A 43,065-nucleotide genomic window follows, 5' to 3' on the forward strand; every position below is an offset into this window, starting at 1 on the left:
ATGAACACTTCCGTATCAAGGGGAGGACGACCTGGTATGAGTCGGTAGAGCAGATGCAGACAGACCTGGATAGCTACCTGGAACACTACAACACCCAGCGGCCACATCAGGGCAGGATGATGGAGGGACAGACGCCTTACAGCATGTTCAAGAAGGGTCTGAAATTGATACCGAAGGAAGTGCGCACTAAAGTAGCGTAAACAAGACACCGGTTTGAGGCCGGTGTCAGGTGATAACTAGATCTGTACAAACAAATGACAGAAGGAGAACTGACTGATGCCAATGCTCTTTTGAGATTACGCCAATTTTATTTACTCAAAGATATACTGACTGTTTTTCGTAAAGCCGGAGTATATATCACTGCATAATAAAATATTTTCAATTTGCGCCCAATAAATCAATAATTGGAACTTTAGTTATGTTTCTGGCTCCCCCTGCCAAGGACTGGAAGAAATAGGTATTGCTGGCGCAAAACCTACCGAAGAACAATTTCGACGTTATCGGATAGAGACCTATTTATCCTCAGATGATAAGGTGTTAGACATAGGTTCTAATAATGGATTTTTTAGCGTGGAAATAGCTAAAAGAACAAAAAGCGTCGATGCAATAGAGTTTAACCCTTACTTGAATTTGATCGCTGAAAGAACTTATCAAGAGTTTTGAATAAACAACATCCACTTTCACCAATTAGATTTTTGTGAATATGAAACAAATAAAACATACCAAATCATTTTTTCTCTTGCCAATCACTGCACCATAGATGGAAATCTATCAATTAACTTTGAGGAATACATAGCTAAATGCTTTAATTTACTCGATGTTGATGGTTACCTATTCTTCGAAAGTCATAATGTATTCTGGCCAGGTACGGGTGGTGTCGGTGATGATGGTGATATGGAATGCTAAATTTGATGTGGTTGAGCAATATTTTGAAGTTGTCAATCTCTACATGACACGTAGATTTATTCCATTGATTGACATTGACAAGCTATTTGTCATTTTGAAACGGCGGTCAGCTCATCAACCAACCGCACGCAGAACCTTTGATCTCGAACGAGCTAAGCAGATTTATCACTAATCATCAGCACGCCAGTCATGGCTCCAGCTAGGCTCGGTAATCCGACGTTCATACAGAACTATGTCTGATGGATTATCCACCTCAACCCAACCACCGGAGATGGCAACCGTAGCAATGGGAATACAGTGAGATAGTAATAGGCGCAGCAAGCTAGTCATGTCCAGCTTGTTGATTTGTTCTGCGCTGAGTCCTGCTAACACCGCAGATACTCGTTGCCAACCCTCAGGGGTGAACTTCAACAACCCCATATATTGGCCTTCGATCTCCTCTCGAGCCTGAGCCCGTTCACCGATAGCACTCAATTGACCACCATGTTGTCGGAAATTTTCAGCATCCAATAAGGGCTCCTCAAACCGGGCCGACCAGAGTGCCCACCACTCCTTGTCATAGCTGATGGCTAGTGGCGCATCAGATGCCATCAAGGTTCTGATGATCCCAGGGCGATAGACAATATCTCCGTAACAGACAAGGGTCGGCGCTGCCGACAGCACACTATCAGCGCACATCAGGCTGCGGACCATATTTGAACTAACCCAGTTGACGTTCATGATTTGGTTGTTACCGTAGCCCTTCAAGGCTTCACTGCAATATCCGCAGACCACATGAACGCTATCGACACCTGCCGCCGCTAGCGATGTCAACTGCCATTCAATCAACGGCTTACCAGCCAGCTTTGCCAGCGGTTTGGGTTGGTTTTCGGTCATGGCACCAAGTCGGGAACCTCGCCCGGCCGCTAAAATTATGGCTTGCATATCACCTCACTCAAAAAGCCATTGGCATAGTTGCCGATCAAATTCTTGGCAGAATACTTCACGCTCAGGATGCCACATGATCCCAGCCAGTTTCATACTCTGATGAAGAAAAGCCTCACAATATCCATCCGCATCGATCGCTAGAGCCCGCAAGCAGGTTGGTAGGGGCAAGGAAATGCGGTTGGCATGATAGGAATTGACCTCCCAGAGCAATTTTTCATTCACATCACGCCATGATAAATCACTGCATAAAGAAACTGTGTGCCGAGTTGCCACATGATGTTCTCCGCTATCAACAACCAGCGCCCCTCCAGAAAACCACTGTATCAACTGCATTCCCCGGCAAACCCCCAGTACAGGCAAGCGCTGTGTTATTGCATATTTCAGCAGAGCAAGCTCACTCTCATCCCGCAAAGGATCCGACCCAATATCCTCTCCACCACTTAAAATTAGTCCCTCAATACGCTGTGTCTGTGCGTAGTCCACGCTCTGTGCGCCGAGATTAGGTAACAACACCCAGTCCCATCCCCAGTTCATTTGTTGCAGAAAGCGATACCAATCCCGAGCCAGACCATCTCGGGGCTCATGATAATGAGGCGAGTTACTGCTGCGCATGGTGATTCCCACTTTTCTCATAGCAAGGTCACCGACTTGTCACGACAATTAAGCACCCCTTTGGCACCGGTTCGCAGACGTCCATAAAGCTGTTCACCACAACCAATGGCGGCAGGTATTCCAAACTCAGCACAACGAATAGCCATATGAGAGTTGGCCCCCCCGAACTTAGTGATAAGCCCAGCAATGCCGCGGGTAAATATCCAGTCGTAGCCCGGGTCGGCGTTCTCGATGCACACCAGTTTTCCGCAGAAACTCTGGGACGCACAGACACCGGCTGATAACACTAACAACGGTGCCTCTATACATTGCTGGCCAATAAAATTAGCCAAAGCTCGGTGAATCGGGGCCACAAATATCTCAGATGGTTCGAGAATTAAGTGGCTGAGTTTGATTAAGGAAGCGTCTTCACAACGAGACTTATTATGACTGACTTCGTTCAACAATTGTCGATCCAGATCATCCAACATCGGACATATCAGCAGCGCTAACAGTCGCTCGATCTCGAGAAATGACAAGTCATCTCTGGACAAACCATTTTCTGCTCCCCAAAGAGTAAGACAAGCAAGTGCATCCGATAAATCGCGAGTAAAAACCAACTTGGCATATTCACGACCTGCGATGGCAGATGAGGCGTAGACAAAAAAATCCTGCGCACTTATTCCCCAAGAGTTTTCGGCTAGCAAGGCCTCCATGCCGGCAAGCTCTCTGGGCTGCCAGCAGAATTCACTGTTACCCACCGGCGATTGAGTCAGACCGCTCTCGATAAACAAATCTGAACGTTCATCATACCTCAGTGAAGTAATGTCATAAGTGCCGGGGCGCAAATGGCCAAATCGCGATAAAAATGCCTCTGTCGAAGCTGAGCCATCACATACGGCCTGAAACTCCTCCGTCAGTTGCCCGGACACCGTAGTGATACTAGTCTTCCACAATGCAACTCTGTCGTGGGCAAGCACATTTAAGCGGCAAGCCGAGCGCAGCATTGACTCAGCGACAAAGGCATGGCGAGCAATGATTGAGAAATGAAATGTACCTTGCTCACGGCACTCCAGCAACAAGTCACGCACCGACTCAAGTCTGGCGTAGGCGAAGCGTCCACGTGCATATTGTGTTTGCTCTCTACAGTGGATCTGCGCTAACGAAAAGCCCAGACTGCCAAGCCCTCGCCCGCCAATTAGGTGCTTGGTTAAATCCAGCAGGGCGGTGCGGTATTCAACTAGTTGCTCCGCACTTAGCAGCCCAGAGTAGCGACTGGAAAATTGCTGGTCGAAGTCGAAGTCGAAACAGGTGGGCACAATGTCAAATTCGACCTTGTCATGCCATTGGGGATTATCAACCAAGCGGTCAATCCAGCTATCCACCAGCAAGGTAGCCACTTCAGCCGACAATCCCGCAGGCAAAAGCGAGTTAAAACTAGCACGCACATCGATAAAGGGATGCTGACCAACAAGCAGCATCAGTGGTTGATGCCGTGGATGATGGTATCCCATTGCGGCCCGGGCCTCACGCCATACACTGTCAGTTATCAGCAGCCGATAAAGACTGACTGCCAGGGGTCTAGGGTTGGCGCCTATGATTTCGGCCGGGTTCCAATCAGGCATGTCTCCAAGCACACTACGCTTACCATACAACCCATCACTATGCCCCATATGGAGCTCCAAGAAATGTTTGACGTGTTCCAGCTGGCGCGCAACCCGTCGCTCAGTCACCGGATGCCACTGCCGATAAAGACTGATTCGCCTGACCTGTAAGATGTAAACCTGACCTTGATGATCAATAGCAAACTCAATATCTAGAGGCACGCCCCCACAAACCCCCTCGAGTTCACGGCAAGCCTGCATCAAAGTTCTCAATCGTGGCGATCTAATCGCATCCAGATGACTTTCTCGATAGATCATGACTGATTTTTCCACCCCACAGCCACCCGTGATAGTATCTGTCTGACCGCTCTCATCATCGTAATTAATGAGATAATATGGCGCACCACGCTGCAGATCGTGGGTCATAACTACACCACTCATCTGGATATTTGTCAGCATGGGCTGAATCAACACTTGATTGCGCGGGTTCGGCGCACAGGAAAAGGAAGCAACCACAGCATCAATCGACTTTTTAAGCAATACCAAATTGTCAGCTGGTACATTCAAACAACTTAAAAATGCACCAGCCATCGAATCGGAAGCTCCATCCTCTAGTTGGGCGCTGGAGCGTATAACAACCTGCGCACATTCGAGGCTCGCAATTTGTTGTAGACAAGCAGTAGGGGCATTCTGCCAACATTCCACACTGAAAAACTGCATTGGCAACACTCTTGACTGCAACAATAATGGTTTTAAGCGTGCTAGAGTTTCGGATTTAGTGCCAAAAGCAAAGGGGGGGGTCTTCATAAACACTCCTTTTGGCTGTCCACCCGCTTTAACGCAAGATGCTTGAGCAGAGGATGAATAATGTAATAAGCAGGCAGCTGGACTTCTTGAAACATTGGGGGGGGCAGTTCCCCCTCACGCAGGTAATGATGTAATACAGCTAATAACAAATCGGCTCGGATCAGATTATCGTACAGATAATCCACATCCATATTGACTGGCGGCATCGGATATGTGCGCGTTGCAACCACAGGACCTGTATCTATAGTTGGAGTCAGGAGTATTGCGCTTGCGGCGCAACCACCATGTTCTAGCAGTTCATGGTACAGGGTGGTACTACCGCGATACCGTGGCAACAAGCCGCTATGAATGTGCAGTACAGGAACTTGTTCCAGCAATGATATGGGCACCAATTGACCACCATAACCGGAATACACAACTACCTCAGGCGACAGGGATGTAATAACCCGCTGCAGCAACTCACTGTCCAACTCTCTTTCCTCAACCTTGAACAGCTTCCAGCCGGCATTCAGCACTGATTGCTCTACAGTTATTGATAGATCAGGACAAAACCAAGGCAAGGCTCTAGGACTGAGATCGCGGGAACTTTGAGGCATGCCCGCTGGTTCGCCGTACAAAATTACCGCCGCAGGAACCAACCCGGCATTGTGCAACGATTGGACATAAGCTACGCTGCGTGCCGTGTGAGCGCACAATAAAACAATACCTTTAATAAGGTTCACTGACCACCTCCAACAAGCTTGTTATCAGCTGCCGTTCAAGCAATATTAATGCAGCAATCCCCGATTGATGTACTGTGTCGCAGCTATTTACAATTGAGCAAAGTGTATCTATCAGCTTGAGCGCCCCGCTGAGCCAATAGGAATTATGCTGCTCCAGCCATTGTCTCAAGGCAAGCTCTGCCAGCAACATATATGGTTCCGGAGCACCATAATATTCATCGCACTGTCTGTAAGGTGGCGAACTTTGGTAAGCTGCGAAAAGTCTCTTGCTGACTTCAAATTTTCTCAGTAATACCAGTAACCAATCCAATTCCTTATGATTAAGGAACTGGTTCTGCCGCATCTTAACTACAAGTGGCCAGAGGCTGTCACTGGTGTGACTTATCTCACGATCCAACACAAGCCAACGGGCCTCAGGCAAACTTTGCAACAAGGTTTGTCGCTGTTGGTAAAAGGCCACAATAAAGGCATCACCGAGCCAAGAGGAATATTGATAACTTTGAATGTGTTCCAGATTGTTATCAGTAACATAGGGATAGCTCGACTCAATCTTCATCTATATTCTCCCAATATCGACAAGGGTAAGAATCCGATTGACATACTCATCGACATCGGCAGGGTTAAAACTGTTCTCTATGCGAAGATCTGCAGATGAAGGTGGCAGGTATGGTATATTAATGCCAAGTACATCTCTTCGCTCCCCTCTCAAAGCTGACTGATACAAGCCCTTATTGTCCCGCTCGGCCAACGTCTTAATATCGGCGTGAATGTGCACTTCAAAGTACTGTGAAAAAATGTCTCTATTAGCCTGATTGATATCATCAAACATAGCAATACTAGCAGCAACTACCAATATATTTTGGGCATCAAGCCAGTGACAAATATTCTGTATCCGCTGCGCACTGACACGGCGTGCACTCAATGAATAATCCTTGTTTTCATTCTGATGTTCAAACAGCGCACGTATACAGTCACCATCTACCAATACGGTATCAGGTCTTATAATTTTAAGCCTTTCAAACAAGGCTGAAGCGATGGTGGACTTGCCAACACCAGATAACCCACACAACCAAATAACCATTTTTATCCTTGAATTAGTAACCGCTCTATATTTTTTAATGCCAAAACAGCTAGCTCTGAAGAAAATCCATAACTGGGAGAGAAATATAAACTTCGCAGATTCTTCCGCTGTATCTTTTGCATTTCCCATAATGACTCATCAGCTAGTAACGATGGAATATGCCAACGATTCTCAATATCGACACTAACAATATCTTGCCGTAAGTTAATATCTGGGGAATCTTCTCCGGTAAGATCATTGTGCTCAGCACCAGGTAAATTTAGTAATAATAAATTTTTATCCAGATAAAGTGCACCAAATGGGGTTCCGCCATAATCACAAAAAACATAGTCACTACAATAAAACAACTTTATATTATCATACACATTGGTAATAACCTTGGTAAAGCCGTAGTGCTCTAGTGGCTTCAGCGATTCCGGCTCATTTGTGGCAGAAAGAGGATGTGTTTTTACAATCACATTGTATTGGTTACAAAGAGACGACATCACATCGGCATAGTCTGGTAAAGAGCTTAACTCAAGCCATGTTGGCAACCAAAGGACAGTTTTTTTTGACCTATCGAGTCCGAGCTCATCGTATATTTGATATTTGCCCTCATGTGTATGAAAGTAAGCGTCATATCGTGGATAACCCATTTGAAAAGTAACTGCAGAGCAACATTTTTTCAGCTTAGCATCCTGCCATGGACCAAAACAAAGAATAAGATCGTAGTCTTGATTCCAACTGGAAAAATTGTGCCTGGCTTTACCCAAGGCATACATAAATCGTACTCTCCGCTTCCCCAATACATGTATAAGGGGCCTGCCTGCGTAGGGAAACATACTGTGATTGGATACTACAATATCGTATTGATAACCCTGGGCGATAATGAAATAGGTGGTATAGCAACGATAGCCTAATCCCTCTATCAGGGCTTTGTTTTCGTGTATTTCAGCTGGTGAACCGTGCAGCAACACATCAAACTCATCAGCACCCAGCAAATGCCAAACCGACTGATAATGATTAACCATTTCTGCAGTATGTACGAAGAAGGCCAATTTTCTAAAACTCTGATTCATATCTTCACCCACAGAAGTCATCTAACAGGTTGAGAGCTTCATCATGCAAATGTTCACTCATGGTTGGACAGAGTGGCAATGACAGGATTAGAGGATAAAAACTACTCGATGTTCCGGATGGCATCATACTCAATAAGGAGTGAATGTTATCCTATTGGAACCCACTGAAAATTGAGCATGTTTCATATATCACATTGCATCAAGTTATGCTAGGAATTTGGCAACACATAAAAAACCAACTCCGGTCTGATGATTCTTGATAACGCCTATTTCAAAGAGATGAATATTTTCTCTCAGCCATCACAACAAATTAACTATCACTTTTCAACCTACTGAGTTAGCATTAACTTTGAGTTCAACCCAATTAACAACTTCTTCTACAGGAATGGAATACTTGCGAGAGTAAAGCTCACGAGAGTCAGAAGTACCTGCGGTATAAGTTAGATATTGCATATCAATATTTAATGTGGATGATAAATTGGAAAAACATGATAAATCACCCCATTCCTCAGCCATCCAACAGAGAGCTTTAGCCTCAGGCTTTGCAAATATAATATTTGCCCAGGCAGCACCCGTTGGACCCACGATAAGCTCTGCATTCGCCATTAACTCTACTTGTTGACAGAAATCAAGATCCTCGAGATATATACAAGTGAAGTGATACTTAGATAGAGCGTTAACAAGTTGAGTCTGATTATAAGATCTTAATCCAGGCTTTCGCCCTAAAAATATTCTCTTAGGTAAATCAATCAAACCCCTATCCGAGCATAGGGCATATGCCACTTTACGAATATATTGCAATGATTCCAGACGAACAAAAGAATTATCAACATCACTTTTCGCATTTAATTTTAAATTCGGCACCAATGCATTAGGCATATTAATATATAACAGATCAGAAACCAGATAATTTTCTTTTGTGTGAAGATAAATGATATCTTTATCGGACAGAACGCTTTCAATAAATGTAGCTATTGCAGGGATTTTTTGACAATAGGCTGGTAACAAGATTGGATATTTTGAAAAAATATCAGGTATCTCTTCAATAAACTGGAGCTGGCTAAGTACTTCCAAAAGCAAGTGATAGTAATTTGTTTCACTAAAGCCATTAATCAATATACCAGCTGAGATATCAGTAATTTCTTCAGTATCTCTAACTAATGCGTACACATTACCATGATACGCAACCTTTGATGAACGATAATCTGCATTTTTTGTTTCTGCCGTTGGTACCCGCTCTAAGATAATTTTACCATCAGACAGCTTAAGCGTACGAGATACTGATCTTACTTCCGCATCACTAAATCTGTAAAGTGAAACCTCTGGCAATACAATTCTTTTATTTTGGCAGAAACCATTGATAAAATTTGGGCCATAGACCATAGCTGACTCAGCTGGACGGAAACAGTGTATTTTATTCTCATCCAGTTCATCAAGCCACCTTAGAGTTAAACGAGATAGCCTCTCACCACTGAGGTACTTATATATTTTAAATGATAGTGCTGATAGCAAGAAAACATCTTTACACACCAACTCCATTAATAAAACATTAAAATGTTTTAATGTTTTATTATACCATCTATAATGCTGGTATCGCTCATCAAAAAAGAAATCTATCTTCCCCTCATCTATACCAATATCGTTTACCAGTTGATCATAGATTTCTCTATAATAATCACTAGCAATAATGATTCTCTCATATACCAATAAATTTATATCTTTTGGTGCATGAACAGGTATACCACGAACCAAACTACCGTGTTTACATTTACCATTATCTAAGAAACCTATTACTTCATATCTATCTTTATTTCTATCAAAAAACGAAACCCCTCCAGATCCCACACCAAATATTAAGACTTTTTGTCTTTTTACAAAAGGCCAGATATTCATATCTCACGATCCTGAGTTACTATAAAACCATTATATTGTTGATTATTGACTAATTGTCTCAACGACATTAACCTACGAAGTTTTAACATATCACCAACCTATGGTGACATAAAACCCTCAAATGAATTACTACAACAATAAATTAAAAATAGAAAACTCCCGAAAAAATACGGCCAGAAATCTAGGATGTATCATCTTAATATTTTTTGACAAGGCTACCGCACGGTCTCTGTCAACCCTTCCTGCCCTTCATGGTAATATTTACGGCAAGAGCTGTGCCTGAACAAGCTAATTGATTGATATGACTTGATTTATGTGACCTGGAATCCACTATTCAATGCGGGCAAGCCGACGGCTACAGGCGGCTAGCATATCGATACCGTCCCAGAGCCATTCGAATGCCAGCGCCTGTCCCGGACTTGCCACCCTATCGATACGACAACCTGGCGATACCAGGAGCGCATGCTCAAGCTGTGTTTTATCCGGGCCAACCCAGACACAGGTCTGCATATCCCAAGGCTGTAGCAGCAACTCATCAAGGGTATCGGCAACAAATTCGGCGACTGTACCTCCTCCGATGTGTACAAGCCGCAAAGAGGCGGTGGGAGTCAATAAGGTGACGCCAGAGAAGGTGTCAAGCTTCATCTGGCCATCATGGGCGGCATTTTGTTGACTATTGATAAGGCGTTCCATCATCAGGGAGGGATTATCTGCAAATGGGGCGAAGATCCCTTCGAGCAGACAACGGCGCAACGCACTGGTGGGAGTGCCCAACCAGCAAATGGTGGTGGGGGACGCGCAGGCTTGTTGATTGAAACGGGTAAAGTCTTGTTGCAAAGCCGCGACCACTTGCCGCCACGCAGCAGCATCCAGGTTGGCGAGCCATTGGCGATCCAACACCGCCATGGAGCGGCGATCCGGAAACACGATTTCCTGAGCGCGGGGTGAGAGCGGAATAGCCCGTACTCGGCTGATGGTTTCATCACCTCCCCAGATAATACGAAGCCGACACCGAGCCGACAGCCAGGCGGTGATGCCCTCGTCGTGGTCATAGCGGATAAAACGGGTACGGGAGGCAATCTCTTGCCACTCGGGCAGAGAGAAGAGCTCGTTCAGGATGGCCAGCATGGCCTCTTGCACCGGGTCGATGCGCGATGAGAGACGTACCACGGACCCATTGCCCATCAGCAGCGCCATGATCCAGGAGTAGAACGCGACGGTCGGCACGTTGGAGGGGACCAGATGAAAAACCATCCCCAAGGGTGCACGCCCTGCCATGCGTTTGCGCTGTACCTCAATCTGGCGCGGCCGCAACCAAAAGCCAAAAGCGGCCAGATCCGGGTTCTCTCGCCCCTCCTTCAGCAGACGTGCAGAGAGCGCAGCCACAAAGTCGCAGATGACGGGCGCAAAGCTTGGCAACGGGCGAATGACAAAACCTTGCCAACCGCTGACGGGAGCCACGAAAGCGACCTCTGGCCCCGCTTGCCAGATGGCATCTTCTACATCTGATCGGCTCACTGGAAAGTGTCGCTGCATCCCCTCACCTCGGCGCCTTGCTGACGTCCTGATACATGGAAATAACGGCCACGACGGCCGCAGGGGCAATAATCCTCCCCCAGCAGCACGCCGAGATCCTCGGTCAGCAGGCTGTGGCCAGGATAACTTTGGGGAATGGCAGAGATCACCTGCAGCAAGCCGGGTTGGCCGACCCCGAGCGGTCGATGAGTCAGCGGATCCCGCACCAGCAGATCGGCAAAAAGGGGAGCATGAAGATGGCCCTGTTCGCACTCGACAAACACCGACCCCACCTGCTCCACCATGCCATAGAAGTTATGCACCCGACTCAGCCCCAGCTGTTCATGGCAGCGCTGCTTGAAAGCCGGATTATCCACCGCGAGGTGTTGCAGCTTCTTCCAGCCACCGCTGTGAAAAAGCACGCCCTGCGTCAACGGCAGTTGCAGACCTCGCTCACGCAGCGGCTCCAGCAGACATTGCCACACCATAAAGGTGAAACCGAACAGCAGGACCGGCTGGCCCGCATATTTGTCACAAAACGCCTCGATGACCGGCCAGTTGGGCCGCATCTGCTCGTCGAGGGCATAGGTATGGTCTCGGCCAAGGAAAGAGAGCCCCAGCGCACCGGCGCCGCGGGCGGAAAAACCGCTGCGGTTTTGAATCAGGGCGGGTTGCTCCACCAGCAGCATGGGAAGCCGTTGCTTGCCGACGAACTCTTGCAGGATCTTCACCAGCACCTTGCTCTGCAACGCGGCTGTATCCCGATCCAGCACAATGCGTGACGGCGTCCCCGTGGTGCCCGACGAGGTGAGCACCTTGAATACTTCTTTTTGCGGCACGCTCTGCCATTGGGCCAATTTGAACAGGCGGGCGGCCAGATAGGGAAGCTCTTGGTACGTCGAAGCCTGACCCCAGCCAAACGCCGTCAGAATATTGGCAAAGGCTGGGCACCCCTGCGCATGGCGCTGCGTCAATTCATTCAGGCGAGCAAGGAGCAGCCCACTTTTTTCACGTTGGGGCAGCCCGAAAACCGGCGCATCAAACAGCCTGTTCATAGCTGCTCCAGTTGTGTTAACAGGGCAGGATAATCAATCTTCATATTGCTGCGTCGTGGCAAATGATGCCGATAAATGCGAACGCTTGATGGCGGCACCATCAGCCAGCGGGCCAGCTCCAGCTGTAGTGCATCACTGGGGCACACGTCTGCCTCGATGGCTACCAACAGGCGATCATCGCGGCCGGTCGCGGCGCAGGAATAGCCCCTCCCCTGCAACCATGCCTCCACTTCAGCCAAGCTCACCCGTTTACCAAACAGCTTCAGGAAACGGTTGAGCCGCCCGGTCAGATAAAATCGGCCCGCCTCGTCGCAACGAGCCAGATCGCCAGTAAAGAGCGCATCCATATCACGCCCACGCGCCAGATCTTCAGTGCGCTCCGCATAGCCAAGCATCACATTTGGCCCTTGGTAAACCAACTCCCCCTCCCCGTCGGGAAAGCCGGACTCATGACGCAAAGAGAGGCGCCCGCCCGGTACGGCACGGCCAATGGCATCCGGGGCAATCATCACTTCATCGTGCGCCAGCCAGGCAATGCGCGGTGCCGCTTCGGTCTGGCCATACATCACGAAAAAACGGCGTCCCAGCGCAGCTGCCTGTTCGGCAAATTGCTTTGCCAGTGCTGCCTCAAGTCGTCCTCCAGCCTGGGTCAGTGTCATCAGGCTGGGATAGCGGGCCCAGTCAAAACGCAAGCGGTTTAGCATCTGAAAGGTAAACGGTACCCCTGCCACACTGGTGACCTGATGACGATTAACCTCATCCCAGAATTGACGCTCAAGGGGGCTGGCAGTGCATGACACCAGCGAGGCGCCAGCCAAAAGATGGCTGTTGAGCACCGACATACCAAAGGAGTAAAACAGTGGCAACGAGGTGATGGCGCGCTCCCCCCCGTTCAGCGCCAGATATTCGGAGATAGCCGCGGCATTTGCATCAAGATTGGTGCGCGACAATCGCACCCATTTGCTGGAGCCGGTACTGCCCGATGTTGGCAGCAGCATGGCCAGTTCAGGGTGAAGTGAGGGCGCATCGCCAAGATACGCAACAGCCCCATCTTCCAATACCCGCAGGCTGACACCAAAACGCAGGCACTGTTCACGGTGCAACTGGGCATCCTGAGCAGGATCGGCCAACATGATGGCGTGGCCATCACGCAGGGCCAGCAAGTAGTGTAGCAGATGCAGGGTTGACGTCACAAATGGCAGGTAGACCAAATGACGACCGACAGGATAGGTGGTGGCCAACTGCGCCACACGCCGGGCTAGTTCACCATAACTGAGCCACCCCTCTTGCGGGTCTCGCCAGGCGGGCTCGTCATTGTCGTCAACCAGATGCGTCAACAAATCAGGCCGGTTCAAATCACCATCCCCCCATCGACCCCAATTACCTGCCCGGTCACATAACTCGACAAGTCGGACGCGAGAAACAGGGCCACTTTGGCCACTTCATCTGGCGTGCCAATCCGCCCCATGGCAATGCTGGCCACCCGCTCGGCAAACTTCTCTTGCGGGATGGCATGCGCCATATCGGTATCAATAAAACCGGGAGCAATCGCATTGACACGGATCTGGCTGGCAGCCAGCTCCTTGGCCAGTGACTGGGTAATACCGATCACCGCCGCCTTGCTGCCGGCATAGCAGCTGAGCCCGGCAGCCCCCACCTGCCCCATCAGGGAGGCAAGATTGATGATGCTGCCGCCACCACTGCGCTGCATCAGGCGGGCGGCATACTGGCTGCAGTAGATCACGCTAAAGGTATTGTTGCTGAATGTCTTTTGCAGATGGGTCTGGTTCGCCATCCCCAATAACGCCTCTTCCAGCATGCCGGCATTGTTGACCAACACGTCCAGCTGACGAGTCTGAGCAAACAGCTGCTGAAAAGCCTGCTTGACCGCCGACGGATCAGCCACATCAAAACAGAGAGGCTGGCAGGGCACGCCAAACTCGGTACCAATCGCGGTCGCCAGCTGGCTCATCGTCACCTCATCACGGCTTCCCAGCCACAGTTCAGCCCCCTGAGAAGCAAACTGGCGGGCGATGGCAAGACCGATGCCACGCCCGGCACCGGTGATCAACACACGTTTGCCCTGCAACAGCCCCTGCATCAGAAAGCGACCCCGTACTTGGCCAGGATCTCGCGCGCCTTGCCGACCGAACTCATGTCGATAATGTCATCGGTGTCGAGCAGCACGCCGTAGTTATCCTCCAACTGGGCAATCAGCCCCATGTGGGCGACAGAATCCCACTGCGGGATACTGTTGTAGGCGAGCCCATCGCTGACGCTGCCGATATCGATACCCAGCGCCTCGGCAAAAACTTGTTCCAATGCGATTGTCATCTGAAAAATCTCCGTAACCGCTCACGGGCGGCATAGTAATCAGCAGGCCGCAGTTCCAAAGCAAAAAATCCGGTCTCTTGCCCTATCTGGCGGTAACCCAGTTGTTCATTCAAGCGCAGGGCCGAGCGATTGTTCTCCCGAACCAAAGTGCGGATACAACCGATGTGCAACTCATCAAAACCCTGATCAAGCTGAGATAAGGCAGCAGCAACGGCCAACATGGGATGCCGCACGGTTGAGTTGCCCAGATAGAGCCCCGCATCGGCGACCGCCTGCCCCTGTAGCGCATCCTGACACTCACCTTTCAGATTGACGTAACCCGCTCGCACGCCCTTGCACCAGAGCACCCAGTGCTGCTGATCCCGCCGCTCACGGGTGGCAGCGAACCATTGGAGCTGTTGCCGTGGCGAAATACGCGTCTGGGATACCATCTGCATTCGCACCTCATCCTGATTGCGCCAACGCCGCAAGGCGGGAAGATCCCACGGCGCTATCGGGCGTAACTCAACGCCATAACTCATCTTCAACGCCATCCAGTTTCCATGACCTGTCTCTCTTATCGACTACACGGCTGCCATTCCGTAGCAAAAATCGATAATACAAGCAGAAAAACCAGTATAATATCAAAAATAATCAAAGAGTTGTCATCGATTATCCTGGCTTTGGCCAGTCATTGATCCAGCAGAGAGAACCCATCATGGCCATCGCCATTATCCCGGCCCGGGGTGGTAGCAAACGCATTCCACGCAAGAATATCCTCCCCTTCTGTGGTCAGCCCATGCTCGCCTATGCCATCCAGGCGGCGCAACAATCTGGCTGTTTCAGCAAGGTGGTGGTCTCCACCGATGATGAGGAGATTGCCGAAGTCGCTCGTCAACTGGGCGCGGAAGTACCATTTCTGCGGCCAGCCAGTCTCGCCGATGATCACACCGGTACCACCCCTGTGGTGATCGACACCATCCAGCGGCTCGACCAGCTCGGCATCCAGGCAGAGCACTACTGCTGCATCTATGCCACCGTGCCGCTGATCCAGGCTGCCGACCTGCGCGCCGCCCACGACCGCCTGCTCGCCAGCAAGGCCCCCTTCGTCTACACGGTGGCCGAATTCGGCTTCCCGATCCAGCGGGCGGTGCGCATGGATGCGCAAGGCAGGGTCACGCCGTTCTGGCCGGAGCAGATGGCGAAACGCTCCCAGGATCTGGAGCCCGCCTATCAGGATGCCGGCCAGTTCTACTGGGGCAGCCGCGCGGCCTGGCTGGGGGGAATCAGCCCGGTGGGGGGAGAAGGGGTTGGCCACATACTGCCGCGGCACAGAGTGGTCGACATCGACACGCCGGAAGATTGGCACCTGGCCGAACTGCTCTATCAAGTACTGGCCCAAGATGACGTTTAAGGTTGCCTTCCGGCTCGACGCCGGCGCCGATATCGGCTTGGGCCACCTGATGCGCTGCCTGGCCATCGCCGATCGGCTGCACGCCGCCGGGGCCGAGTGCCACTTTCTCTGCCATCAGCTACCGGCGCACCTGCTGGCGCTGCTGCGGTCCCATCACCATCATCCCCTGAGCGCGCTCGATGACGCCGGCCCGCTGCCTGGCTTGCAGCCCGATTGGCTGGTGTTCGATCACTACCAGATTGACCAGCGGCTCGAAACCCAGCTGGCCGCCCACTGCGGCCGCGTGCTGGTGATCGATGATCTGGCCGACCGGCCGCACCACTGCCAACTGCTGCTGGATCAGGGCCCCTTGCGCCGCGCCGCCGATTACCAGCCGCTCACCCACGCCGGCTGCCGGCTGCTGCTGGGCACCGACTATGCCCTGCTGCGCCCCGCCTATCGCCAGCTGGCGCGGCCACACGCCAGTCAGTGGCAACGGGGGCTTGTCTGCTTTGGCGGCGCTGATCCGGCCGGAGCCTGCCTCACGACCCTCAACACGCTGGCTCGACTGCCATGGGCCCGAACCATCCGCTGGACCCTAGTGGCTGGCGGGGCAAATCCCTTCTGGCCCGAGCTGGAACAGAGAGTGGCTGAGCTGGCCGGCCTCGACCTGGCGCTGCTGCGCCAGAGCAACCAGATGGCCGACCTGATGAGCCGGCACGACTTCGCCATCGGCGCCGCCGGCGGCATGACCTGGGAGCGGGCCTGTCTCGGCCTGCCGACCCTGGCGGTGCCCATCGTCGACAACCAGCAGTTCAACGACCAAGTGATCGCCCGCTTTCAGCTGGCCGAGCGGCTGACCCTGAGCGAGCTGGCCGAGCCTGAGCGGCTGCTGCAGGCTCTGCAACGGCTGGAACAACAGTCAGACGACTACCACCGCCGCGGCCAGCAACAGGTGGACGGGTTGGGACTGGATCGGCTCACCGCCTGGTTGTTGCAACAATCGGATTATCAGCTGTTACCGGGTGGTCAACAGTGGCAATTACTTCATGATGACCAGCCACTGCTCACCCTGACCCTGAACGGTCAGCGGCTGACATGGCAGGCCGCCCGGCCACTTCAACCCACGGAGTGGCAAGAGCTGGCACATCGCTTGCAGACAATTTTCTCCCAATTTCCCCTCTATCTTGCCGAGCCACCGCAGATAGCGCCCCCTGCCCCCTGGCAACCGGCGCCGCAAGGCTGGCAACTTGGCACAGGAGTCTGAACACAGATGCAGATCGCCCATCAATCCATCGGCCCGGCACAGGCTCCCTTTGTGATCGCCGAGCTGTCGGCCAACCACAACGGCAACCTGGAGCGTGCACTGGCCATCATGACCGCCGCCAAGGAGGCCGGGGCCAGTGCGGTCAAGCTGCAGACCTATCGGCCCGACACCATCACCCTCAGAAGCGATCGGCCCGAATTCCAGATCCACGGCGGTCTCTGGGATGGTCACAGCCTGTACGATCTCTACCAGTGGGCACACACCCCCTGGGAGTGGCATCAGGCCCTGTTTGCCAAGGGGCGCGAGCTGGGGCTGACGGTCTTCAGCAGTCCGTTCGACTTCAGCGCGGTGGATCTGCTGGAATCCCTCGACTGCCCGGCCTACAAGATCGCCTCCTTCGAGCTGGTGGACTTGCCCCTCATCCGCTACGCCGCCCAGACCGGCAAGCCACTCATCATGTCCACCGGCATGGCGAACGAGGCCGAGATCGCCGCCGCGGTCGAGATGGCACTCAAGCACGGCAACGGCCAGCTGGCCCTGCTGCACTGCGTCAGCGGCTATCCGGCACCTGCAGCCGAGTACAACCTGCGCACCATCCCCCTGTTGCGCCAACGTTTTGGCGTTGAAGTCGGGCTCTCGGACCACACCTTAGGCTCCGCAACCGCCATTGCTGCCACCGCCCTCGGGGCGACCCTCATCGAGAAGCACTTCACCCTGGCCCGCGCCGACGGCGGACCGGATTGTGCTTTCTCCATGGAGCCCGACGAATTGGCCGAGTTGATACGTTCGGTCAACACGGCCCACGCCGCCCTGGGGGTAGCTGACTATAAACTCACCCAGAGCGAGCAGACCAATCGCGAATTTCGCCGCTCCCTCTACCTGATCAAGGATATTGCAGCAGGGGAGCGTCTCACCACCGAGCATATCAAATCGGTGCGTCCCGCCCTCGGCCTCCCTCCTGCCGATTACGATCGACTGCTCGGCAAGCGGGTCACCCGTGATATGAGCGCCAATCAACCACTGAGCTGGGTATGGGTTGCATGCGATGAATGAAGAACTCCTCCTCCATCAGCTTGCGATCATCGAAGCACGCTGGCCGACGCTGGCAGGTGCCTTGGCGACGGCCCAGCTGGGCGACTTTCAAGTGGAGCTTTGCGAGGGAAGCGGCAGCACCCTGCTGGTCAATGGCATCCAACTCACCAGCCGCCACGACCGGGAGGCAGAGGCACAACTGCAGGCCAACAGTCTGCCGAATGCTCGCGAACTGCATCTCTATGGGACTGGCCTTGGGGATCTGCCTCCCCTTTTACTGGCCCGCCCTGATCTGAAACGACTACATATTCACATTCTGAACCACACCTTGTTTACACTGCTCCTAGCATTGCTGGAATGGAAGTGGCTACAGGATCCCAGGCTCCAACTCAGTCTGGCCAGTGATGAAACTGAAATCACACTGCCCTTCTTCGCCATACCGAGTGAACTGGAGCTGGCTGAGACAGCAGCCAGCCGCATCCGTGGCAGATTGATCAGTGAAATATCTGCCGAGTATACCAAGTTGAGGTTCGCACCGGACTCAGCGCGTGTTCAGACCCGGCTCGCTGAAAACCTGCCACTGATCCGTGCGGACGGTGACGTCGCCAGCCTGTTTGATTCGGCCCCTCACGGGACGGCAGTGATCATCGCCAGTGGCCCGACACTGCAGCACCATCTTCCCAGACTGGCAGCATTGCTTCACTGCCATCCAAAATGGCAACTGATCTGTGTTGATACCGCAGTGGCGCCGTTAAGGCAGCATCACATCACCCCTCATCTGGTCGTCTGCATCGACGATCGCTTGGCCCAAGATCATCTGGCCAGCGACGGCCTCATCACAGTGCCGCTGGTTTATACCCCCATGGTACCTAACGCCACATTGAACAGCTGGCCCGGGCCAAGACTCACCGCATACTCCATCAGTCCCATGTATCAGGATCTGCGCGAGACACAGCCTAAAGGGGTACTGCATCAAGGCGGTAGTGTCCTTCATCCTGCTGTCGATCTCGCCGTCAAGATGGGTTGCAGCGATATCATCCTGCTGGGTTGCGACTTCGCTTTTCCGGGTGGGCAGACCCACACAGGCTGGCAGGATGGCGCACTCGGGCCAACCGCTCACCAGACGTTCGGCTGGACGCTGGATGGCCACGGTCATCGAGTGGTCACAAACCCCAATTTCACCACCTATCAGATTGAGCTGGAACGTTACATAGCCAAGCATCCGCAGATTCGTTTCTGGAATACCAGCCGTGATGGAGCCGCGATCCTGGGGAGTCGTTACCATCCGGAGTTTGTGTCATGAATCGACGACAAGAATGCATCAACCTGGCCCAGCGCTTCCGACTGGGTCATCATCTGGAAAGTGCACAGCATTTGCCTGTTTTGATTGAGAAAGTACTTACCACAGTTCCTGTGTCGCAACATGCGAATATCGCCACCATTGTCGCAGCCATGCTGGCTTGTCAGGAACATGGTGACTGGCTGGGATTGGCCGACTGGTTGGAAGGTGAACTCGTGATGCTGTTGGACTCGATAAAATAAGAGGACAAGAGGGCCTGTGATCAATGTTCAGGCCCTCTCCTGCATGCCTATTTGAATACGTTCAATCCCACAAAATAGGCAGTATCATGCCGCTCTAGGGCATCAGCATAGATGCTCTTCGCATCATCAAAGAACTGCTCCAGAATGCCGATGGCAACGCCCAGTTTTTCGGCAAGCCCAGCCCCATCACTATTCATCTCTGCAAGCATCAGGCTGATGATGTTGGCGTAGAAATAGTTAAGCGAGCCAATTAAGACCCGATACAAATGCCCCTCTTTGCTCATCAAAAGATAGAGCAAGTAATCGTGATGTCGTTGCATCATCAGTTGGATGGCATTATGTTCACGATCCACACTCTGCCAGTCATAGCGCAACTTCTCGATTATTTCATGGAACAACGGCACGTTGATGGCAGCCTGGAAATCAATGCTGGTCACATCAAATGGTTGGAAGCAATTAGTCATGAGCTCATCAACTACGGCGTGCTTGTCAATAGCAGACCATCTCGGCGTCAATGTTTCTACACGCAGAGGACAAGCCCCTTCGATATAAGCACCATCACTACTGTTGATGCAATGCACCTCAGGAGAAGTGGCTAACACCTGTTCCATATTATGGATCGCCAGCCCAAACAGATGGTTTATCCGAACTTCTCCGCCAAAATTGGCCGGAGCAGGAAAGGTATCCTTCAGGTTTTGTTGGTATTTTGCCTCTTGTTTATCATTGTAATAAAGGCTCAATTTGGAATGATGTTTATCCGCCGACTTATAGCCATTATCAATACCAAACAGATATATTTCTTTGAACCCCAACAGCGCTGCATAATTTAGCCCTGTATTTCCCACAAAGGGGTTGGAGTATTGAATAGCCTCGAACTCAAATTCAGATCCAAAACGGGTGGACAATATTTTGTACATGGGTTCATTGGGTTTGAACGCGATCCCCGTTTTGCGGAAGAAGCCTTTGCACTCCGGATGGATGACATCCACACTCAGAAAGACGCAGTCTTTGATGAAGTCGTCTGCATTCAGAATACGCAGGAAATCTGCCGAACTCTTGGTTCGTTCTACGGCAACATAAATATCTGGCTTAATGTCGGCCTTGTGGAGCGCACTCACCGCCGTGCCACAGGCAATAATGATGGCCTGATGCTGATGTTGCCGGATGAAATCGATACTTTGATCCAGTGAAGGGCCATTGCCTACCACAAAAACAGGCAAGGTCGCAGCCAACCCGGTATCTCGCTCTCGTTTCAAGAACGGGGTACCGTCTTGAAGGTGTGTATGACTGTGGGCCAATGCATACACGTTGTCGTCGAAAAACCCCCAACCGGTTCTGAGCAGGTAAAATTCATTTTCGACCTGCTGGATAAGTGTATCCAACTTGGGGGAGTGGTAGTGACGGAAGGAAAAATATGCAGCAGACCAAAAAGCTCCTTTGCGATGCAAGGCCTCCATCATGTCCGCAGCCAGCAATTTCTCATCAACACCGATGAATAAATGCAAGGTCAGGAACTCTTGCTCCATATATGTCAGCAAGGCATGCCAATCAAAACAGAATAAGGATGCATAGAACAGATCAAGGTCTGGTTCAAAAGCAAATAAATTCCTTACCTTGCATCGCTCGTAAAGATAGCCCAGTTGATAACCCAGTCCTATGCCATACATCAATGATAAGGGGATATCCGTATGCAGTGCATCTTTGAGCAGTGGGCTGCCCTGGTTAGCTCTCTGCTTCAGCTTTGAAATTTCATTGTTGTACTTGATATGGATTTGATCGTCAAAATACCACTGTGAGGCGAAGTCGATACATTGCAAGGTACTCTGGTCGAGCACTTCAGTAATTTGGGCCAGTGCATCGGCGAAGGGATCTTCACCATAGAGAGCCATTTCCGTATCCAGCCACAGAATATTGGGAATGCCATTTTCATTGCAGAAGAAGCGAAATGGACGCGCCGATTGATAATCCACGAAAAAGTCATGAATATCTGGCATGTACTTCTTGAAAGCATCCATGTTCTCTTGAAAGCGTACTGGCAACATCTGGGCCATCGCCGCTTCTTGTTCATGTTGCTGACCCAGCCGAGAAAGCTCTGCCTCTACTTCGCCAATCTTCTGTGCGATATCCATCAATCGTTATCCTGCGTGTTTCTTATACAACTCGGTAGCTCGCCCAGCCTTCGACAGACTCAACAGCTCGGTTTCTGTTTGGCTTCTCTCTCTTTCCACCAAGGCCAACAACTCTTTGAACTGCAACAACACTTGCCGCTGCTCACTTTTAAGATCCCGTGCTCCCACCCCGCCAATATGCTCATCCAATCCAGCCAAATATGTATCCATCAAAGCTTCAATCTCGCTGAGAGGACTCATCGTCAGAATGCTGCGGATCCTTTCACCCAGGGCATGGAGCTCCGCTAGGTCAATAGACATCACTCGACCTTCTCCGATTGCTGGCGGGCAAGTGCTTGCGCTCGCTCTTCTACCGGAATGGCATCCCAGCCGCTCTTGATGGTCAACATCAGCTGACCGACTTCATCCAAAGGAGCAGGATCCATATTACGGCTGGCATCCAGCAAACGCTGCTTCATGTAGTCATAGAGGGCAAACAGATCTTCCGGCACCTTGCCATATGAGAGATCCAACGCATCCTGCAAGCCATTGATGAGCGCCATGCACTTTGAAATAGCGACGGACTTGCCTTCGAAATCTTTGCGTTCGATCGCCCCTTTTGACTGGGCAAGACGTTCGACACAACCTTGCATCATCAATTGGATAACACGGTAAGGATCCGCTACCGCCATCTCGGCCTGCAAATTTTGAGTGGTATAGGCTTTTATATTTTTGCGATACATGACAACTCCCCTCATGCGGGATTGTGATGGAGATTAATCAGGAAGATGAAGAGCCAGAGGTATTAATAAGACTCAAGTAAGACGCTGATTGATTCATCTTGGCCAGCAGGGTGTCCAGGCCACCATAGCGCGCACGTAAACTGGCTTCATATTTCACCAGTTGAGCAGAAGCATCCGCTTCTTTTTGGGCCAGGGTACGTAGATCTGCATTAAGCGAGTCTTCTCGCTGAGCCAGTAAACCGCCAGTTTTGGAGTAATCTTCCAGTGCTGTGGCCATTTTACCCGCAACCCCATTCTCACCACCAAAGATGGCGACAACCTGCTCAAAGTTTTTGTCCAGCGCCTCATCAAACTTCTCACTATCAAGGGAGAGAACTCCCTTGTTGTCCATCTTCACACCCAGCTGGAAAATAGTGGAGAAGGTACTCGAATTATCAGAAGGAGAGATGATGGTATTACTCATCAGGTTGGTCACACTGCGAGTAACCGAGTCACCAGCGAGAGCCCCTCCATCATCCTTGCTCTGACCAGCCACCATGGTATTGCGCTTGCCCAAGGCTTCTGTCTTGCTCACCAGGCTGTTATAGCCATCGATAAAGCTCTTGACCATGGCCTTGATGCCATCTTTATCGGTCGATATATCTACCTTGTTGGATTTCTTGGTGCCATCAGTCTCTTTATCTGACTCACGCAGCACTGTGACTTTCAAGCCCATGATGGTGCCATCGAAGGTATTGGTATCACTGGTCAACGTGCTGCCATCGACACTGATCTCGGCACTGCTTGCGGGCTGGGTTTGAGTCAAGGAGGAGGCAAAGTTGCTCAGGCCGGTCGTGTTGCCACTGATCTGCAGATCCTTGCCAGTGCCGCTCACACCAGAATCCATCACCAGCTTGGCCTTGCCATCCGAGGTGTTGATGATGTTGGCTGTCAGACCGAAGTTATCACCATGGTTATTGATCTTCTTGCGTACGCTCTGCAGCGAATCACCGGCTTTGACATCCACGGAGAACGTCTTGTCCCCGGCTTTGAAGGTCAGGGTGCCATCTTCGGTGATCAGGGGATCGGTGGAGCTGTCAAAGGTCCCTTCAAACTTGCTGGTCGTTGCCAGTTTATTGACGGTGATATTGTACTGACCATTGGAGGAGCCAGCCTTGCTCTCCACCTTGAGGACAGGGTTGTCCTTGTCCTGAGTGATGTTGACGGCACGCTTGTTGAACGCATCCGTCTTAGCCATCTCTTTGAGGGAAGTGACATAAGAAGCAATGGCTGATTTTAGCTGACCCACTCCAGACAGAGTGATCTGGGCGTTTGTCTTCTTGGTAATGATCGGTTGCTGGATCTGTGCCTTTCTGGCGTCCAGACTGGCGGAAATTACACTCTCCAGATTGATACCAGACCCGGCACCTGCCGACGTTATCGTTGCCATTGTCTTGCCTCCTCATTCACGATGACCGGTTCATATCTCGCTGTCGAACAACAAACCTATCCTGGGATTGGCTCCGGCCTCTCCTTGGCGTAAAGCCTGGATCCGCTTGTTGATAGCAATCAATTCTTCACTAGGGATCTGACGGATCATTGATTTCGTCTCAGCATCCATGACTTTGATCACTACCTGCTCAAGCTCTTTCTCCACGCTGAAATTGACCGTCCATCCCTGTAATTGACCGAACTCCTGCAAGTTCTGTACCTGTTTCTCAATATCTGCTTGGCTCTGTTGCATCGAAGGCGTCAACTGCTTTGACCCTTGTTTGCCTTGCTGATGTGCAGCGCCGGCATCTTCCACCCCGCCAGAAAGCAATTGAGCGGCCACTTGGCCGCTCTTGTCACTTAGCTGTACGGAAGAGCCACTGGCAGATGACAAGTTGCCCAGTTCTGTTGTCATCTTCTCTCTCCCATTTCAATTAGCCTGTCAGGCTGACGACCTTAGCCGAGCAGAGACAGGGCTGATTGTGGACGCTGGTTGGCCTGGGCCAGGATGCTGGAGGCAGCCTGTTGCAGGATATTCTGTTTGGTCATGTTGGCGGTTTCGGTCGCAAAGTCCGCATCGCGGATACGAGAACGAGCGGCACTCAGGTTCTCGGAAACGTTGGATTGGTTACGGATAGTGGAATCGAATCGGTTCTGTACCGCCCCCAGCTCAGCCCGCTTGCTGTCAACCGCCTTGATCATAAAGTCCAAGTTCGCCATGGCAGATTGAGCAGCACTTGCCGTGGTAATGGAATTCATATTCGCAACATCTACAGGACCGCTTCCATTAGTCACGCTATACGGCTCTTTCCCTGTCCCTGTCGCGACGGTCGCACTGCCCTTGGTAGCAGAGGCGATACCGCTGATGGTGAAAGCTGAGGTCATCTTGAAGGTGATGGTCTGACCGGCATCTGCACCCACCTGGAAGGACCCTTTGTAGCTACCATCCAGCAGCTTCTGGCCACCAAACGTGGTATCGCTGGAGATACGATCGATCTCCGTGGTCAGTTGATCGTATTCCTGCTGCAGTGCGTTACGGTCATCGGAGTTGTTGGAGCCGTTGGCAGATTGCTGGGCCAGGGTACGCATACGTTGCAGCATGGAAGTGATTTCATCCATGGCACCTTCAGCGGTCTGGGCAACGGAGATACCGTCGTTGGCGTTACGGTTCCCCTGGTCCAGACCGTTGACTTGGGAGGTCAAACGGTTAGAGATCTGCAGACCCGCCGCATCGTCTTTTGCCGTGTTGATGCGCAGACCGGAGGCCAGACGGGTGTAAGAAGTATCCAACGATTTATTGGTGTTCATCAAGTTACGCTGAGCGTTCAATGATGATGTGTTGGTATTGATATACATAGCCATAAAAGATCTCTCCTGATGAACAAGAAACTGCGGGCTCTGCTGTCGATACAGTCAGGATCCCACCGTTCAGATGGACAGTTTGAACGGACTGCTCCATCTGGCGGGCCCTCTGTTTGAACGTACATCGGACCCGCAGTTGCGCAAATGTTGGATTTCCGAACACCCCTCAATTTGCTTCACACTCTGTAACGGCAGCCCCTTCGAAAGCTTTAGGAAATTTATTGCCGCAATGCTCAGCAAAGTGGCAAGCATTGTCCGCCCGAGACGGAAACGGCAGTAGAAGCCATGATCACTGCGCCCTTCTTCATCTGTGCTATTGGTCCCCTCCATAAAAGCCAAGATCACCATTTTAGTTGGCACAAATTATGCTTATTACTTTTGCCGCCAGGTTTCTGGCGCCCATAAAAAAGGCCGACAAAGTCGGCCAAAGAAGAGCTTACGCTCAGGAGAACAACCTCGAGGATGACAGAGTGAACGATCTGGGCAACACTCGAGGGGTATACCAATAAGAGAACTTCTCTTTAGATAGAACAAGGCGTAAATCCGAACACCCCATTGTTCCATCTTGTTTACCAGGGCGGCCTGAACAACCGCCCTTTTCTTTTTCTCGGATATTTAATTTAGCCCTGTAACAGGGAGAGTGCAGACTGCGGGCGCTGGTTGGCTTGCGACAGTATGCTTGAAGCCGCCTGTTGCAGAATATTCTGCTTGGTCATATTGGCGGTCTCGACCGCAAAGTCTGCATCACGGATCCGGGAGCGCGCGGCAGTCACGTTTTCCGAAATGTTGGACTGGTTGCGAATGGTTGAATCGAAGCGGTTTTGCACGGCCCCCAACTCGGCACGCTTGCTATCCACCGCCTGGATCATAAAGTCCAAGTTAGCCATCGCCAGTTGGGCACTGCTTGCTTGCGAGATGGTCTTCACATCTGCAGCAGTAACGGCAGTCCCTGCTGTCTTGTCCACGGCATAGGGTTCTTTGCCTGTTCCCGTCGAGACGGTGGCGCTGCCTTTAGTTGCCGATGCAATACCGTCAATGGTGAAAGCCGTGGTCATTCTGAAGGTGATTGTTTGACCAGCATCGGCACCGACCTGGAAGGAGCCGACATAACCGCCGTTAAGCAGGTTCTGCCCACCGAAGGTGGTGTCTTTGGCGACGCGATCAATTTCCGTCATCAGTTGGCTGTATTCCTGTTGCAGTGCAGTACGGTCATCAGAGTTGTTTGAACCGTTCGCAGATTGCTGAGCCAGGGTACGCATACGCTGCAGCATGGAGGTTACTTCATCCATGGCCCCTTCGGCGGTCTGAGCGACGGAGATGCCGTCGTTGGCGTTGCGGTTACCCTGATCCAGACCGTTGATCTGGGAGGTCAGACGGTTGGAGATCTGCAGACCTGCCGCATCGTCCTTGGCAGTATTGATTCGCAGGCCGGAGGCCAGACGGGTGTAAGAGGTGTCCAGGGATTTGGTGCTGTTCATCATGTTACGCTGGGCGTTGAGCGATGAAACGTTGGTATTGATATACAGACTCATGATTCTTCTCCTAAGCTATTAAAATTTAACTTTAATTCACTCAGGCTTTATTTTGTTTTGTGCCTGATATGTTTAGTTAACGGCGTCTTTTAGTAAGACTTTAATTTCTTTTTTCTGCCTTTATGGCAGTAATTGCCGCCTAACCTATATATCGGCCTCTATCCCCCACTCTTGAGAAAAAAATCGGAGTTTTTTGCCATGGTGCGCTGCACACCCACGAGCAGAGGCCCGGGCCCCGCACCAGACATGGCGTTGTGGTCACTCTCCACCCGTCTCCCAGAAACCGGCGCTGGCTCCCACTTTTGCACGCCAGCATTGCTCATCCCCACGGCTTGCCCCTAAAATCGCCGCCCCATCATCTATTGGACGTGAGTTGTTCTCCATGCAGACTCTGGTTGAGCAGATCGTTTACATCAGCGACATGTTTGGTACTGCGGTATTCGCGTTTTCGGGGGTCCTGGTGGCGGGTCGTCTCAGAATGGACGGCTTTGGCGTCATGGTGCTGGCCGCGGTGACTGCCATCGGTGGCGGCACCATCCGCGACATGATCCTGGGGGCGACCCCGGTGTTCTGGGTTCGCGACCCTCTCTACATCTGGGTGGTGATCGCCACGGCCCTCGTCGGCATGTGGATGGTCAAGTTGCCTCGCCGCATGCCCTGGTATGTGCTGCCGGTGGCGGACGCCTTCGGTCTCGCACTCTTTACCGTGATCGGGGCCCAGAAGGCGCTCAATTTCGGCACACCCGGGCTCATTGCGGTGATCATGGGGACCATGACCGGCGTCGCGGGTGGCATGATCCGGGACGTGCTGGCCCGGGAGGTGCCCATGGTGCTGCAAAAGGAGATCTACGCCACCGCCTGCATCCTGGGGGGCATCCTCTATACCCTGTCGCTGGAAGTGGGAGTGGACAGGGTGAGCGCCATGCTCATCAGCATGCTGGGGGTATTCGGCCTGCGGGTGGCGGCCATCTACTGGCATCTCTCCCTGCCCACCTTCTCGCTGCAGCGCAACTGAGGAACGCCGGAGTGGGCGAGATCCCATCCCGACAGGGACAAGATTGAACCAAGTCGGCTTTTCTGTTGTCATACAGGGGTCGTTTCAAGCCGGAATACCTCATGCAAAAACTTGGGCTCATTACCACGCTGACGCTGATGATGGTGGCGGCGGCTCATGCGGGGGCACAGACCCTGTTCGGGCGTCTGGCATCCACCCCGGTGCAGCAGTTCAACCAGCAGATCCGTCAGGCGAGCAGCAATCAGCAAGGCTGGGTCAACGACTATCGCGAGGTGGCTCGCCGCTTCGTGGGCCATGAAGACGTCCCCACCCGCATCCATGCCCAGCAGTTGGACAACGATCTCGTGCTTTCGGTGGCTCTCGATGGCCAGCGGAACGACATGCTCTATATCCTGACCCTGTTTCGCAGCAACAACCTGTGGCAGATGCGTCAGGCGGAGATGGGCTGGCGCTGCCAGGGCCAGGAGACCTTTACCCCGGTTCCCTATCCTTGACCCTCTGCATCCATGGAAGTGAAATAAAAAATCCGGCGCCTTGGCCGGATTTTTTATGGGCGAGGGTCGACCGCTCAGGGACGATAGACCTTGACGTTGGCAAAGCCCTTCTCCTTGAGGTAAAGCGCCTGCAACTTGCTCATCACGCCGCGATCGCAGTAGAGCAGGTAGGTCTTCTCTTGCGGCAGATCGCCAAAGGCGGTGGCCAGCTTGAAGAAGGGGATGTGCAGCACCTCGCGCCCTTCCACCACCAGCGGCTTCTCGTCGTGCTCCTCCACGGAGCGGATATCCAGGATCACCTCGTCATCACCGGTCGCGGCCGTGGTCTCCACCTCCTGCACCTCGGCGGCGGTCTCCTCACCGATGCGGCGGATATCGAGGTAACGGGCCTCGGCCACCACCTTGTCCAGAATGGCGAAGTCGAAGTTGGCCTCTTCCGCCTCGATGCGGGAGAGCTCGGCCTTCACGGTCGGTTTCTTGGAGATGACGCCGCAATACTCCGGCATGGTCTCGGCGAACTCCAGGGTGCCGATGCGACGGGCTTCGCCGATGATGTCCGGCTTGTCCCAGGTGATGAGGGGGCGCAGGATCACCTTGTCGGTCACCCGGTCGATGACGTTCAGGTTGGTCAAGGTCTGGCTGGAGACCTGGCCCACGCACTCGCCGGTCACCAGGGCCGGGATCTGGAACTCGTCGGCCACCTTGGCGGCGGCGCGCATCATCATCCGCTTGAGCACCACCCCCATCTGACCGTTGTCGATCTTCTCAAGGATCTCGGCCACCACGGGCTCGAAGTCCACCGCGGTGAAACGCACCCGATGGGAAGAGCCGAAGCGGTTCCACAGGTGATAGGCCACCTGCTTGACGCCGATCTCGTGAGCCGCACCGCCCAGATTGAAGAAGCAGTAGTGCACGCGGCAGCCGCGCTTGATGAACTGGAAGGAGGCCACACCGGAGTCAAAACCGCCGGAGAGCAGGCTCAGCACATCTTCCTGAGTCGCGATGGGCATGCCGCTCAGGCCCTGATGGATGGCGCTGACGATGAAGAGCTCCTCGCCGTCGATCTCGAGGTTGATCTTCACGTCCGGGTTCTTGAGGCGCACGCCGTTGCTCACGCAGTGCTGGTTCAGGCCGCCACCCACGTAGCGCTCGATCTCCAGCGAAGAGAACTCGTGCTTCCCGTGGCGCTTGGCGCGCACGCAGAAGGTCTTGCCTTCGAGCTGGTCACCCCAGACGGCTTTCACCTGCTCGAAGATGTCGTGCAGGTCGGTAAACTTGCTGGCCTGCACCTCGAGGAAGGCCTGGATGCCGGGGATGCAGGCGAGCGCTTCGATGGCCTGCTCGCGGAACTGGTCGTTACGGGAGCTCACGATCAGCTTGTCCCAGTCCATCCGCACCCGGGCATCGTCGTCGAAGCGGCGCAGGACATTGCGGATGTTGCCCTGCAGTATCTTGATGAAGCGCTGGCGAACCGACTTGCTCTTGATGGTGATTTCCGGGAACAGCTTGATAATGAACTTCATGGTATTGACTCGGGTGGCCTCGATTTAAGGGCGCGAATTATATCAGAACTTTGTGGCCAGCGCCTACTGGATGAGCGGCCGCTCACATTCCCCCACGCAATGTTTGCCGCACCCTGGCCATCTTGCGTATATTCCCCAGCCTGCGCCCCGGCAACACGGCACCCATGAAAACCCATATTTACTACCCCGGCATGGAAGTGCGGGATGAACTCTGGCTCAAGTTTGCCCTGCTCTATCTGGAGCGGCTCGCCTTCGTCTTCACCGTCAGTGAAAAGAGCGGCCTCACCGCCCTGCTGGAGACCCTGCGCCGGCAGACCGACCTGCTGGCCGAACCGCCAGCACCCGCCTTCTTCGCCGCCATCACGCCCCAGCTCGAGAACCAGATTACCGGCCTGGTTGCCCCCGACTTCGTCCGCCACAAGGTGTTTGGCAACAAGGAGTTGATCGGTCGCTGGCGCATGCCGGCCAATCACGACTGCTTCTGTCCGGCCCAAGCGGGGCTGGAGCGGCTGCACGGCTTTTGTCTGGCTCACGGTTTTGCCAGCCTGGAGGAGGGCGGGTTCAGGATGGCGCGCCGCTTTGCCAACCTGATCTCCATGCGGCTCGCCCGCGAGTGGGCACTCGCCAATGAGGGGGCCTTGATTACGGATCACGACTATCTGGACCGGCTGCTCCATCTGCTCGAGTCCCGCTACCACAACAGAGGCGGCCAGGATTGCTTCCACCTCGAGATCCCGCTGCGAGTGCCCGCCAACTTAAGCGAGATCCCCGTTGCAGAGCTTATTGCCCTGCGCGGGCGCAGCGGTTTTCGCCAACAGCTGGCCGAGTTTCATCAGGCGCTCGACGCCCTGCTCGCCATGCTGGGCAGCGGCTACGCCGAGCCCGCCGTGCTGACCCGTTTCGAGCAGGCACAGCAGGGGCTCAACCCGCTGCTGGGGCCCGAGACGGTCAGCCTGCCGCTCACCACCCTGATCAGCACCAGCCTGCCCGCCATGGCGATGATCCACCGCCTCAAGGCGAGCCACCCGGACAGCCCCCTGGTGTTTCACCCCATCAAAAAGAGCCACTTCCACCAGCGCAAGAGTCAGCACTTCTTCACCCGGTTGGGCCAGGTCAAGCCCTGAGCCGGTCGGCGCCCAGCCGAAGGTGGATAACCCCTGGCATCGGAGCCATCCCCGATGCCGTCAATATTCTGGCGCCTGCCATGGAGCCCCCTCAGGAGGGGTTTTCCAGCCGAAACTCGATGCGATCGCTGTTACCCGCCTCGTCCACCACCACCAGCTGGTAGCGACCGGCCTCACTCAACACCTGATCCCCGTCCCAGCGCAGCCGCTGGCCGTTGAGAAACCAGGCCGGCTTGCCAACGCCCCCCAGCACCCTGGGCTGCAACCGGTAGCGCTGGCTGCGGATAAGATTGCCCTCCCCCAGCGCCAGGATGCGAATGGGGGCCTGCAGCTCGGCGCTCTGCCCCTCCCCCGCGCAGCTGCTGGCAAGCAGCGCCTGACGCCGCTCGCCGGGCGTGCGCCACGGCTCCAGCGACAGCGGCCAGAGCGCTCTAAAACCGGATTGCGCCGCATCCTGGCAACGGGTCAGCGTCGGCTTGCCGTCGGCAGTGAGCGCGACCTGGCGCAGCGGCGAGGGCCAATCCATGGGATCCGGCAAGGTGGGAGGATCGCGCCCTTCCAGCAACCAGGCGCTCTGGCGCTGCAGACAGGCCTCTGGCAGGGTCGCACTGGCCTTGCGCCCCAGCGGCCAGCAGATCTCCGCTTCGCTGACCGTATTGGGCTGCATCGGCAGAGGGCTGTTGTCGGCCAGCCGCGAGTAGACCGAGAGCAGCAGCGGCACCGCCGCACTCTGGCCGTAAAAGCCGGGCATAGGGGTTCCGTCGGGGCGCCCCAGCCAGACACCGATAGTCCAGCGACCGGAGACCCCCATCGCCCAGCTGTCGCGATAGCCGTAGCTGGTGCCGGTCTTCCAGGCTAGTCGGTTGACCCTGCCGGTCGCTTCACTGGCAAAGGGCTGATCAGCCCGCCCCTGCGCGCTCAATATCTGCCAGATGATCCAGGCCGCCCCCGGACTCAGCAAGGGGCGCGACACCGCTCGCTGCCCCGCCAGCCAGACCGGCATGGCCACCTGCCCCTGCCGGGTCAGCGAGCTGTAGAGCGCCACCAGCTGCTCAAGCCGAATGCCCGCCGCCCCCAGCGCTATGGCCGGATTGGGTTTGTCGGAGAGCGCCAGCCGCACCCCGGCGTTGTCGAGGCGGCTGACCAGCTTGTCGGGCCCGAGCGCCTCCAGCACCTGCACCGCCGGTACGTTGAGGGATTGCTGCAGCGCCTGAGCGAGCCTCACCGGCCCCTGAAAGGCACCGGAAAAGTTGGCGGGGCGATAATCCGAGCCGAGCCTTGGCGCATCGGAGAGCAGAGAAGCCGAATGCACCAGCCCCTCATCCATCGCCAGACCGTAGATAAAGGGCTTCAGCGTAGAGCCGGGAGAGCGGATCGCCTGCACCATGTCGAGGTAACCGTGGCGGCGCAGGTTGCCATATTCGGCGCTGCCCACATAGGCGCGCACCGCCATGGTTTGGTTGTCGACCAAGAGCAACGCCGCTGAGGTCTGCTCCGGGAAGCGGCGGATATAGCTCGCTACCCGCCCCTCCAGCCAACGCTGCAGATCCCCGTCTATGGTGGTGTGCACCAGCTCCCCGGCCTGATGGTCGGCGGCGAGGCGGGCAAACAGCGGCGCCTCCATCGGCGTGAAGTGACCGCGAGCCAGCACCGGCTCGATGCGTCCCTCCAACCACACCCGCTCGGGCCAGACACCCTGCGCTACCAGTCGCTGCATCACCTTGTCGCGGGCTGCGCGGGCCCGCTCGGGGTGGCGATCCGGCCGGTTGCGGCTGGGGGCCTGCGGCAGCACCGCCAACAGCGCCGCCTCGGCATAAGTCAGCTTGGCTGCGCTCTTGCCGAGATAGGCAAAACTGGCCGCCTGCACCCCCTCCAGATTGCCGCCAAAGGGCGCCCGGTTGAGGTAGACGGTGAGCAAGGTGCGCTTGTCATAGTGCCACTCCAGCTGCAGCGCGCGCGCCATCTGACGCAGCTTGCCGGGCACACTCCTGTGGTAGGGCTCGATAAGGCGGGCCACCTGCATGGTGAGGGTCGAACCGCCCGACACGGCGCGCCCGTAACGCAGCCACTGCCAGATCCCGCGCACCATGGCCACCGGATTGACCCCGGGATGACGCCAGAAATGGCGATCCTCGTAGCCAAGCAATGCCTCGATATAGCGGGGGGAGACCTGCTCCAGGGTCACAGGATAGCGCCACACGCCGCTGGTATCGGCAAAGGCGCGCAGCGGCCGCCCCTTCATGTCGAGCACCACCCGCGCGTAGGCCGGGTCGAGTGGCGGCGGCGGGAAGAGTCGATCCAGCGCCAGCAATGACAGGAGCAGTGCTACAACGCCCAGCACCGAGAAACGCAGCCAGCGTGGCAGGCGACCAAGCCAGCGCCAGCCAGCGCGACCACTGCGGCCTAATTTCAGCCAGCCACGCTGCCAGAAAGTGAGCGGGCAAACCCGCTCAAGGGAGGGTTCGTTACTCAGAGATACGCACCTCATGGATATCCTCACCCACAGCCCGCAGCTCGGGCCGGTACATATCCTCCACCTGGGTCGGCGGCACCTGATAGCGACCCGGCGTCACCGCCCGCATCAGGTAGACCAGCTGCTGGTTGCTCCCCTCGCTCAGATCCAGCGCCGCCGTGTAGCGGTCGTCGCGAAACTCCTGATGCTTGAGATAGTCGTTCCACTCGCTCTGCCACGCCGGTTTCCCCTCGATGGAGAGCTCTTCCAGCTTGATGCTGTTGCCAAGGGCCGGGTTCTCCAGCTCGAAGCCGGCGGGCACCATCTCCACCAGCAGGGCATCGGGCACCGCCGATTCACTGCTGACATTGAGCCGCACCACTACCAGATCGCCCACCTTCACCTTGGCGGGATCAAACGGCTGACCGTCGCTATTGAACCAGCTGCGGGTCACGCTCATCCCCTTGCTGATCCGTACCGGAGCCTGTTCGGGGTAGCCTACCAGAGTGCGCTGCACATAGAGGGAGCCCTTGCCCTCGTTGGTGACGGCGCTGGCCGCCAGTGCCTCGGGGGCGCTCAGCTGCAGCGGAGCCGAACCGCTCAGGGATCCACTGCCAAGAGAGGAAGTTACCTTGGCCTGCCAGTCGATGGCCGGATCGACGCGGGCGAGTCGCAACAGGGCGAGCCGCTCCTGGGTGCTGAGCCACTGACGGTGGGCCAGAGTATCGACCACCTTGGCACTGAGGGCTGGCCAGCGATCCGCCGCCAGCTTGTGCTGGCGCAGCAAGGAGAGCTCAAGGGCCTGATCGCGTAGCGGCGAGCCGTAATCCCCCAGATAGTCGTCACCGCGCTCGGTCGCCAATGCCCGGCTGAGGGCCTTGGCGGCGTTCTGCTCATCCCCCATGGCCGAGAGCGCCAGCGAGAGGTGGAGCAGCGGCAAACCGGAGCGGGCGTGATCGGCCTGCTGCTCCCAGACAAGGCGTAGGGTAGCGAGCGGCGCCTTGCCCAGCCGGGCCAGCACATAGGCGCTGTAAGCCTGATAGGCAAGACGGCTGTGCTCGGGGGCACTGCTCCAGCGCTCGCCGTACTGGCTGTCGGTGAGATAGCTCTGCAGCCGGTTCAGCGCCTGATTGAGCATCGCCTCCGGCACTGCGTCACCCGCTTCCTTGCGCGCCAGCAGGTAGTCGGCGGCATAGGCGGTGAGCCACTGCTCCTCGTCGGAGCGACCATCCCACAGACCAAAGCCGCCGCTTGGCAGTTGCAACCGCTGCAGCCGTTGCAGCAGGGCGCGCTGCACATCCGCCTCACTCGCCGCTTTCTTACCCTCTGCGGGTTTGCTCCAGGCGGCCCGCTCATCGGCCGTTGTCAGCAAGTAAGGCCAGGCACGGGACAGGGTCTGCTCCAGACAGGCGTAGGGGTAGTCGGCCAGCGCCTGCCACTGGGCTGCCGGATCCCAGGGGGGAGTGCCGGAGAGGCTGAGCAGCCCCTGCAGGTTGGCGCGATCCAGCCCGGCCAGCTCAGCAGGCGCAAAGCTCATCTGCTGGCCGGGGGCCAGCATCTGGTAGCGCTGGCGAGTCTCGGCAGGCCAGGGGGAGCGCAGCGGCAGAGTCCAGTCGCGGCTGATGGCAAAATCCTTGCCGCGGGCCGCCAACTGCAGGCTCGCCACACCGCTCGCTCCGGTCACGGTGAGCGGCAGGGTCAGCCACTGCTCCTCGCCATTTTTAAGGGAAAGGGTGCGGGGCAACTCGCCATTTTCCTTGAGCCCGCCGTTGAGGGTCCAGGCAAGGGAGAGGGTCTGATCCACGCCACTCATATTGCGCAGCTGCACCAGCGCCCGGGTCTCATCCCCTCTGGCACCAAAGCGTGGCCAGCCAATTTCGGCCACCAGCGGCGCCACTACCTTGACGGCGCGCTCGGCCTCACCGACCTGTTGTTCGTTCCAGGCCAGCGCCATCAGCGCCAGCTCACCGTTGAAGTTGGGCAGTTCGAGCGGGATCACCGCCTTGCCGCTCTCATCAAAACTCACCTCGCCGCTCCAGAGCGCGGCGATCTCGACCCGGCTCTCCAGCGCGCCCCCCTTTTTCAGCGGCGCCCGGTCACCCCCATAGTTGAGGCGGGCCAGCTTGCCATCCTGCGGCGGGATCACCTGACCGTAGTTGTCGAACAAATCTTGGGCGAAGCGCTTGCGACCAAAGAAGATCTCGAACGGGTCGAGAGGCTGGTAGTCGCTGATGTTTAGCACGCCCCGATCCACCGCCGCCAGCACCACGCGCCCCTGACTGTTGGGGGAGGAGGTTGCGGTCACCTCCAACCGAGTGAGCGGCACCGCTTTATCAGGCGCGCTCAGGGTGAGCGGCAGACGGCGTGCTTCCCGGTCCAGGGTGAGCGGCACCAGTCCGACCGAGCGCAGGCTCTGCCCCTGCTGCTTGCCAGCCGGTTTGGAGGCGCTGTCTGGCGCGGCGATCTGGGCCGAAATGTGCAGATCATGACGCTGCCACTCGGGGCTGACCGGGATCTCGAACTCGCCACGGGCATCCTTGGCATCGCCACCGGCTCCCTTGAGCTCGATACGCTGCCACCAGCGCAGGCCGTCGCCATCTTCCACCATCAGCAACCCCTTGCCGGGGCGCGGGGCCACCAGGGTCACTTTGGCCTTATCGCCCGCCTGATAGGCGCGCTTGTCGAGGGTGATGGCAATCTTGTCGGGCCGCGCCTGCTCGCCACCGCCACCCCAGGCGTAACTGCCTATCTCCACCCGCAGGCTCGATAGATGGCCCTGACTGTTCTCCACCTCGAGGCGATACCAACCCGCCGCCAGCTGCAAAGTGAGCGGGGTCGGCCCCTTGTCATCCAGCTGCAGGGTCTGCTCCTGCTCCAGATAGGGTTGGCTGTTGAACTCGTACTTCCACCCCTCGCCATCGGCGTAGTGCCAGTAGTAGTCGCGGTACTCGTTGATGAGGCGCACCTTCACCGCCCCCGCCACCGGCTGCCCCTTGTCATCAAGGTTGAGGATCTGGAAGGGGAGCGGCTTGCCCCCTTCGACCCGATCCGCCACGAAGTCGGCCTTGAGCGCCGGCCACTGGCTGCCCGCGGGCCAGCCATACTGGGTGCGGCTGCGATTGACGGCGCGGCCACCAGGCTCGGAAAGGGAGACCCGATAGGCCACCTCCAGCGGCCCGAGGGCGCGCATCCCATCGAGTTCATCAGTAAGCGAGAAGGTGCCCTGCCCCTGCGCATCAAGGGTGAGACTCCGCGGCTCAAGATCCTTGGCCTGCTCAGCGAGCAACACGTCACCCAAGGTGAACTCCTGCCACTGGGTAAAGGGCATGGTGGCACGGCTTATCTTCACCTCTGCCTTGGCCTTGGTGGCGCTCGCCGGGGCTCCATAGAGATAATCCCCTTGCAGCGGCAGAGTCAGAGCGGTGTCCAGACTCGTCACTTCCCCATCCGGCCCCTTGCCAAGCTGCAGTTTCAGCCGCTCCGGCAGAAACTCCTCCACCAAAAAGGGCCACTCGAAGCGGCTGCCGGCGGCAGTCTTGAGGTTGATGGTCCAGCGCCCGAGCGGTGCATCGTCAGGCAAACGCAGGCCGTAGTGGGCAGCACCAAGATTATCCGGCAGCAGCCGTTTCTGTTCGAGCAACTGGCCGTCCGGCTGTTTCACCTCCAGCTCCACCGCCATGCCCGGCAGCAGCTGGCCATCTTGGCCCTTGAGCAGGATCTCGCTGTCGAGCCGCTCGCCGGGGCGATAGAGATCGCGCCCGCTGAACAGATAAAGCTGCTGGGCCTGCCAGGGCTGGGTGCCGAGATCGAAGGTGGAGAGATCGAGCGCCGCCCCATCGAGGCGCAGCACCGCCAGATGGTTGCCCTGCTCGGCCAGCAGCAGGCGAGCCCCCTGCACCTGATCGAAACGGCGATGGCCCTGCGGATCGGTGGTTTGCACCTGCAGCCGGTTGCCTTTCTCGTCGAGCAGGGAGAGCTGCACATCCTTGAGCGGGTCGGCGCTGGCCAGGGAGCTCACGAACACCTCCAGCTGATCGCGGTAACGACGGGCGCTAAGCCCCATGTCGCTCACCGCGAAATAGGTGGTCTCCTTGCGCCAGTCGTAGTTGCCAAGGGGCGACATCACCGCAAAGTAGACGCCGGCCTTCGCCAGCTGCGGCTCCTTCACATTGATGAGGCGGGTCTCGCGCCGGTTGGCATCGAGCTCCAGCGCGTAACGGCCGCTGAACACCCGCTTGGCCCGCTTGGTGATCTGTTCAAGCTCCCAGTTGCCCATGCCGGCACCGGGGCGATACTCCGCCAGAAAACGGGGCAGGTATTCCGCATCGACTCGGAAGAAGTCGATATTGACCTCGTCCACGTTGACCGCGCTGATGGGCAGGCGGAGCTCGTCGCGCAGCGGCAGTACCATGCCGCTGGCGGTAAAGGAGGCCCCCGCCTCCAGCGGCCGGGTCTTGAGAGTCCAGCTCTGGGGGGATGGGCCCAGCCCCGTCTTGAGGCTCACCTCGTAGCTCTTGTCGGGCTGGACGTTCGGGAAATAGAGGGTGCGACCATCGTCGGCCAGGATCCACTCCCCCTGCACCTGCTTACCCCCTTCACTGACAGAGAGCCAGCTCTGCCAGTTCGCCTTGGGGGTCAGGGGGCCGGAGAAGACCAGCGCCAGCGCCGGGGCATCCCGATACTGGCGGGCATTGGCCTGCACCACGGAGGCGGGCGCCCCCGCCTCCTGCCGGGCCATCGGTTCTGTCGTCGGCACCTGGCTGGCAGGCTTGTCGGGGCCGCAACCGGCCAGCAGAGCGACCAATCCGGCCAACAACCAGGCGAAACGAGTGACAGAGCAGGGCTTGAAGGGGCGCATAGGTTCCATCCCGGGTTGAATCGCCGCCAGTGCGGCGCAGGAGCCAATAGGATAAAGCGTCACTCCGGGGAACACCAAATGCCTTGTCACGCCGAACCTGCTGGCGGATGCCTTCCCTCCCGGCACATATATTGTTCGCCGGCAGGATGGCCATCAGATTCATTCGGGGTTAGGATTCTGATTGATATTTTATATATGCGAACTCGTCCTGGTTTTCTGAACGCAGGCTAAACTGGTAACCATTGTTAGCTTGTGCGTCTCGGGGACATAAATTATTCTCTGGCCTAGCCACTCTCGGCGCGCCAATCAACCAAATATCAAGTAGTTAAGTATTTTTTAAACATTCAACATCTGTGCCGTAAATATCGTGCAGATGAGTTCAATGTGTCCCCCACACGTTGGCAATGGTTTTATTTATTACTGCGCACTCCATGCTTGCTGACCCTGGGTTCATGCCGGGTCAGCATGGTCGTGCATCCATCCCCCGTTGGAGTCATACCAGAATGGAAAATAACGATCTGTCCATTGTCGAAAAGAGATTGGTTGCCAGATTCCTGGATATGTTCATCAAGTTCGGCCTGATCCTGGCGCTGGGCTCGTTCTGCTTTACCGTGTTCTCCCCCTTCATGAACATGATGCTGTGGGCCCTGATCCTGGCGGTCACCCTCTATCCCCTCCACCAGCGCTTCGCCGCCCGACTGGGGGGAAAACAGGGCAAGGCGTCCACCCTGCTGGTCCTGCTGGGCATCCTGCTGATCGTGGCCCCCACCGTCGCCATGCTCGGCTCCCTGGGTGACAGCGTCAGCGCCCTGGTCGACAAGGTGAACAACAACACCCTGGTGATCCCGGCGCCTTCCGCCGAGGTCGCCAGCATCCCGCTGATCGGTGCCAAGCTGCACGCCTTCTGGACCAAGGCCTCGGTGGATCTGCCGAGCCTCCTCATCAGCTACAAGCCGCAGCTCGGGGAGATAGCCAAACAGGTCGTCGGCATGCTCGCCAGCATGGGCGGCGGCCTGCTGGGCTTCGTCGCCTCCTTCATCGTGGCCGGCATCATCATGGCCTGGGGGGCGCCGGGTGCCATCAGCGCCGAACGCATCGCCATGCGCATCACCGATGAGCGCAAGGGCCTCGCCCTGACCAAGCTGTGCACCAGCACCATCCGGGCCGTGGCACAGGGGGTCATCGGGGTGGCCTTCATCCAGGCCCTGCTGGCCGGCGTCATCATGTCGCTCGCCGGGATCCCGGCGGTCGGCATCTTCTTCGTCCTGGCGCTGATCCTGGGGATTGCCCAGGTCCCCGTCATCCTGGTCACGGGTCCGGCCATCGCCTACATGTGGATGTCGGGGGATCACGGCACCCTGCTCAACGTCATCTACTCAGTGCTGCTGGTTGTGGCCGGCATGGCCGACAACGTGCTCAAGCCGCTGCTGCTGGGGCGTGGCGTCGATGCGCCCATGCCGGTAGTGCTGCTGGGGGCCCTGGGCGGCATGGCCACCAATGGCATCCTCGGCATGTTCATCGGTGCCACCCTGCTCTCCATCGGCTATCGCATCTTCATGGCCTGGGTCAACGACGGTCTGGCCAACGCGGAAAAATAACCCCATGGCCGACGCACTTCCTCTCCTTCGCCCCCTGCTTGCAGGGGGCGCCTGCCTGCTGCTCGGCGCCTGTACCCTGCTCGGGCCCGACTATCAGGCCCCCGGCGTCGAGGAGATGGCCAACTGGCACAGCGCCAGCGAGGGTCAGCAGGCGGTGACGGCGACCGACTACCGCCGATGGTGGGACAGCTTGCACGATCCCGTGCTGAGCGCCCTGGTGGAGGAGGCCTTCCTCAAGAACCCGGACGTGCGGATCGCCGGCCTGCGGATCCTCGAGGCCCAGGCCCAGCTCGGCATTGCCGAGAGCCTGCTCGGCCCCCAGGCGACGGTGGGGACGGCGGAATTCCTCCAGGCAGGTCAGACCCGCAACGGCCACAGCAACGCGGGCAGCAGCTACGGCGCCGGCTTCAACCTCGGCTGGGAGCTCGACTTCTGGGGCAAGTTCCAGCGCGGAGTCGAGGCGGCGGATGCCAGCTATTTCGCGACCCTGGCCCAGTATGACGACATCCAGGTGTTGATGGCGGCCCAGGTGGCCCAGCTCTATGTGAGCATCCGTACCCTGGAGGCCAGGCTGCACATCGCCCGGGAGAATGCCCGCATCCAGCGGCGCAGCCTCGAGATCACCGAGCGGCTGTTCAAGAGCGGCAACAGCGCCGAGCTGGACGTGCAGCAGGCCAGGACCCAGTACCTGGGCACCCTGTCCGGCATTCCCCAGCTCGAGACCAGCCTGCGCCAGAGCCAGAACGCCCTCTCCACCCTGCTCGCCCGCTCCCCGGGTCCCCTGCCCGAGATGGCGCAGGGCACGGGGGCCATTCCCGAAGGGGAGCTGGCCCTGGTCACCGAGATGCCCGCGGATCTGCTGCGCCGCCGTCCCGACGTGCGGGTGGCGGAGCGTCAGCTGGCCGCCCAGTCGGCCCTCATCGGGGTGGCCGAGAGCGAGCTCTACCCCTCCATCACCCTGCTCGGCACCCTGGGAGTCAATGTCAGCGGCGGGGAGAGTGGCACCTTCTCCTGGGCCGTCGGGCCGTCGCTCAGCTGGAACCTGCTGGATCAGGGACGGCTCGGCAACCAGATCCTGGTGCAGGACGCCCGCTTCCAGCAGCTTCACGAACGCTACCGCGACAGCGTGTTCAAGGCCGCCCGCGAGGTGGATGACGCGGCCGTGGCCTATGCCAACGGCCAGGAGGAGATCGCCCTGCTGACCCAGACCGGCGAGGCCGCCCGCCGCGCCCTGGCGATCGCCAACACCCAGTATCGCGAGGGGATGGCGGATTTTCAGCGGGTCCTCGACTCCCAGCGCGCCCTGTTCAGCCAGCAGGAGCGACTGGTCAACAGCCGCGGCGCCCGGATGCGCGACCTCATCACGCTCTACAAGGCTCTCGGCGGCGGCTGGGAACAGGGGCGCTCCCGCCCCCTGGTTACCCCGGAGGTGGAGGCCCAGATGCGTCAACGCGCCGACTGGGCTCCCCTGCTCGACGCCGCCCGCCCCATGACACAGAAGGCAAGTGCCCATGACTGACAACACCGCCTCTCCCGGCCAGGCCAGCCGCCGTGCCACCCTAGGACTGCTGGGACTCATTCTCCTGCTGCTCGGCTGGTATCTGCTGGCCGACCGGCTGACCCCCTACAGCTCCCAGGCCCGCGTGCAGGCCTTCGTGGTCCCTATCGCCGCCGAGGTGTCCGGCCAGATCCAGAAGGTCCATGTGCGCGACAATCAGGATGTGGAGGCCGGTGCCCCCCTGTTCGAGATCGATCCCGAGCCCTATGACATCGCCCTGGCCAAGGCCAGATCCGACTACCAGACGGTACTGAGCGGCGTCAAGGCGAACAACGAAGGGGTCAAGGCGGCCGAGGCGGCCCTGATGGCCATGCGCGCCGCCTATGACAACGCGGCCAAGGATGCCGAGCGCCAGGAGCGGCTCTATCGCGAGGATCCGGGGGCCATCTCGGTGCGCCGCCTCGAGGTGGCCCAGGCCAGCCGCGAGACGGCCAAAAGCCAGGTGGCGGCAGCCGAGGCCGACGTCCGGCGCGCCATCGAGGCGGCCGGGGCGAGCGGCGAGGACAACTCCCAGCTGCTCAGCGCCCGCTCGGCGGTGCACAAGGCCGAGCTGGATCGCCAGAACACCCGCGTGGTGGCGCCGGGCCGCGGCCTTGTCACTGACTTGAGCACGGATGCGGGCCAGTTTATCGGGGCTGGCGCCCCGGCCATGACCCTGATCGCCATCCACGACGTCTGGGTATCGGCCGATCTGACGGAGAACAACCTCGGCAACATCCGGTCGGGAGACAGGGTTTCCATCCTGCTGGACAGCCTGCCGGGCCGCCTGTACGAAGGCGAGGTGCGCAGCATCGGCTACGGGGTGGGTGACGGTAAGAGCCAGCCTGCCGGCACGCTGCCGACCGTGGACAACAACCGCGACTGGCTGCGCCAGGCCCAGCGCTTCCCGGTCAAGATCGCCTTCAAGGCCGACGACTTCCCCCCGGTCGAGGCGCTGCGGGTCGGCGGTCAGGCCGACGTGCTGGTCTACACCGGCGAGCGCGGGCCGATGCACTGGCTGGGGGGGCTCTACATCCGGCTGATGAGCCTCTTCTCCTTCCTCTATTGAGGCACCTCATGGAACAGGCTGACCAGGCGGTACTGCGCATTGGCACGGGCATCGGGCTCGCGACGGGGATCTGTTACGGCCTGGCCCTGCCCATGCCCCACCTCGGTGTCATCATGGCCTGGGTGGTGCTGTGCCGACCCGGCGAGCCCCTGGCGCTGAAGAAGGGGCTGGTCGGCGGGCTTCTGTTGCTGGGGATCATGGTCTCCGGCGTGCTGCTGGTGCCACTGCTGACCCACTATGCCCTGGCCGGCGTGCTGCTGGTCGCCCTGTCGCTCCATCTGTTGATGCAGCTGGGGATGGCCGGCAAGGGGGGGGCCGCCATGCTGCTCATCATGGCCATCACGGTGATCCCGGTGGCCGGTCTCATCGAGCAGTCCCTTGCCATCGCCATCGCCCAGATGATGGCAGTGGGGATCCTGGTGGGCACCCTAGTCAACCGGCTGGCCCACGCCCTCTTCCCTCCCCCGCCTGCGA

The 43,065-nt window shown here is 56.5% G+C and carries 36 protein-coding genes and 1 pseudogene; 13 read left to right on the forward strand and 24 right to left on the reverse strand.

Annotation, left to right across the window (positions count from 1 at the left end; all coding sequences use genetic code 11):
* Nucleotides 1-200, forward strand: a 200-nt coding sequence (locus BN1132_RS05540) for an integrase core domain-containing protein (protein WP_042075775.1), incomplete at its 5' end; no start/stop codon positions are given.
* An 874-nt stretch (nt 201-1,074) separates the two neighbouring features.
* Here BN1132_RS05540 and BN1132_RS05550 read toward each other — a convergent pair.
* The 14 genes from BN1132_RS05550 to BN1132_RS05595 all read right to left on the reverse strand — a co-directional run bounded on the left by BN1132_RS05550 (nt 1,075) and on the right by BN1132_RS05595 (nt 15,026).
* Entirely contained in the window at nt 1,075-1,830 is a 756-nt protein-coding gene (locus BN1132_RS05550; RefSeq protein WP_042075779.1) for a phosphocholine cytidylyltransferase family protein, read from the reverse strand.
* Nucleotides 1,831-1,836: 6 nt separating this feature from the next.
* Nucleotides 1,837-2,445, reverse strand: a complete 609-nt coding sequence (locus tag BN1132_RS19360) for a gamma-glutamyl-gamma-aminobutyrate hydrolase family protein (RefSeq protein WP_244462913.1) — start codon at nt 2,443-2,445, stop codon at nt 1,837-1,839.
* A 17-nt stretch (nt 2,446-2,462) separates the two neighbouring features.
* Nucleotides 2,463-4,835, reverse strand: a complete 2,373-nt coding sequence (locus BN1132_RS05555) for a PEP-utilizing enzyme (protein ID WP_042075781.1) — start codon at nt 4,833-4,835, stop codon at nt 2,463-2,465.
* Nucleotides 4,832-5,557 (reverse strand): formyltransferase family protein, encoded by a 726-nt coding sequence (locus BN1132_RS19365; protein WP_084202608.1) that lies wholly within the window; start codon nt 5,555-5,557, stop codon nt 4,832-4,834. Before BN1132_RS19365 ends, BN1132_RS05555 begins: the two co-directional genes overlap by 4 nt.
* Nucleotides 5,544-6,113, reverse strand: a complete 570-nt coding sequence (locus BN1132_RS05560; RefSeq protein ID WP_042075782.1) for a hypothetical protein — start codon at nt 6,111-6,113, stop codon at nt 5,544-5,546. Before BN1132_RS05560 ends, BN1132_RS19365 begins: the two co-directional genes overlap by 14 nt.
* The gene (locus tag BN1132_RS05565) at nt 6,114-6,638 is read right to left on the reverse strand and encodes an adenylyl-sulfate kinase (protein ID WP_042075783.1); all 525 of its coding nucleotides are present in this window, start codon (nt 6,636-6,638) and stop codon (nt 6,114-6,116) included.
* A gap of 2 nt (nt 6,639-6,640) precedes the next feature.
* Nucleotides 6,641-7,696: a CDP-glycerol glycerophosphotransferase family protein gene (locus BN1132_RS19370; RefSeq protein WP_084202612.1), complete on the reverse strand. Its 1,056-nt coding sequence runs from the start codon at nt 7,694-7,696 to the stop codon at nt 6,641-6,643.
* Between the two features lie 324 nt (nt 7,697-8,020).
* Entirely contained in the window at nt 8,021-9,589 is a 1,569-nt protein-coding gene (locus tag BN1132_RS19375; RefSeq protein WP_084202609.1) for a glycosyltransferase family 61 protein, read from the reverse strand.
* Nucleotides 9,590-9,919: 330 nt separating this feature from the next.
* Nucleotides 9,920-11,125, reverse strand: coding sequence for an acyl-CoA reductase (locus BN1132_RS05570; protein ID WP_042075784.1), 1,206 nt, complete (start codon nt 11,123-11,125; stop codon nt 9,920-9,922).
* Nucleotides 11,104-12,159 carry a LuxE/PaaK family acyltransferase gene (locus tag BN1132_RS05575; RefSeq protein WP_042075785.1) on the reverse strand — a complete coding sequence of 352 codons (1,056 nt, stop codon included), beginning with the start codon at nt 12,157-12,159 and terminating at the stop codon, nt 11,104-11,106. The genes BN1132_RS05570 and BN1132_RS05575 overlap by 22 nt, the downstream gene beginning before the upstream one ends.
* Nucleotides 12,156-13,514, reverse strand: a complete 1,359-nt coding sequence (locus BN1132_RS05580; protein ID WP_084202610.1) for an AMP-binding protein — start codon at nt 13,512-13,514, stop codon at nt 12,156-12,158. Before BN1132_RS05580 ends, BN1132_RS05575 begins: the two co-directional genes overlap by 4 nt.
* Nucleotides 13,511-14,260 carry an SDR family NAD(P)-dependent oxidoreductase gene (locus BN1132_RS05585; protein WP_042075786.1) on the reverse strand — a complete coding sequence of 250 codons (750 nt, stop codon included), beginning with the start codon at nt 14,258-14,260 and terminating at the stop codon, nt 13,511-13,513. The genes BN1132_RS05580 and BN1132_RS05585 overlap by 4 nt, the downstream gene beginning before the upstream one ends.
* Nucleotides 14,260-14,493, reverse strand: a complete 234-nt coding sequence (locus tag BN1132_RS05590) for an acyl carrier protein (protein ID WP_042012685.1) — start codon at nt 14,491-14,493, stop codon at nt 14,260-14,262. The genes BN1132_RS05585 and BN1132_RS05590 overlap by 1 nt, the downstream gene beginning before the upstream one ends.
* A complete protein-coding gene (locus BN1132_RS05595; RefSeq protein ID WP_042075787.1) occupies nt 14,490-15,026 on the reverse strand; it encodes a GNAT family N-acetyltransferase in 537 nt (178 codons plus the stop codon). Before BN1132_RS05595 ends, BN1132_RS05590 begins: the two co-directional genes overlap by 4 nt.
* A gap of 164 nt (nt 15,027-15,190) precedes the next feature.
* Here BN1132_RS05595 and pseF point away from each other — a divergent pair, with 164 nt between their 5' ends.
* Genes pseF through BN1132_RS05620 form a run of 5 tightly spaced genes read left to right on the forward strand, consistent with a single transcriptional unit; the run spans nt 15,191 to nt 19,706 of the window.
* Complete coding sequence (pseF, locus tag BN1132_RS05600; RefSeq protein WP_042075822.1) at nt 15,191-15,886, forward strand: pseudaminic acid cytidylyltransferase; 696 nt, start codon at nt 15,191-15,193, stop codon at nt 15,884-15,886.
* On the forward strand, nt 15,876-17,132 hold the full coding sequence (gene pseG, locus BN1132_RS05605) for a UDP-2,4-diacetamido-2,4,6-trideoxy-beta-L-altropyranose hydrolase (RefSeq protein WP_042075790.1): 1,257 nt from the start codon (nt 15,876-15,878) through the stop codon (nt 17,130-17,132). The genes pseF and pseG overlap by 11 nt, the downstream gene beginning before the upstream one ends.
* A 6-nt stretch (nt 17,133-17,138) precedes the next feature.
* Entirely contained in the window at nt 17,139-18,185 is a 1,047-nt protein-coding gene (gene pseI / locus BN1132_RS05610; RefSeq protein ID WP_042075791.1) for a pseudaminic acid synthase, read from the forward strand.
* Nucleotides 18,178-19,467, forward strand: coding sequence for a motility associated factor glycosyltransferase family protein (locus BN1132_RS05615; RefSeq protein WP_042075792.1), 1,290 nt, complete (start codon nt 18,178-18,180; stop codon nt 19,465-19,467). Before pseI ends, BN1132_RS05615 begins: the two co-directional genes overlap by 8 nt.
* Nucleotides 19,464-19,706 (forward strand): hypothetical protein, encoded by a 243-nt coding sequence (locus BN1132_RS05620; protein WP_042075795.1) that lies wholly within the window; start codon nt 19,464-19,466, stop codon nt 19,704-19,706. Before BN1132_RS05615 ends, BN1132_RS05620 begins: the two co-directional genes overlap by 4 nt.
* Before the next feature lie 47 nt (nt 19,707-19,753).
* Here the strand turns inward: BN1132_RS05620 and BN1132_RS05625 are convergent, their stop codons facing one another.
* From BN1132_RS05625 to flaA, 7 genes are all read right to left on the reverse strand, one after another.
* Nucleotides 19,754-21,835, reverse strand: a complete 2,082-nt coding sequence (locus BN1132_RS05625; RefSeq protein ID WP_042075796.1) for a motility associated factor glycosyltransferase family protein — start codon at nt 21,833-21,835, stop codon at nt 19,754-19,756.
* A gap of 6 nt (nt 21,836-21,841) precedes the next feature.
* The gene (locus BN1132_RS05630; protein WP_042075798.1) at nt 21,842-22,135 is read right to left on the reverse strand and encodes a hypothetical protein; all 294 of its coding nucleotides are present in this window, start codon (nt 22,133-22,135) and stop codon (nt 21,842-21,844) included.
* Entirely contained in the window at nt 22,135-22,557 is a 423-nt protein-coding gene (gene fliS, locus BN1132_RS05635) for a flagellar export chaperone FliS (protein WP_042075800.1), read from the reverse strand. The genes BN1132_RS05630 and fliS overlap by 1 nt, the downstream gene beginning before the upstream one ends.
* A gap of 37 nt (nt 22,558-22,594) precedes the next feature.
* Nucleotides 22,595-23,986, reverse strand: a complete 1,392-nt coding sequence (gene fliD, locus BN1132_RS05640) for a flagellar filament capping protein FliD (RefSeq protein WP_042075801.1) — start codon at nt 23,984-23,986, stop codon at nt 22,595-22,597.
* Nucleotides 23,987-24,016: 30 nt separating this feature from the next.
* Entirely contained in the window at nt 24,017-24,442 is a 426-nt protein-coding gene (locus BN1132_RS05645; RefSeq protein ID WP_042075802.1) for a flagellar protein FlaG, read from the reverse strand.
* A gap of 41 nt (nt 24,443-24,483) precedes the next feature.
* Nucleotides 24,484-25,389: a flagellin B gene (gene flaB, locus BN1132_RS05650; RefSeq protein ID WP_042075804.1), complete on the reverse strand. Its 906-nt coding sequence runs from the start codon at nt 25,387-25,389 to the stop codon at nt 24,484-24,486.
* 620 nt (nt 25,390-26,009) lie between these two features.
* On the reverse strand, nt 26,010-26,921 hold the full coding sequence (gene flaA, locus BN1132_RS05655) for a flagellin A (protein WP_042075805.1): 912 nt from the start codon (nt 26,919-26,921) through the stop codon (nt 26,010-26,012).
* 382 nt (nt 26,922-27,303) lie between these two features.
* Here flaA and BN1132_RS05660 point away from each other — a divergent pair, with 382 nt between their 5' ends.
* Nucleotides 27,304-27,936: a trimeric intracellular cation channel family protein gene (locus BN1132_RS05660; RefSeq protein WP_042075824.1), complete on the forward strand. Its 633-nt coding sequence runs from the start codon at nt 27,304-27,306 to the stop codon at nt 27,934-27,936.
* A gap of 101 nt (nt 27,937-28,037) precedes the next feature.
* Complete coding sequence (locus BN1132_RS05665; protein WP_042075807.1) at nt 28,038-28,430, forward strand: hypothetical protein; 393 nt, start codon at nt 28,038-28,040, stop codon at nt 28,428-28,430.
* Between the two features lie 74 nt (nt 28,431-28,504).
* On the opposite strand, the gene thiI is transcribed toward BN1132_RS05665, so the two are convergent.
* Nucleotides 28,505-29,953, reverse strand: coding sequence for a tRNA uracil 4-sulfurtransferase ThiI (gene thiI / locus BN1132_RS05670; RefSeq protein WP_042075808.1), 1,449 nt, complete (start codon nt 29,951-29,953; stop codon nt 28,505-28,507).
* 164 nt (nt 29,954-30,117) lie between these two features.
* Here thiI and BN1132_RS05675 point away from each other — a divergent pair, with 164 nt between their 5' ends.
* Nucleotides 30,118-31,077 carry a hypothetical protein gene (locus tag BN1132_RS05675; RefSeq protein ID WP_042075810.1) on the forward strand — a complete coding sequence of 320 codons (960 nt, stop codon included), beginning with the start codon at nt 30,118-30,120 and terminating at the stop codon, nt 31,075-31,077.
* 91 nt (nt 31,078-31,168) lie between these two features.
* On the opposite strand, the gene pbpC is transcribed toward BN1132_RS05675, so the two are convergent.
* The gene (pbpC, locus tag BN1132_RS05680; RefSeq protein WP_042075812.1) at nt 31,169-33,565 is read right to left on the reverse strand and encodes a penicillin-binding protein 1C; all 2,397 of its coding nucleotides are present in this window, start codon (nt 33,563-33,565) and stop codon (nt 31,169-31,171) included.
* A complete protein-coding gene (locus BN1132_RS05685) occupies nt 33,543-38,387 on the reverse strand; it encodes an alpha-2-macroglobulin family protein (protein ID WP_042075815.1) in 4,845 nt (1,614 codons plus the stop codon). Before BN1132_RS05685 ends, pbpC begins: the two co-directional genes overlap by 23 nt.
* A 560-nt stretch (nt 38,388-38,947) precedes the next feature.
* On the opposite strand from BN1132_RS05685, the gene BN1132_RS05690 reads away from it, so the two are divergent.
* The 4 genes and pseudogenes from BN1132_RS05690 to BN1132_RS05705 form a co-directional block, all read left to right on the forward strand.
* Nucleotides 38,948-39,985: an AI-2E family transporter gene (locus BN1132_RS05690; protein WP_244462915.1), complete on the forward strand. Its 1,038-nt coding sequence runs from the start codon at nt 38,948-38,950 to the stop codon at nt 39,983-39,985.
* Nucleotides 39,986-39,989: 4 nt separating this feature from the next.
* Complete coding sequence (locus BN1132_RS05695; RefSeq protein ID WP_042075818.1) at nt 39,990-41,504, forward strand: efflux transporter outer membrane subunit; 1,515 nt, start codon at nt 39,990-39,992, stop codon at nt 41,502-41,504.
* Nucleotides 41,497-42,591 carry an HlyD family secretion protein gene (locus BN1132_RS05700; RefSeq protein ID WP_042075819.1) on the forward strand — a complete coding sequence of 365 codons (1,095 nt, stop codon included), beginning with the start codon at nt 41,497-41,499 and terminating at the stop codon, nt 42,589-42,591. Before BN1132_RS05695 ends, BN1132_RS05700 begins: the two co-directional genes overlap by 8 nt.
* Nucleotides 42,592-42,599: 8 nt before the next feature.
* A pseudogene (locus BN1132_RS05705) lies at nt 42,600-43,065 on the forward strand (DUF2955 domain-containing protein); the annotation flags it as partial.

Origin of the sequence: Aeromonas sanarellii, assembly GCF_000820085.1 — a bacterium.
GTDB lineage: Bacteria > Pseudomonadota > Gammaproteobacteria > Enterobacterales > Aeromonadaceae > Aeromonas > Aeromonas sanarellii.

Coding starts and splice junctions, on each gene's coding strand:
- BN1132_RS05675 (WP_042075810.1), top strand. CDS start 30,118: ATGAAAACCCATATTTACTACCCCGGCATGGAAGTGCGGGATGAACTC.
- flaB (WP_042075804.1), bottom strand. CDS start 25,389: ATGGCTATGTATATCAATACCAACACATCATCATTGAACGCTCAGCGT.
- BN1132_RS05570 (WP_042075784.1), bottom strand. CDS start 11,125: ATGCAGCGACACTTTCCAGTGAGCCGATCAGATGTAGAAGATGCCATC.
- BN1132_RS05630 (WP_042075798.1), bottom strand. CDS start 22,135: ATGTCTATTGACCTAGCGGAGCTCCATGCCCTGGGTGAAAGGATCCGC.
- pseF (WP_042075822.1), top strand. CDS start 15,191: ATGGCCATCGCCATTATCCCGGCCCGGGGTGGTAGCAAACGCATTCCA.
- BN1132_RS19370 (WP_084202612.1), bottom strand. CDS start 7,696: ATGAATCAGAGTTTTAGAAAATTGGCCTTCTTCGTACATACTGCAGAA.
- pseI (WP_042075791.1), top strand. CDS start 17,139: ATGCAGATCGCCCATCAATCCATCGGCCCGGCACAGGCTCCCTTTGTG.
- BN1132_RS05685 (WP_042075815.1), bottom strand. CDS start 38,387: ATGCGCCCCTTCAAGCCCTGCTCTGTCACTCGTTTCGCCTGGTTGTTG.
- BN1132_RS05560 (WP_042075782.1), bottom strand. CDS start 6,113: ATGAAGATTGAGTCGAGCTATCCCTATGTTACTGATAACAATCTGGAA.
- pbpC (WP_042075812.1), bottom strand. CDS start 33,565: ATGAGGTGCGTATCTCTGAGTAACGAACCCTCCCTTGAGCGGGTTTGC.
- BN1132_RS05575 (WP_042075785.1), bottom strand. CDS start 12,159: ATGAACAGGCTGTTTGATGCGCCGGTTTTCGGGCTGCCCCAACGTGAA.
- BN1132_RS05690 (WP_244462915.1), top strand. CDS start 38,948: ATGTTCATCAAGTTCGGCCTGATCCTGGCGCTGGGCTCGTTCTGCTTT.
- BN1132_RS05645 (WP_042075802.1), bottom strand. CDS start 24,442: ATGACAACAGAACTGGGCAACTTGTCATCTGCCAGTGGCTCTTCCGTA.
- BN1132_RS05555 (WP_042075781.1), bottom strand. CDS start 4,835: ATGAAGACCCCCCCCTTTGCTTTTGGCACTAAATCCGAAACTCTAGCA.
- BN1132_RS19360 (WP_244462913.1), bottom strand. CDS start 2,445: ATGCGCAGCAGTAACTCGCCTCATTATCATGAGCCCCGAGATGGTCTG.
- BN1132_RS05615 (WP_042075792.1), top strand. CDS start 18,178: ATGAATGAAGAACTCCTCCTCCATCAGCTTGCGATCATCGAAGCACGC.
- BN1132_RS05660 (WP_042075824.1), top strand. CDS start 27,304: ATGCAGACTCTGGTTGAGCAGATCGTTTACATCAGCGACATGTTTGGT.
- flaA (WP_042075805.1), bottom strand. CDS start 26,921: ATGAGTCTGTATATCAATACCAACGTTTCATCGCTCAACGCCCAGCGT.
- BN1132_RS05695 (WP_042075818.1), top strand. CDS start 39,990: ATGGCCGACGCACTTCCTCTCCTTCGCCCCCTGCTTGCAGGGGGCGCC.
- BN1132_RS05590 (WP_042012685.1), bottom strand. CDS start 14,493: ATGACAATCGCATTGGAACAAGTTTTTGCCGAGGCGCTGGGTATCGAT.
- fliD (WP_042075801.1), bottom strand. CDS start 23,986: ATGGCAACGATAACGTCGGCAGGTGCCGGGTCTGGTATCAATCTGGAG.
- BN1132_RS05625 (WP_042075796.1), bottom strand. CDS start 21,835: ATGGATATCGCACAGAAGATTGGCGAAGTAGAGGCAGAGCTTTCTCGG.
- BN1132_RS05565 (WP_042075783.1), bottom strand. CDS start 6,638: ATGGTTATTTGGTTGTGTGGGTTATCTGGTGTTGGCAAGTCCACCATC.
- BN1132_RS05620 (WP_042075795.1), top strand. CDS start 19,464: ATGAATCGACGACAAGAATGCATCAACCTGGCCCAGCGCTTCCGACTG.
- thiI (WP_042075808.1), bottom strand. CDS start 29,953: ATGAAGTTCATTATCAAGCTGTTCCCGGAAATCACCATCAAGAGCAAG.
- BN1132_RS05550 (WP_042075779.1), bottom strand. CDS start 1,830: ATGCAAGCCATAATTTTAGCGGCCGGGCGAGGTTCCCGACTTGGTGCC.
- BN1132_RS05595 (WP_042075787.1), bottom strand. CDS start 15,026: ATGGCGTTGAAGATGAGTTATGGCGTTGAGTTACGCCCGATAGCGCCG.
- BN1132_RS05585 (WP_042075786.1), bottom strand. CDS start 14,260: ATGCAGGGGCTGTTGCAGGGCAAACGTGTGTTGATCACCGGTGCCGGG.
- fliS (WP_042075800.1), bottom strand. CDS start 22,557: ATGTATCGCAAAAATATAAAAGCCTATACCACTCAAAATTTGCAGGCC.
- BN1132_RS05700 (WP_042075819.1), top strand. CDS start 41,497: ATGACTGACAACACCGCCTCTCCCGGCCAGGCCAGCCGCCGTGCCACC.
- BN1132_RS19375 (WP_084202609.1), bottom strand. CDS start 9,589: ATGAATATCTGGCCTTTTGTAAAAAGACAAAAAGTCTTAATATTTGGT.
- BN1132_RS05665 (WP_042075807.1), top strand. CDS start 28,038: ATGCAAAAACTTGGGCTCATTACCACGCTGACGCTGATGATGGTGGCG.
- pseG (WP_042075790.1), top strand. CDS start 15,876: ATGACGTTTAAGGTTGCCTTCCGGCTCGACGCCGGCGCCGATATCGGC.